49 protein-coding genes and 1 tRNA gene (2 of these 50 only partly in view) are annotated in these 57388 nt (G+C 65.3%); 26 read left to right on the forward strand and 24 right to left on the reverse strand.

Annotated elements, in window-relative coordinates:
* The 10 genes in view from AC1DOP_RS16765 to AC1DOP_RS16810 are tightly spaced (at most 36 nt apart) and all read right to left on the reverse strand, a layout consistent with a single transcriptional unit that may run on beyond the window.
* Window positions 1–56: the beginning of a TIGR04063 family PEP-CTERM/XrtA system glycosyltransferase gene (locus AC1DOP_RS16765; RefSeq protein WP_477252324.1), read on the reverse strand. 1156 nt of this gene lie to the left of the window's left edge; 56 of the gene's 1212 nt are visible here — the first part of the coding sequence; its start codon is at window positions 54–56; its stop codon lies off the left edge, out of view.
* 23 nt (window positions 57–79) lie between these two features.
* The gene (locus tag AC1DOP_RS16770) at window positions 80–1972 is read right to left on the reverse strand and encodes an XrtA/PEP-CTERM system amidotransferase (RefSeq protein ID WP_477252326.1); all 1893 of its coding nucleotides are present in this window, start codon (window positions 1970–1972) and stop codon (window positions 80–82) included.
* Window positions 1960–3120 carry a TIGR03088 family PEP-CTERM/XrtA system glycosyltransferase gene (locus AC1DOP_RS16775; RefSeq protein ID WP_477252328.1) on the reverse strand — a complete coding sequence of 387 codons (1161 nt, stop codon included), beginning with the start codon at window positions 3118–3120 and terminating at the stop codon, window positions 1960–1962. The genes AC1DOP_RS16770 and AC1DOP_RS16775 overlap by 13 nt, the downstream gene beginning before the upstream one ends.
* Before the next feature lie 22 nt (window positions 3121–3142).
* Complete coding sequence (gene xrtA / locus AC1DOP_RS16780; protein ID WP_477252330.1) at window positions 3143–4723, reverse strand: exosortase A; 1581 nt, start codon at window positions 4721–4723, stop codon at window positions 3143–3145.
* Entirely contained in the window at window positions 4714–5916 is a 1203-nt protein-coding gene (locus AC1DOP_RS16785) for a TIGR03087 family PEP-CTERM/XrtA system glycosyltransferase (RefSeq protein WP_442122923.1), read from the reverse strand. The genes xrtA and AC1DOP_RS16785 overlap by 10 nt, the downstream gene beginning before the upstream one ends.
* A gap of 10 nt (window positions 5917–5926) precedes the next feature.
* Window positions 5927–6811, reverse strand: a complete 885-nt coding sequence (locus tag AC1DOP_RS16790) for an XrtA system polysaccharide deacetylase (RefSeq protein WP_442122924.1) — start codon at window positions 6809–6811, stop codon at window positions 5927–5929.
* On the reverse strand, window positions 6808–7866 hold the full coding sequence (locus AC1DOP_RS16795) for an XrtA/PEP-CTERM system-associated ATPase (protein WP_442122925.1): 1059 nt from the start codon (window positions 7864–7866) through the stop codon (window positions 6808–6810). Before AC1DOP_RS16795 ends, AC1DOP_RS16790 begins: the two co-directional genes overlap by 4 nt.
* 17 nt (window positions 7867–7883) lie before the next feature.
* Window positions 7884–9446 carry a TIGR03016 family PEP-CTERM system-associated outer membrane protein gene (locus AC1DOP_RS16800; protein WP_477252332.1) on the reverse strand — a complete coding sequence of 521 codons (1563 nt, stop codon included), beginning with the start codon at window positions 9444–9446 and terminating at the stop codon, window positions 7884–7886.
* Window positions 9427–10374, reverse strand: a complete 948-nt coding sequence (locus AC1DOP_RS16805; RefSeq protein WP_442122927.1) for an XrtA-associated tyrosine autokinase — start codon at window positions 10372–10374, stop codon at window positions 9427–9429. The genes AC1DOP_RS16800 and AC1DOP_RS16805 overlap by 20 nt, the downstream gene beginning before the upstream one ends.
* A 36-nt stretch (window positions 10375–10410) precedes the next feature.
* A complete protein-coding gene (locus AC1DOP_RS16810; protein ID WP_442122928.1) occupies window positions 10411–11955 on the reverse strand; it encodes an XrtA system polysaccharide chain length determinant in 1545 nt (514 codons plus the stop codon).
* Between the two features lie 303 nt (window positions 11956–12258).
* On the opposite strand from AC1DOP_RS16810, the gene AC1DOP_RS16815 reads away from it, so the two are divergent.
* The 10 genes from AC1DOP_RS16815 to AC1DOP_RS16860 all read left to right on the forward strand — a co-directional run bounded on the left by AC1DOP_RS16815 (window position 12259) and on the right by AC1DOP_RS16860 (window position 21221).
* Window positions 12259–13110 (forward strand): S1C family serine protease, encoded by an 852-nt coding sequence (locus AC1DOP_RS16815; RefSeq protein WP_477252335.1) that lies wholly within the window; start codon window positions 12259–12261, stop codon window positions 13108–13110.
* A 135-nt stretch (window positions 13111–13245) separates the two neighbouring features.
* Complete coding sequence (locus AC1DOP_RS16820; RefSeq protein WP_442122930.1) at window positions 13246–13845, forward strand: XrtA/PEP-CTERM system exopolysaccharide export protein; 600 nt, start codon at window positions 13246–13248, stop codon at window positions 13843–13845.
* 253 nt (window positions 13846–14098) lie between these two features.
* Window positions 14099–14644, forward strand: coding sequence for a hypothetical protein (locus AC1DOP_RS16825; protein ID WP_442122931.1), 546 nt, complete (start codon window positions 14099–14101; stop codon window positions 14642–14644).
* 16 nt (window positions 14645–14660) lie between these two features.
* Window positions 14661–14933: an HPr-rel-A system PqqD family peptide chaperone gene (locus AC1DOP_RS16830; protein WP_442122932.1), complete on the forward strand. Its 273-nt coding sequence runs from the start codon at window positions 14661–14663 to the stop codon at window positions 14931–14933.
* A complete protein-coding gene (locus AC1DOP_RS16835) occupies window positions 14927–15844 on the forward strand; it encodes an HprK-related kinase A (RefSeq protein ID WP_442122933.1) in 918 nt (305 codons plus the stop codon). Before AC1DOP_RS16830 ends, AC1DOP_RS16835 begins: the two co-directional genes overlap by 7 nt.
* Window positions 15841–16950 (forward strand): nucleotidyltransferase domain-containing protein, encoded by a 1110-nt coding sequence (locus tag AC1DOP_RS16840; RefSeq protein ID WP_477252338.1) that lies wholly within the window; start codon window positions 15841–15843, stop codon window positions 16948–16950. Before AC1DOP_RS16835 ends, AC1DOP_RS16840 begins: the two co-directional genes overlap by 4 nt.
* Before the next feature lie 73 nt (window positions 16951–17023).
* Window positions 17024–17755, forward strand: coding sequence for a GAF domain-containing protein (locus tag AC1DOP_RS16845; protein ID WP_442122935.1), 732 nt, complete (start codon window positions 17024–17026; stop codon window positions 17753–17755).
* Window positions 17756–17758: 3 nt separating this feature from the next.
* Complete coding sequence (locus AC1DOP_RS16850; RefSeq protein ID WP_477252340.1) at window positions 17759–19372, forward strand: FAD-binding oxidoreductase; 1614 nt, start codon at window positions 17759–17761, stop codon at window positions 19370–19372.
* Between the two features lie 211 nt (window positions 19373–19583).
* On the forward strand, window positions 19584–20450 hold the full coding sequence (locus AC1DOP_RS16855) for a PEP-CTERM sorting domain-containing protein (protein ID WP_442122937.1): 867 nt from the start codon (window positions 19584–19586) through the stop codon (window positions 20448–20450).
* Window positions 20451–20546: 96 nt separating this feature from the next.
* Window positions 20547–21221: a hypothetical protein gene (locus tag AC1DOP_RS16860; protein WP_477252342.1), complete on the forward strand. Its 675-nt coding sequence runs from the start codon at window positions 20547–20549 to the stop codon at window positions 21219–21221.
* Between the two features lie 18 nt (window positions 21222–21239).
* Here the strand turns inward: AC1DOP_RS16860 and AC1DOP_RS16865 are convergent, their stop codons facing one another.
* From AC1DOP_RS16865 to AC1DOP_RS16890, 6 genes are all read right to left on the reverse strand, one after another.
* The gene (locus tag AC1DOP_RS16865; RefSeq protein WP_442122939.1) at window positions 21240–22004 is read right to left on the reverse strand and encodes a GNAT family N-acetyltransferase; all 765 of its coding nucleotides are present in this window, start codon (window positions 22002–22004) and stop codon (window positions 21240–21242) included.
* A 169-nt stretch (window positions 22005–22173) separates the two neighbouring features.
* The gene (gene prsT / locus AC1DOP_RS16870; protein ID WP_477252345.1) at window positions 22174–24948 is read right to left on the reverse strand and encodes an XrtA/PEP-CTERM system TPR-repeat protein PrsT; all 2775 of its coding nucleotides are present in this window, start codon (window positions 24946–24948) and stop codon (window positions 22174–22176) included.
* Between the two features lie 146 nt (window positions 24949–25094).
* The gene (locus tag AC1DOP_RS16875; RefSeq protein ID WP_477252347.1) at window positions 25095–25403 is read right to left on the reverse strand and encodes a hypothetical protein; all 309 of its coding nucleotides are present in this window, start codon (window positions 25401–25403) and stop codon (window positions 25095–25097) included.
* A 99-nt stretch (window positions 25404–25502) separates the two neighbouring features.
* A complete protein-coding gene (gene icmF / locus AC1DOP_RS16880; RefSeq protein WP_477252349.1) occupies window positions 25503–28790 on the reverse strand; it encodes a fused isobutyryl-CoA mutase/GTPase IcmF in 3288 nt (1095 codons plus the stop codon).
* Between the two features lie 120 nt (window positions 28791–28910).
* Window positions 28911–32522 carry an indolepyruvate ferredoxin oxidoreductase family protein gene (locus AC1DOP_RS16885; protein WP_477252351.1) on the reverse strand — a complete coding sequence of 1204 codons (3612 nt, stop codon included), beginning with the start codon at window positions 32520–32522 and terminating at the stop codon, window positions 28911–28913.
* A 170-nt stretch (window positions 32523–32692) separates the two neighbouring features.
* Window positions 32693–33628, reverse strand: coding sequence for a LysR substrate-binding domain-containing protein (locus tag AC1DOP_RS16890; protein ID WP_442122944.1), 936 nt, complete (start codon window positions 33626–33628; stop codon window positions 32693–32695).
* Window positions 33629–33762: 134 nt separating this feature from the next.
* Between AC1DOP_RS16890 and AC1DOP_RS16895 the strand changes: the two genes are divergently transcribed.
* Entirely contained in the window at window positions 33763–34986 is a 1224-nt protein-coding gene (locus AC1DOP_RS16895) for an HD-GYP domain-containing protein (RefSeq protein ID WP_442122945.1), read from the forward strand.
* A 15-nt stretch (window positions 34987–35001) separates the two neighbouring features.
* Here the strand turns inward: AC1DOP_RS16895 and AC1DOP_RS16900 are convergent, their stop codons facing one another.
* Complete coding sequence (locus AC1DOP_RS16900) at window positions 35002–36033, reverse strand: GGDEF domain-containing protein (RefSeq protein ID WP_442122946.1); 1032 nt, start codon at window positions 36031–36033, stop codon at window positions 35002–35004.
* Window positions 36034–36437: 404 nt separating this feature from the next.
* Between AC1DOP_RS16900 and AC1DOP_RS16905 the strand changes: the two genes are divergently transcribed.
* From AC1DOP_RS16905 to AC1DOP_RS16960, 12 genes are all read left to right on the forward strand, one after another.
* Window positions 36438–36632 (forward strand): Flp family type IVb pilin, encoded by a 195-nt coding sequence (locus AC1DOP_RS16905; protein ID WP_442122947.1) that lies wholly within the window; start codon window positions 36438–36440, stop codon window positions 36630–36632.
* A 57-nt stretch (window positions 36633–36689) separates the two neighbouring features.
* Window positions 36690–37208: an A24 family peptidase gene (locus AC1DOP_RS16910; RefSeq protein ID WP_442122948.1), complete on the forward strand. Its 519-nt coding sequence runs from the start codon at window positions 36690–36692 to the stop codon at window positions 37206–37208.
* Window positions 37209–37310: 102 nt separating this feature from the next.
* Window positions 37311–38672, forward strand: a complete 1362-nt coding sequence (locus tag AC1DOP_RS16915) for a P-loop NTPase family protein (protein WP_442122949.1) — start codon at window positions 37311–37313, stop codon at window positions 38670–38672.
* Entirely contained in the window at window positions 38673–39521 is an 849-nt protein-coding gene (cpaB, locus tag AC1DOP_RS16920; protein WP_442122950.1) for a Flp pilus assembly protein CpaB, read from the forward strand.
* Window positions 39522–39541: 20 nt separating this feature from the next.
* On the forward strand, window positions 39542–41095 hold the full coding sequence (locus AC1DOP_RS16925; RefSeq protein ID WP_477252355.1) for a type II and III secretion system protein family protein: 1554 nt from the start codon (window positions 39542–39544) through the stop codon (window positions 41093–41095).
* 9 nt (window positions 41096–41104) lie between these two features.
* Window positions 41105–41392: a hypothetical protein gene (locus tag AC1DOP_RS16930; RefSeq protein ID WP_442122952.1), complete on the forward strand. Its 288-nt coding sequence runs from the start codon at window positions 41105–41107 to the stop codon at window positions 41390–41392.
* Between the two features lie 81 nt (window positions 41393–41473).
* The gene (locus AC1DOP_RS16935) at window positions 41474–42649 is read left to right on the forward strand and encodes a CpaE/TadZ family protein (RefSeq protein ID WP_442122953.1); all 1176 of its coding nucleotides are present in this window, start codon (window positions 41474–41476) and stop codon (window positions 42647–42649) included.
* Between the two features lie 19 nt (window positions 42650–42668).
* Window positions 42669–44012 (forward strand): TadA family conjugal transfer-associated ATPase, encoded by a 1344-nt coding sequence (locus AC1DOP_RS16940; protein WP_442122954.1) that lies wholly within the window; start codon window positions 42669–42671, stop codon window positions 44010–44012.
* An 18-nt stretch (window positions 44013–44030) separates the two neighbouring features.
* Entirely contained in the window at window positions 44031–45008 is a 978-nt protein-coding gene (locus tag AC1DOP_RS16945) for a type II secretion system F family protein (protein WP_442122955.1), read from the forward strand.
* A 10-nt stretch (window positions 45009–45018) separates the two neighbouring features.
* Window positions 45019–45954 carry a type II secretion system F family protein gene (locus AC1DOP_RS16950; RefSeq protein ID WP_477252359.1) on the forward strand — a complete coding sequence of 312 codons (936 nt, stop codon included), beginning with the start codon at window positions 45019–45021 and terminating at the stop codon, window positions 45952–45954.
* Window positions 45955–45972: 18 nt separating this feature from the next.
* Window positions 45973–47070 carry a LytR C-terminal domain-containing protein gene (locus tag AC1DOP_RS16955; RefSeq protein ID WP_477252361.1) on the forward strand — a complete coding sequence of 366 codons (1098 nt, stop codon included), beginning with the start codon at window positions 45973–45975 and terminating at the stop codon, window positions 47068–47070.
* A 91-nt stretch (window positions 47071–47161) separates the two neighbouring features.
* Complete coding sequence (locus AC1DOP_RS16960) at window positions 47162–47488, forward strand: BON domain-containing protein (RefSeq protein ID WP_442122958.1); 327 nt, start codon at window positions 47162–47164, stop codon at window positions 47486–47488.
* Window positions 47489–47508: 20 nt separating this feature from the next.
* Here the strand turns inward: AC1DOP_RS16960 and AC1DOP_RS16965 are convergent, their stop codons facing one another.
* Window positions 47509–48282, reverse strand: coding sequence for a GIN domain-containing protein (locus AC1DOP_RS16965; protein WP_442122959.1), 774 nt, complete (start codon window positions 48280–48282; stop codon window positions 47509–47511).
* Window positions 48283–48540: 258 nt separating this feature from the next.
* Between AC1DOP_RS16965 and AC1DOP_RS16970 the strand changes: the two genes are divergently transcribed.
* Window positions 48541–49776, forward strand: coding sequence for an RtcB family protein (locus tag AC1DOP_RS16970; RefSeq protein ID WP_477252363.1), 1236 nt, complete (start codon window positions 48541–48543; stop codon window positions 49774–49776).
* Between the two features lie 2 nt (window positions 49777–49778).
* Complete coding sequence (gene rtcA / locus AC1DOP_RS16975) at window positions 49779–50798, forward strand: RNA 3'-terminal phosphate cyclase (RefSeq protein WP_477252365.1); 1020 nt, start codon at window positions 49779–49781, stop codon at window positions 50796–50798.
* A gap of 7 nt (window positions 50799–50805) precedes the next feature.
* Here the strand turns inward: rtcA and hmpA are convergent, their stop codons facing one another.
* Window positions 50806–52020, reverse strand: coding sequence for an NO-inducible flavohemoprotein (gene hmpA / locus AC1DOP_RS16980; RefSeq protein WP_477252367.1), 1215 nt, complete (start codon window positions 52018–52020; stop codon window positions 50806–50808).
* Window positions 52021–52113: 93 nt separating this feature from the next.
* On the opposite strand from hmpA, the gene AC1DOP_RS16985 reads away from it, so the two are divergent.
* The gene (locus AC1DOP_RS16985; protein WP_477252369.1) at window positions 52114–53940 is read left to right on the forward strand and encodes a tetratricopeptide repeat protein; all 1827 of its coding nucleotides are present in this window, start codon (window positions 52114–52116) and stop codon (window positions 53938–53940) included.
* Window positions 53941–53993: 53 nt separating this feature from the next.
* On the opposite strand, the gene AC1DOP_RS16990 is transcribed toward AC1DOP_RS16985, so the two are convergent.
* The 5 genes from AC1DOP_RS16990 to AC1DOP_RS17010 form a co-directional block, all read right to left on the reverse strand.
* Window positions 53994–54069, reverse strand: a tRNA-Thr gene (locus tag AC1DOP_RS16990).
* A 21-nt stretch (window positions 54070–54090) separates the two neighbouring features.
* Window positions 54091–54591, reverse strand: a complete 501-nt coding sequence (locus AC1DOP_RS16995) for a ClpXP protease specificity-enhancing factor (RefSeq protein ID WP_442122964.1) — start codon at window positions 54589–54591, stop codon at window positions 54091–54093.
* Between the two features lie 124 nt (window positions 54592–54715).
* Window positions 54716–55327, reverse strand: a complete 612-nt coding sequence (locus AC1DOP_RS17000; protein ID WP_052234221.1) for a glutathione S-transferase N-terminal domain-containing protein — start codon at window positions 55325–55327, stop codon at window positions 54716–54718.
* Between the two features lie 90 nt (window positions 55328–55417).
* Window positions 55418–56179, reverse strand: a complete 762-nt coding sequence (locus AC1DOP_RS17005) for a cytochrome c1 (protein WP_442122965.1) — start codon at window positions 56177–56179, stop codon at window positions 55418–55420.
* Between the two features lie 21 nt (window positions 56180–56200).
* Window positions 56201–57388, reverse strand: partial view of a cytochrome b gene (locus AC1DOP_RS17010; RefSeq protein WP_442122966.1) — the 3' portion only. 222 nt of this gene lie beyond the right edge of the window; the window shows 1188 of its 1410 coding nt (coding positions 223–1410); the start codon falls outside the window, past its right edge — the gene reads right to left on this strand; the stop codon is at window positions 56201–56203.

The following is a 57388-nucleotide window of genomic DNA, read 5'->3' on the forward strand; positions in this document are numbered from 1 at the left end:
AAGGTATAACCGCTGTGCAGCGGGATCGAGTGATCGAGGACGTGCAGGACTCGCATGGGCTTTTCTTTGAACTTTGAGGTTATGCTTGGTTCTTGCGCAGGAAGGCTTCGAACATCAGCACCTGCCACAGCGCGGTGCTGTGGTCCTTCAGGCGCGCCAGGTGTTCGTCGACCATCCGCTTCAGGTATTGCTCGTTGAAGATGCCGGTATCGCGCAGCAGGGGGCTGAGCACCGCCTTCTTCATGCTGTCGGCCAGCGGCCCGCGCAGCCAGGCCGCGAGCGGGATCGAGAAGCCCATCTTCTTGCGGTACAGGACGTCGTTGCCGAGGTAGGGCTCGAGCGCCTTCTTGAAGATGTGCTTGCCTTCGCCGTTGCGCAGCTTGGTGCTCGACGGCAGGCCCGACACCCATTCGACGAACTGGTGGTCCAGCAGCGGCACCCGCACTTCCAACGCGTGCGCCATGCTGGCGCGATCAACCTTGGTGAGGATGTCGCCCGGCAGGTAGGTCTTCATGTCGATGTACTGGATCAGCGACAGCGGATCGTCGGTCGGCGCATCCTTCGTGTAGTTGCGCATCACCTCGACCGCGCTGTAGCCCTGCAGGCTGCTCTTGAAGCGCTCCGAGAACAGCTGGCCGCGCACGCGGTCGTTCAGCATCGACACGCCGTGGAAGTAACCTTCGGTCAGGTCGCGCGCCAGCGCTTCGAAGGTGGTCTTGGCGCGGAACACGCGCGGCGCCCAGTCGGCCTTCGGATAGGCGGCGCCGAGGAATCCGAACACCGGCTTGCGCAGCGCCAGCGGCAGCATCGAACGCACCCGGTTCTCGTTGTGGGCCATGCGGTGGCGGCGGTAGCCGGCGAAGTTCTCGTCGCCGCCGTCACCGGACAGGGCCACCGTCACGCGCTTGCGGGCCAGTTCGCAGACACGGTAGGTCGGGATCGCCGAGCTGTCGGCATAGGGTTCGTCGTACAGGTGGGCCAGGGTGTCGACCAGGCCGTAGTCGTCCTTGCTGACGGTCTCGCACTGGTGGTTGGTCTGGTAGCGCTCCGCCACTTCGCGCGCGTAGTTCGATTCGTCGAAGGCCGGGTCGTCGAAGGCGATCGAGCAGGAATTCACCGGCTCCTTCGAGAGGCCGGCCATCATCGCCACGATGGCGCTGGAATCGACGCCGCCGGACAGGAAGGCGCCCAGCGGCACGTCGGCTTCGAGGTGGCTCTCGACCGCTTCGCGCAGGCGGTAGATCAGTTCGCCCTCCATGTCGCGCTCGGTCATGCGGTCGTGCGGCGTGAACGGCACGTCCCAGTATTTCTTCTGCTCGATGCGGCTGTCGCCCACTTTCAGGGTGATCGTATGGCCCGGCAGCAGCTTGTGCGCATGCCTGAAGATGGTGCGCGGTTCCGGTACGTAGCCGTAGGCGAAATACTCCTCGACCGCATGCGGATCGATCTCGCGCGGCAGGCCCGGCACCGACAGGATGGACTTCAGCTCGGAGCCGAACAGGAACATCCCGTCCGGCAGCACGGCGTAGTGCAGCGGCTTGATGCCGATGCGGTCGCGCGCGGCGAACAGGGTCTGCCGGGTGCGGTCCCAGATCACGAAGGCGAACATGCCGCGCAGGTGGCGCACGCAGTCCTCGCCCCATTGCTCCCAGGCGTGGACGATGGTTTCGCTGTCGGACGGCGTGCGGAATTCGTGGCCGAGTTCCTGCAGCTCGGCGCGCAGCTTGCGGAAGTTATAGATTTCGCCGTTGAACACCAGCGCCACCGTACGGTCTTCGTTGAACAGCGGCTGCAGCCCGTTTTCGGGCGCGATGATCGACAGGCGCCGGTGGCCGAAGCCGAGGCCCGGCTCGAGGTGCAGGTCGCCTTCGGTCGGACCACGGTGGAACTGGGTGTCGTTCATCCGTCCGAGTACGCCGCGGTCGATGGGACGTCCGCCGCGCATGTCAAAAATGCCTACTATTCCGCACATGGTGTGATTGCTTCTTGAAGTGGGGTTTTAATCTTGCGCAGGCCGTCGTACAGGTCCATGTAATGGGCCAGCATGGCGGCGACGCTGTATTGTTGTTCGATGCGCGCGCGTCCGGCCGCTCCGTGCCGGCGGGTGAGTTCCTCGTCGAGCACATAGGCGGCCAGGGCGTCGGCCAGGCGCTGCGGATCGCCGGGCGGCACCAAGGCGCCGGTGGCGCCGTCGAGCACCAGGTCGGGAATGCCGCCGACCGCGGTCGAGACCACCGGCAGCCCGCTCGCCATCGCTTCCAGCATCGTCACCGGGGTGCCCTCGGCGATCGAGGACAGGGCGAACAGCGAGAAGCTGCGCATCGGCGGCGCGACGTCGCTGCGCGGGCCAGCCAGCCAGGCGCAGTCCTGCAGGCCGGCATCAATGATCTTCTGTTCGAGCTGCGCGCGCAAAGGGCCGTCGCCGACCAGCACCAGGCGCAGGCGCGGGCGCTGTTCCGGCAGCATCGCACGCAGGCGGGCGAAGGCTTCGATCAGGGTGGCCTGGTCCTTCACGTCCTGCAGGCGGCCGACGGTGCCGATCACGAACATGCCGGGCGCGCTCCACGGTTCATCAAAGCTGCCGGGGCGGAAGCGTTCGGTGTCGACGCCGTTGTCGATCAGCTCGATCTTCGCCTGCGGAATGCCGACCACGCCGCGCAGCCAGCGCTCGAGGTCGCGCGAGACCGGCACGTAGCGGTCGATGACGGGCACCAGCAGGCGGCGCAGCAGCTTGTGCTTGCGGTTCACGCCGTGCGGGTCGCTGGCGTCGCGTCCGTGCTCGGCGTGTACGCGCACAGGCACCCCGGCCAGCAGGGCGGTGGCGTGGTATTCGATGGTGCCCAGGTTATAGGTGTGCAGCACGTCGGGACGCATGGCGCGCAGCACCTTGAACAGGCGCTTGTGCGTGCCCAGTTCGAGGCCGGGCGGCTTGTGCAGCGCCACCAGTTCCACGCCCGGGCGCGTGATGCGCTGGGCGAACTCGGTGTAATCGGTCAGGCAGATCACCGCATGCCGGTACTTATGGGCCGGCATGCGGTTGATGGCGTCGACCAGCAGGGTTTCCAGGCCGCCGATGTCGAGCCGGTAGATCAGGTGGGCCACCAGCGGCGCTTGCTTCATGTCGCTCATTGCGTGGCAAGCCTCAATGCGTGGCGGCGGCGTGGGCCAGCGCCGCGTCGACCGCCTTCAGGTTGTCGGCGACGAAGGCGCGCAGGGCGGCCCGCGCCGCTTCCGGATGCTCGTCGAAGGGCACCGACAGCATCAGCGCCGCGCCGTCGTCGCCGCGCAGCATCGCCTTCGATCCCGCCTGGTACAGCTTGCCGATCGCATTGCTGGTCGTGTCGTGGCCGCCGATGCGCATCCAGCTCCACACCAGCAGGCCCTTGCCGCCGTCGCGCAGCACGGTCTCGCGCACGGTCAGCGGACGGCCGCCGGCGGTTTCGACCCGCTTCGCGCTCTCGGTCTCGTGCCAGGTGTCCTTGTAGCCGGCCAGGCGGTTCAGGGAGCTGATCAGGGATTTGCTGCGGTCCTGGTTGCGGTAGTACAGCAGGTTCAGCGCCACCGGCACGCTGTCGCGGCGGTAGCTGCGCACGAAGTCGACGTCGGGCGCCATGTAGTCCGGCTTCCAGTCGGCGAAGGGCGCGGCCTGCGGCCAGCCGACGGCCACCTCGCCCAGGGAAACCGGGGCCGGGTTGTGGTTGGCCTGCTCGCCGTAGAGGGCCAGCGCCGGCCACAGCGCGCACACGGCCAGCACGCCGGCGGCCAGCGCCGGGACGCCCTTGCCGACGCGTTCGCGCAGCGACGGTGCCGCCGCCGTGGTGCCGGAGGCCGCTGCCGCCGTTGCCGCCGCCGGCTCGGTGGTGTCTTCGCGCCAGTAGCTGCCGATCCAGAACATGATGAACATGACCAGGCCGAAGAACAGCCAGCCGTAGATCAGGTGGTCGACGCCGGTGGCCAGCGCCATGCCGGACAGGTGGCCGATCATCACGATCATGTAGGCGCGCAGGCCGTTGGCGAGGATCGGCACCACGACCGACAGGCCGATGAACAGCGCGCGCCGCATGGTCGAGCGGTAGGTGAGGTAGGCGTACAGGCAGCCCAGGGTGATCGAGGAGATCAGGTAGCGCACGCCGCTGCAGGCCTCGACCACCGACCAGTTCCCGGTCGGCAGCTCGAAGCGGGTGCCGCTGCGCAGGACCGGGATGCCGGTGGCCTGCACCGCCGCCACCGTGAAGTCGGCGGTGAACTGGATCAGCGGGCCGACGAAGGCTTCGCCAAACGGCACCGCGAACAGCAGGAACAGCAGCGGGAAGGTCAGCGAGCCGGCCAGGCGCGGTCCCAGCAGGGCCAGCGCGATCGCCGGGAACATGGCGACGAAGGTGTATTGCGACACTACCTGGACCTCGCCCAGCTGGGCCGCCAGCCAGCCGGCGCCGAGCAGCGCGACCAGCGCCAGGCCCGGGGCCCAGGGCTGTACCGGATAGAGGCTGAAATTCTCGCGCCGGCGCCAGATGAGCCACAGGCTGATCGGCAGGATCACGTAGCCGTGGGCGAAGGTCTCGGAGCTGTTCCACAGGCCGACGATCGAGCGCACGGTGCCGAAATAGAGGGCGAACGGGGCCAGCAGGGCCAGCACGATCATGGCCGCGCGGGCGCGCGACATGGACGGGTGCGGAGCGGCGATGGTAGCGCCCAGCACTTCGGGTGGGGGTTTCAGGAACATTCGAGGCTCTCTCCGATGCATGCCAGGTTGCTCGACCAGCTGTAGCGGCGCTGGACCTTGTCGCGGGCGGCGCGGCCGATCGCGTCGATGGCGCCGTCCTGTCCTTCGAGCAGGGCGGCGCAGGCGTCGGCGAAGGCGGTAGGTTCGTCGGCCAGCACCAGTTCGCTGCCGGGGACGGCGTCGATGCCTTCCAGCGCCTGCGGCGATACCACCACCGGGGTTGCCATCGCCATCGCTTCCAGTACCTTGTTCTGGACCCCGCGCGCAATCCGCAGCGGCGCCACCGCGGCGGCGGCGTGGGCGATGTAGGGGCGCACGTCGGGGACGGTGCCGGTCACCACCACGCCCGGCTGCTGGGCCAGGGCCTGCACCGCCGGCGCCGGACGCGAGCCGACGATGTAGAAGCGGGCGTCAGGGAAGCGCCGGTGCACCGTGGGGAAGACTTCGGCGGCGAACCACTTCACCGCGTCGATGTTCGGCCAGTAATCCATGGCGCCGGTGAAGACCAGGGCGCGCTCGCCGGCCGCGAACGGATTCTCATACGGCCGCTCGGGCGAAAAATACTCGGTGTCGACGCCGTTGCTGAAGTGGCCGATCTTCGGGCCGCTTTCCGGCGCCAGGCTGCGGAACAGCTCGGCCTCGGGGGCCGACACGAACAGCGAGGCGTCGTAGTCGCGCGCCACCTGGCGCTCGTAGCGCAGCAGCTGCTTCGCCTCGTAGCGGTAGACCAGGTTCATCGGGAAGGATTTCTGCTCGGCGTACTGGCGCCATTTTTCGGAGTCGATGTCGCAGAAGTCGATCACGCGGCGCGCGCTGCGGTGGTTCTCGGCGTACTGCGCCATCGGCGAGCAGAACACCAGCACGCGGTCGATCCTGTGCGCGGCCAGGGTGTCGTCGACCCAGCGCGCCATGCCGGCATCGCGGTAGTATTCCTGCGACAGCGAGCGGTTCTTCAGCAGCGCGCCCAGGCTGCGCACGCGCGACAGCAGCGGGTTCATGCGCGCGAAATGGCTGCTCGCGCACAGTGCCTCCACGTGCGGCACGTACTGCCAGTCGTCGGGATCGTCGACGAAGGTTGCCAGGTGAACCCGGTAGTGGCGGGACAGGTGCTTGAGCAGGTGGTAGGAGCGGATCTTGTCGCCCTTGTTGGGCGGGTAGGGGATCCGGTGGATCAGCAGCAGCAGGTCTTCCATGATGCTCGCCTCATTCCTGGTTCAGGAAGATGCGGTCCATGCGGTCCCAGGCGAAATCGCGCGCCAGGGCCTCGATGCGGGCTTCCATCCGGTCGATGTTGACGTAGTGGCGGAAGCGCGACTTGGCGTCCAGGCCCGCGGGGCGCGGCTGCTGCGTGTCGATCTCCCACGGGTGGAAGTAGAACAGCGAGGGCTGGCGGTCGGCGCGGTTGACCTTGGCCATCATCCAGCGCGACAGCGCATAGGGCAGCAGGCGGAAGTAGCCGCCGCCGCCGGCCGGCAGGTTCCGGCCCAGCATCTGCACGGTGGTGATCGGCACTTCCAGCAGGCCGTCCGGACCGTTCGGGTAGAAGGCGAAACGCGGCGCTTCCGGCATGCCGTAGTGGTCGTGGGCGATCGGGTAGATGCTGGAGCTGTAGCGGTAGCCGGCGTCGAGCAGCTCGTCCAGCGCCCACAGGTTGGCGCGGCCGATCGAGAAGCTGGGCGCGCGGTAGCCCAGAACGGCCTGGCCGCCGATGTCTTCTAGCAGCGCCTTGGCGGAGCGGATGTCGTTGGCGAATTCGGCGCGGGTCTGGTCGGAGGCGCGCAGGTGGCCGTAGCCGTGGCTGGCCAGCTCGTGGCCGCCGGCGACGATGCGGCGCACCACCTGCGGATAGCGCTCGGCGATCCAGCCCAGGGTGAAGAAGGTGGCGCGCACGCCATGGCGTTCGAACAGGGCCAGGATGCGGTCCATGTTCGCCTCGACCCGGCATTCGCGTTCCGGCCAGCTGGCGCGGTCGATGTAGGGAGCGAAGGCCGACACCTGGAAGTAGTCCTCGACATCGCAGGTCATGGCGTTGCGGATGCGTTCCCCCGGCGCCGGCAGGCGGCGCGGGGCGAGTTCGACCATGTTCATTCTTGGTTGTCCATTGGCTGGGTTACCGCCCCCTGGGGCGTGGCGACGATCTTCTTCAGGATCGACAGCACGGAAACGATCGACTTTTCGAGGCGCATCATGCGTTCGTCCAGCATCTCGACGCTGTTGCCGCGGCGCTCTTCGACGCGCATGTCGGCGGTGCGGATCTCGCCGACGTGCAGGTCCTGGGCGAGGACGGCCGGGCTGCCGGCCGCCAGCGAATCGCCGTTGGCGCCGGGCAGCTGGAATTCTTCGCTGATGTCGCTGATCACGGTGTTGATGTCTGCTTCCGTGAAGGCATGCATCTCTTCCAGGTAGCCCATCAGCAGCACGCGGTCCATCAGGGTGTTGACCTTGCGCGGAATGCCGCCGCTGTAGGCATAGATGGCGGCGTGGGCGCCGTCGTCGAAGGACGGGTCGCCGTTCCAGCCGACCGTCGCCATGCGGTGCTCGATGTAGGCGCGGGTCTCCTGCGCATCCATCGGGCCCAGGTGGTAGCTGGCGATCACGCGCTGGCGCAGCTGCTGCATGCCGGGGCTGTGCAGGGTGGCGCGGAATTCCGGCTGGCCGAGCAGGAAGGTCTGCAGCAGCGACTTGTCGTCGGTCTGGAAGTTCGACAGCATGCGCAGCTCTTCGACCGTGCGCGCCGACAGGTTCTGGGCCTCGTCGATGACGAGCAGGGCGCGCTTGCCCTGGTGGTCGACGTCGCACAGGAATTTTTCCAGGCGCGTCAGCAGGTCGGTCTTGCTCGCACCCTCGTACGGCAGGCCGAAGGCCGACACCACCATGCGCAGGGTGTCGTCCGGATCCAGGTGGGTGTTGACGATGTGGGCCGCCACGATCTGGTCCGAGGGCAGGCCGTTGAACAGGTTGCGTACCAGCGTGGTCTTGCCCGCGCCGACCTCGCCGGTGACGATGATGAAGCCTTCGCCCTGCGACAGGCCGTACTCGAGGTAGGCCATGGCGCGCTTGTGACCCTTGCTGCCGAAGAAGAAGTGCGGGTCGGGGCGCAGCTGGAAGGGTTTGGCGGAAAATCCGTAAAAGGTCTCGTACATGTGAATGCTCCGCTTGCTTAATACCGGACCGACAGCGTCGCCACGAGTGCGTTCTCGTGATATTTGTCGCTGGTAAACAGGCCGGCTCGTCCGGTGGAGTGGCGCACGTCGAGCGTGCCGATGGTCTTCGCGTCGAAGCGCCGGTTCAGGCCCAGGCTCATCTGCCTGAGGTTGTTGATCAAGCCGGTATCGATGGACTGGATGCGCGCCGCGTACAGGCTGGCCTGCGCCTGCGTGCTCGAGGACAGCTTGTAGCTGGCGTTGGCGCTGGCGCCGCGCTGGCGCGTGTTGTCGTTCAGGGTGCTCAACTGGCTGGGCAGCAGCGTGCTGTCGGACTGCTGCAGCGATACCGCGTTGCGCTGGTCCGCGAACACGCTGATCGCCAGGTCGGTCCGCGCGCCGCGGAACAGGGCGCCGGCCTGCAGGTGCTTGTTGCGGGCGTAGCGGTTGCTCAGGTAATTGATGGTGTTGGGCAGCGACGGCGGCAGGCCGCTGGCCGCCATATAGGTCGCCACCATCTGCGCGCGCTCGGCCGGATCCGGATACGCGGTCCTCAGCATGCTGTCGATCAGGCTGGCGGTGTCCACCGTGGCCGGCAGCAGGAATTGCGCGCGGGTGGTCGTGATCGCGTCGCTGTAGCTCAGGCTCCAGCTGCTGTGGCGGGTGCGGTGGCTGGCCAGCAGCGAACCGGTCTTGCCGAAGTAACGGTGGCCGAAGGTGGCATTGACGCTGGTGCGCGCCGACGGCGCCCACATGAAGCCGAGCGACCAGTTCGGCCCCTTGGTGCGCTGGTTGAATGCCGGATATTCGAATTTGTCGTAGCCGGCATTGGCCGTCAGGTTCAGGTGCGGATCTAGCCGCCACTGCAGGCCAGCGTTGCCGGTCTGCGATCTGGAATCGCCGCTGATGGTGGAGCCCAGCTCCTGGCGGTTGTACGCCAGGTTCCAGCCGAGTTCCCGGAACGACGGGCCGCTCATCGCATTGATGGCGGTGCTGCTGCCGGTGGTGTTGCCGAAGGCCTCGCCGCGGTCGCTGCGCACCGAGTCGCGCGTGAACTGCGCCGCCACCACGGCGGTCGAGCCGAAGCGGTGGCGCAGGCTGGGGCTGACGCTCCAGGTGCGGACGTCGATGTTGTTGAGCGACGAATAGCTGTTGGCGGCCACCGGGCCGAAGGCCGAGGCGGCCTGGCGCGAACGGCTCGCGCCGCCGTCCAGGAACAGGAAATCGTCGATCAGCTCGGACTTCATCGCCGCCTGGTAGCGGGTCTCGCTGTCGTGGACGTTCGGGATGTCGTCGTGCTGGTAGACGAAGCGGCGGTACTCGGCATTCGCGCTGAGCTTCAGGCGGCGGCCGTCTTTCCTGACGCTGATGGCGGGACCGGCGTCGGTCACGAAGCCGCTCCTGGCCAGGGTGTCGTTCTGGTTGTTCAGATTGTCGGAGTAAGTCTCGCGCAGGGTGACGGTCGGTGCGATGCGCCAGTCGTCCGCGCGGCATTCGTTCGACAGCAGCATGGCCGCCAGCGCCAGCGGCGTGAGCCGAAGCGCCGCGATCGCCGGCCGCTTAGCCGTAGTGATAGTCATACGTCTCTTCGATGCCTGGGATGTCCCTGGTCTTGTTGTAGATGAGATTGACGTTGTCGATGCCTTCGAGCTGGCTCAGGGCTTCCTTGACCGCGTGCTGGGTCGTGGTCTGGGCCTCGACCACCAGCACGATCTGGCCCATGTGCGAGGCCAGCACCCGCGATTCGCTGGTCAGCAGCAGCGGCGGCGAGTCGAAGATCACGATCCGGTCCGGATAGCGGTTGGCGATTTCCTCGACCAGGTTGCTCATGGTCGAGCTGGCCAGCAGCTCGGTCGCGCGCGGCGTGCTGGTGCCGGCCGGCAGGATCGACAGGGTATCGACGTTGGTGCGCAGCATGACATCGCCCATGTCGAGCTTGTCGTCGACCAGGATGTCCATCAGGCCGCGCTGGGGCGGCAGGCCGAGGGTGCGCAGGATGGACGGACGGGCGACGTCGGCGTCGACCAGCAGCACGGTGTGGTCGAGCTCCATCGCGATGCTCATCGCCAGGTTGATCGCGGTATAGGTCTTGCCTTCGCCCGGCAGCGAGCTGGTGATCATGATCAGGTTGCCCGGGTTGCCGCCCGGCGCGCGGGCGGCAAAGGCGCGCTGCAGCAGCGGACGCTTGATGATGCGGAAGTCTTCCAGCAGTGGCGTACGGCCGCTGGCCGCGGTGACCATGCCCGTCTCGCGCATGCGCGCCAGGTCCAGTTCTACTTTGCGGGTGGTGAACTTCGGCGCGGCCGTCTGCTCGTTCACGGGGACCGGCGCGACCGGCACCGCGTGCACGGTTTCGTGGATGACGGTGTCGGCCACGGTCACGGACGGGCTGTCCGCGACCGGATGCAGCGCAGCGCTGTCGTTGAGGCCGCCAGCGGCGACGGGACTGGCGGGAGCGGCGCTACGCTGCCGGTCGATGCGGCTGGCTGCTTTTTCGATAATGCTCACGTGGAACTCCTTGCAAACTTTGCGGGGGCGCCGCGATTAAAACGAGGGATGGGACAGGATCGCTGCCATCCCGGCGCCGTAGATCCCGAACAGCACCAGTACCGATACCCCGAGGGCGGCCAGGCGGCGCTTGCGGCGGACCGTCTGTTCCGCCGTCCAGTTCATGCCGATCGAGCCCAGCACCGGCACGCCGGTGACGTCGCGCAGGGTGGCCTGGCTCAGGAAGGTCGGGCGCAGCTGGCTCATCAGGAAGGCGACGGCGATGCCGGCCGCCAGGGCGCCGGCGAACACCAGTGAGAACAGGCGCAGGCGGTTCGGACCGGCCGGCTGGGTCGGCACGGTCGGCGGATCGATCACGCGGAAGGTCAGCATGTCGGTGGCGGACGACAGGTCGCCCGACAGGCGCGCCGATTCGCGGCGTTCGAGCAGCTTCTGGTAGTTCTCCTTGTTGACCTGGTAGTCGCGGTTCAGCTGGGCCAGCTGGGCCTCGACTTCCGGCACCGACGAGCTCTGGGCGCGCAGGCGGGCGACGCGGGCCGCATATTCGTCGGCACGGATGCGCATCGATGCCACGTGGGCCTCGGCCGCCGACAGCGAGACGTTCAGCTGCTGCAGCATCGGGCTGTAGCCGGCGCCCGGATCGTTGCTGCGCTTCTTCTGCTTGGCCAGGTCGGCCTTCTGCGCCAGCAGCTGGTCCAGCAGGCGCTTGTTGGCGACGATGTCCGGGTGCTGCTCGGTGTACTGCAGGCGCAGGGTGTCCAGGTTCTTCTGGGCGGTGGCGATGCGGTTTTCCAGTTCCGGATCGGTGACGGGGATTTCCACGGCCTCGCCCGCCTTGCCGGGCTTGGCCGGCTCGCCCGTGATCTGGCGGCGGATCGCGTTGCGGGCCTGCTCGGCCTCGGCCAGCTCCAGGCGGGCCTGGCTGAGCTGGTCGGTGGCCTGGATCAGCTGGCCGCTGAAGTCGCCGCCGCCTTCGCGCGGCAGCAGGCCCATGTTCTTGATCTTGAACTCTTTCAGCGAGTTCTCGGCGGCGCTCAGCTTCTCTTCATAGGATTTGATCTGGTCGTCGATGAACTGCACGGCCTTTTCCGAGTCCTGCTTCTTGCCGCTGAAGCTGCCCTCGACGAAGATGGTCAGCAGGGACTGCACGATGTCCTTGCCCAGTTTCGGGTTGTCCGAGACGTAGGTGATCGTATAGATGTCGTCGCGCTCGGTGCCGCCGATCTTGATCTTGGCGATCAGGTCGTCGACGATTTTCTCGTGCTCCTTGGCATCCTTGGCCTTGACGTCGAGGTCGACCATGCGCATCAGCTTTTCGACGTTCGGACGGCTGAGCAGGGTGCGGCGCATGAACACCACCTGCTGGTCCAGGTTGGGCAGGGTGGTCATTCCTGACATTAAGGGCTTGAGGATGCTCTGGGTGTCGACGTAGACACGGGCCGAGGCCTCGTACTGGTTGGGCAGACGCAGCACCACGGCCCAGCCGATGACGGCGACGGTCCAGGCGATGGCGACGGCATACCAGCGGTATTTGCCGATTGCTTTAAGGAAGTTCAGGAGGGTGGCTGTGATCTCTGCCATCGTTCAATCTCACCATGAAAGATTTGGACTCATTTACTGATCCAAATCAGAGGAAAATGGAATACTCACGCATCATCGCTTGTACTCTCTGCAATTGCAATTAAGCACACGAAAAATGTGAAGAGCTCAACAAGCCGTACCTCGGCTACAACACAAATTCCTTTAAGAAACACGGAGATAGGGTCAGGTTTGCATTAATTTAGTGAAATTATTGCTGGGAAGTACATCGGACTTTCATATGCGGAGCATTCATGCAGTAGACTTGCGAAATCGCAACTTTCTAAAAGATACTGCTTTATTGTAATGTCTAAATTGCAAAAAGGGGTGCACGGTTGGTGCACCAACGAAACATGCTTCGGCAGCCCTTCCGCCACCCTTCGCACGGCCCCGCGCCGGCGGTCCTGGCGGGCGCTGCTGGCCGGTTTCGCGGCCGCCTGCATGATCGTGCCGGCGGTGGGCGCCGAGCTGACGGCGGTGGTGCCGACGGTCAAGCGCTCCGTGGTCGGGGTCGGCACCTTCGAGCGCACGCGCAGTCCCTCGACCGTGTTCGTCGGTACCGGTTTCGTGGTGGGAGACGGCCTCAGCGTGATCACGAATGCGCACGTGGTGCCCGAAAAGCTGGACGAGACGCGCATGGAGCAGTTGGGCATCGTGACCAGCGACGGCGACACCGTGCGTTTCCGCCCGGCCCAGCTGGTGGCGCGCGACAACGAACACGACCTGGCCCACCTGCGCCTGAGCGGTCCGCCGCTGCCGGCGCTGAAGCTGGGAGATTCCGACAGCGTCGCCGAAGGGCAGTCTCTGGCCTTTACCGGTTATCCGCTGGGCATGGTGCTGGGCCTGCATGCGGCCACCCACCGCGCCACCCTCGCCGCGATCACGCCGGTGGTCATGCCTTCGCTGAGTTCGCGCAAGCTCGACGTGCGCCAGCTGGTCCAGCTGCAGCGCACCTCCTACGACATCTTCCAGCTCGACGGCACGGCCTATCCCGGCAACAGCGGGAGTCCGGTCTACGATCCGGCCAGCGGGGAAGTGTGGGGGGTGATCAACGCCGTGTTCGTGAAGGGTTTGAAGGAAACCGCGATCAGCGCGCCGAGCGGCATCACGTATGCGATTCCGGTGAAGTACGTGAAGAATCTAATGCAACAGAAATAGAGTATTCGGGAAAGATTTCAAGCGTGCGCGGTCTTTTCCTCAAGCACTATGATATACAATACATCGCTGTTAGCGACTTATTAACATATGTGTTCGACGAAAGGGAATGACGTGGGCAAGTACAAGGCGAACCTGATGAAACACACGACAGTGGCGGCAGCCGCCGCGCTCGCATTGCTCCTGACCGGCTGTGCCACCAGGACGCCGCCGCCGCAAACCCAGGTCACCAACCCCGACTACCTGATCGGACCGGGCGACAGCGTGAGCATCATGGTGTGGCGCAACCCCGAGGTGTCGATGTCGGTGCCGGTTCGTCCGGACGGCAAGATCACCACCCCGCTGGTCGAAGACCTGCCGGCCGCCGGCAAGACCTCGACCGAACTGGCGCGCGACATCGAAAAAGCGCTCGCCAAGTTCATCCAGCAGCCGGTGGTGACGGTGATCGTCACCAACTTCGTCGGCAATTTCAGCGAACAGATCCGTGTGATCGGCCAGGCCGCCAAGCCCCAGGCCCTGGCGTACCGCCGCGACATGAGCCTGATGGACGTGCTGATCGCGGTCGGCGGCGTCACCGAGTTCGCCGCCGGCAACCGTGCCAGCGTGATCCGCACGGTCGACGGCAAGCAGCAGAAATTCAACGTCCGCCTGGACGACCTGATCAAGGAAGGCGATATCTCGGCGAACATGCCGATGCGCCCCGGCGACGTGCTGATCATCCCCGAAAGTTTCTTCTGATTGTGTCTGCCGGGAGGCGTCGATAATTTTTACACTTGTCGGCGTTCCGGCATACAATAGAAATTTCCGGGTAGTACAGTCGGCATTAAGCGCCTGATTTACAATATTTTTTTCGGAACAGTCTGTTCATGGCCCGGAACTTGCTTTTTATGGGAAGTGGAAAAACGCTTCGCATGATCGCAACACATCTTTGGGGATAACGCACGTGGCTACCGAAAATCAAGAAAACAATGGAAACGCAGCGCCGTTGTCCTTGAGCGAACGCGGTGCCGCCCGGCGCCGGCTGGCCAAGGCCGGTGTCGGTGCCGTCGGCGTCCTGTCGACGCTGGAAAGCCACGCGACCTTGAAGCTCATGACCTGCAAGTCGCCGTCGGGCTCCATGTCCGGCGGCATGAGCAGCCATTACGGCGGCGTCAAGCCGGCATGCGAGGGCTTGTCGCCGGGCTTCTGGAAGAACCACACCGGCTCCTGGCCATGCTCGATCGACACCTGGTTTGCCGACGTGTTCTACGTGGCGGGCAACCGCGGGTCCTGCACCGTCAAGACCAAGAACACGAGCTACCTGTGCTCGACGATGCTGAACCTGCTGAGTCCGCAGAAATTCGACAAGTACAATCTGGCGATGCATGCGATCGCGACCTACCTGAACATCAAATCCGGCAGGATCGGTTTCCTGTCGACCGACACGCTGCTGGCGATGTGGGCCGACGTCCAGACCAAGGGTTACTACAGCCCGGCCGCCGGCGTCAGGTGGAGTGCCGAACAGGTCAAGAATTATCTCGAATCCACCCACGATTGACGAGGCGACAGCGAGCATGTGGCGTGTGGTGCCGGGGCAGTCGCTTGCTTTCCGGGAGTGGGACGAAGAAGCGGTGCTGTACAACGACCTGTCGGGCGGCACGCACCTGCTGGACGGTGCCGCCGTCGATGTCTTGCTGGCGCTGCGCATCGGTCCCGCCGATGCCGCCACGCTGGCGGACCGCCTGGCCGCGCGTTTCGAGGCCGATACCGACGAACTGCGCGCGATGATCGAGCACATGCTGGCCGGCCTTGCCCGCCTCGACCTCGTCGAGCCTTTTCCATGCTGAGCGTCGGCGACTTGCCGCAGGGCGAGCTGGCGGCCCGCCTCACAGGGCCGGGACTGGTCCTGCGCACCGGACCGTTCGCCAACCGTATCCGCAGCGACGTGCCGCAGCTGGCCACCGGTATTGCGCTGCTGTATGCGGATTATCCGGTCGACGAACCTGGCGGCTTTGCCGACTTCCATCTGTCCTTGCACCGCGCCGGCAGGCTGCGGCGTTTCTTCCGCCCACAAGTCCATTTCGCCTACGAGGGCGTGGCGCCGTTCCAGCCCTTGCCGCTGGCGCATGCCTACCCGATGTTCGAATGGGTGATGAACTGGTGCGTGTCGCACCGTGCCCATTCCTACCTGATCATCCATGCCGCCGTGCTGGAGCGGCACGGCCGCGCAGTGGTCCTGCCGGCGCCTCCCGGATCCGGCAAGAGCACCCTGTGCGCGGCCCTGGTGATGCGCGGCTGGCGCCTGCTGTCCGACGAGATGACCCTGGTCAGCCTGGACAACGGTACGGTGCTGCCGCTGCCGCGTCCGGTCAGCCTGAAGAACCAGTCGATCGGCGTGATCCGCGCGTTCGCCCCCGATGCCGTGCTCAGTACGCCCGTGGAAAAGACCGCCAAGGGCACTATCGCCCACCTGAAGGCGCCTGCGGAGAGCATTGCGCGCGCGGCGGAACCGGCCCGGCCGGCCTTCATCGTGTTTCCGCGATATGAGGCGCAGGCGCCGATCAGCCTGCGGCCTTTGCCGAAGGCGCGCGCCTTCATGGGCGTAGCCGAGAACGCTTTCAATTACCAGGTGCTGGGCGCACGCGGTTTCGGCGCGCTCGGGGCCTTGATCGACGCGACCACGGCCTTCGAGTTTCGGTACAGTAAACTGGACGAGGCTGTCCAGTTATTCGAACGACTGGCGAAGGACGGCGCATGACGGCATCGCCACCGCTGTTCCCGGTACTGCTGCGCGTACTGCGCGATCCCGCCGCGGCAGCCGGGCTCGACCTGGCCGGCTGGGACCTGCTGCTGCGCCAGGCGGAGAACGCCGACATGAGCGTCATCCTGCTGATGCTGCTCGACGATGCCGGACTGCTCGACCAGGCGCCGGCGCCGGCGCGCATGCACCTGGAGTGGGCGCGCGTGGCCGGCGAGCGCCATGCCCGGGCGGTGCGCAACGAGGTGAGGCAGATCGGCCGCGCCCTGTCCGGTCTCGGCCTGCCGCTGATCCTGCTGAAGGGCGCGGCCTACGCGATGGCCGGCCTGGCGGCGGGGCGCGGCCGGATATTTTCCGACATCGACATCCTGGTGCCGAAGGCGCAGCTGGGCGAGGTCGAAGGGGCCCTGATGATGAGCGGCTGGGCCAGCCTTCACCAGGATGCCTACGACCAGCGCTACTACCGCGAATGGATGCACGAACTGCCGCCGATGGAGCACGTGCGCCGCGGCAACGTCATCGACGTCCACCATGCCATCCTGCCCGAGACCGCCGACCGCCGTCCCGATCCCGCCAGGCTGCGCGCGGCCGCGGTGCCGCTTGCCGATACCGAGCCCGGCATGCTGCCGCTGTACGTGCTGGCGCCGCGCGACATGGTGCTGCACAGCGCCGTGCACCTGTTCTACGAGGGCGAGTTCGAGCATGGCTTGCGCAACCTGTTCGACATCCACCGCCTGCTGCTGCAGTTCGGCGCCCGGGACGGCTTCTGGAACGGCCTGCCGGCGCGTGCCCGCGAGCTGGAACTGGGGCGGCCGCTATTCTACGCCTTGCGTTATTGCCGGCGCCTGCTGGGTACGCCGGTGCCGGACGCCGTGCTGCGCGCCATGGAAAGCGAGGCGCCCGGCCGTCCGCTGCTGGCGCTGATGGACCGCCTGTTCCTGCGCGCCCTGGTCCCCTTCCACCCGAGCTGCGCGGATGCCTTCACGCCGCTCGCCCACGGCATGCTGTATATCCGCGGCAATTGGCTGCGCATGCCTTTCTTCCTGCTGCTGCGCCATCTTTTTCACAAGGCCTTCCTTTCTCCTGACGCGACGCCGGCGCACTGATATTATTAAAAGATTACCGATATGTAATCACTCCTATTGCGAGGAAGACATGGGCAGCGCGGAAAACAGGTGGGTGAGACTCCAGGACCTGCAGAATTTCCTGGCCGAAGGCAGTCTGGACGAAAGCCTGCAGAACCAGGCCGCACTGACGGCGGAGCTGCTCGGTGCCGGCAGCTGTTCCATCATGCTGCTCAACAGCGGCGCCCCGGGCCAGCTGCGCATGACGGTCCACGCCCGCTTCGGCAAGCTGCCGGACGCCGCTCTGACGGCCTCGGTGGGGCAGGGCGAAGGGATCTGCGGCCGGGTACTGGCCAGCGGCGAGGCGCTGCTGATCGAAGACATCGCGCAATCCGAGGTGGCGGCGCTGGCCCAGGGCCGCGACGGCATCGGCGGCAGCCTGATGTCCGCCCCGCTGAGGGTCGACGGCAAGATCGTCGGCGTGATCAATGTCGCGGGCGCCAGGGAGGGCCAGGCATTCACCCAGGGCGATCTACAATTGCTGAATATAATCGCACTATTCATCGGCAAATCGATTCAGGTGCAGCAGCTGCAACGTTTGCTCGACTCGCGTTTTTCCCAACTGGCATTGCTGCAGGAAGCGCGCGACCAGGTCCAGGACAAGGTGCGCCTGGCCTACCGCAATCCCGAAGACGCCGCCAAGATTCTCGCGCGCTCCTTTTTTAAGGAAATGACCAAGGCCGGCTTCGAATCCGGCCAGATCGTCAGCGCGGCAACCGAACTGATCGAGCAGTTGAATTTGAAGCTCAAGCACTCACCTCCGTCCTCTCCACCGACTTCCAACTGATTCATGCAAGACACCACGACCCAACTGGCGCCGGCCCTGGACGCCTGGCAGGCACTGCTCGGCCCGGAAAACGTGTTGCACGGCGAAGCCGCCCTGCAGGCCTGGGGCGCCGATACCACGGGCGCGACGCGCCGCCTGCCGGCCGCGCTGCGCATTCTCGACAGCAAGCACTTGCCGGAGGTAATGCGCATCGCCCAGCGCTACCGGATTCCCGTGCATCCGATCAGTACCGGCCACAACTGGGGCTACGGCAGCGCGCTCGCGGCGCGCGACGGCTGCGTGATCATCGACCTGTCCCGGCTGCGCGCGATCCTGCATTTCGACGAGGACATGGGCGTGGTCACGCTCGAGCCCGGCGTCACGCAAGGCATGCTGGCCGAGTTCCTGGAAAAGCAGGACTACCCCTTCATGGTGCCGACCACCGGCGCCGGTCCCCACTGCAGCCTGCTCGGCAATGCGCTGGAGCGCGGCTACGGCGTCACGCCGATCACCGATCATTTCGCGGCGGTGACGGACCTCGAGGCGGTGCTGGCGGACGGCAGCCTGTACCGCTCGGCGATGCGCGAAGCCGGCGGCGACGACATCGCGCGCCTGTTCAAGTGGGGCATCGGCCCCTATGCCAGCGGCCTGTTCACCCAGAGCGGCCTGGGCATCGTCACGCGGATGAGCATCATGCTGGCGCGCCGTCCGGAAAAAGTGAAAGTGTGCCTGTTCAGCCTGAAGGATGACAGCCTGCTCGAGCCGGCCGTCGAACGGATCCGCGCCATCCTCGGCCGCCTGCCCGGCACGGTCGGCGGACTGAATCTGATGAACCGGCACCGCGTGCTGGCGATGTCGGCGCCGTATCCGGCCGACCGCGTCGGTCCCGACGGCCTGATCCCGCAGGAGGTGATCGAGGCGCTCGGCAGCCAGTACCAGATCCTGCCCTGGACCGGCTTCGGCACCCTGTACGGCACCGCGCGCATGGTGAAGGCGGCGCAGAAGGAGATCCGCGCCGCCCTCAAGGGCGTGGCCAGCCGCCTGCTGTTCCTGAGCCAGGACAATGCGAACACGCTGCTGGCGCTGTCGCGCTGGATTCCCGGGCCGGCCGGGCGGCGCCTGTCGAGCACCGCCTCGACCCTGGCCAGTTCGATGGAACTGGTGCTGGGGCGTCCGAATGAGACGGCCCTGCCGCTGGCCTACTGGCGCAATCCACGTCCGCACGGGGAGGGGCCGCGCGATCCGGCGCGCGACGGTTGCGGCCTGATCTGGTACGCGCCGCTGGTGCCGATGCGCGGCGCCGGCGCACGCGCCTATGTCCAGATGGTGAGGGAGATCACCCGGCGCCACGGCATCGAGCCGCTGCTGACGTTTACTTCGCTCAGCGACAAACTGTTCGACAGTACCGTGCCGCTCCTGTTCGACCGCAATTCGCCGGCGGCGGTGGCGGCGGCCCAGGCCTGCTACCGGGAGCTGATCGCCGCCGGCCGCGAGCGCGGCTGGTTCCCGTATCGCCTTGCGGTCGATGCCATGCCGGATCTGCAGCACCTGCTGGACGACTCGGCGCGCCTGCATGCGCGCCTGCGCCGCGAACTCGATCCGCATGACCTGCTGGCGCCCGGACGCTATCACAATTGATAGTAGGCGTAGTTGTGTTAAGCAGTTAACTGTCGACTTCTTTTACAAGTTTTGTCAACTTTCCTTTAAGAATCTGTTGAAATGTTAATTTCCTAATAATAATTCTCTTCAAGATCAGTTAGTTATAAGGCATTTATTCAAGCTGGCACGCAGGTTGCTTATATACCTTTGCTGTCGTTAATGATTAATTGATTCCATTATTGGAGAGAACATGAAGAAGTTACTCGCTTTCGCTGTCGGCGCCGCTGTGAGCATCGGTGCGTATGCTGCACCGGCTCCCACCAATCTGCCGGCAGGCCCGATCTACCTGAAGTTCTCGGGTCAAGAACAGATCGCCATCAACGGCGCACACACCTTCGGTAACAACGAAATCAACTGGGGCGTTATCCTGGTGTCGACGGCCGAAAAAGGCGACGTCAACACGCCGCACGATGCGATCGATCCGAACGGTGAAATCTTCTTCGTCAATGGCCAGCAAGGCCAGATCACCGGTATGTTCTACGGCGTCCAGCAAGGTTCGCCGTCGGCAACCAACCCGTTCCCGGCTACCGGCGGCTATCTCGACCTGTACTGGCGCAATACCGACACGATGAGCAAATCGTCGGTGTCGAACACGTCCATCAGCCCGAGCATCCGCTGCGGTGAAAGCTGCGCTACCGGCTTTACCGAAGGCACCTTCCTGGCCCGTATCATGTTCGATACCGGCATGGATACCGGCAACCCGACCAATACCATCGTCGGCGACCAGGTGCCAAGCAGCAATGGCTTCACCGGCAATGCCGATTCCTACGGTTCGGTCGTGACCGATGCCATGATCGACGGCAAAACCGGCCTGTGGGCCAACCAGCTGAACTCGAACTGGTTCTCCAGCTACCTGGGCCTGCGCGACCTGCGCTTCAAGAACAGCTACAACTACAACCCGCTGTGGAATGGCGGCGAGAACATCCTGGGTGCCCGTATCGACGATCCGGGCCAGGCATTCGCCCTGCCGGAGCCGGGTGCCCTGTCGCTGATGGGCCTGGCCATGGTCGGCATGGGCGCCGCCCTGCGCCGCCGCGAGAAGAAATCCGCCAAGTAATTCCTGGCGCGCCACTTGAAAAGGCCTCTTCGGAGGCCTTTTTTCTTGTGCTGATTGACAACATCAGCGCCTTTCATGTCTACTTGCCAAATGTATATGCGAACCCGCCTTCTCCTGCAGGTCCCGGCAGTCATGCTGATCCTGGCGTTCGTGCCGACCAATCCCGGCAAGCTGGCCGCATTGCTGCTCCTCTGGATCCTGAGCTTCGGCCGGCTCGGCAAGGTCGAGGCGATCTTCTACGTCTGCGTCTGCGCCTTCTTCACGGCGATGAATGCCGCTTCCCTGAAGCAGGGCATCTTCATGTTCGCCCACCCGGACATCCTGCTGCAGCCGGTCTGGGAACTGTTCATGTGGGGCTTCTATCTATTGCACACGCGGCGCCTGCTGAACGGCCCGGCGCCGGCCGGCAGGCGGGCGACCGTATGGGCGCTCGCGCTGGCCTATTCGGCCGCCTTCGCCACCATCCACGACAGCAATACGCTGCTGCTGGTGACGGGCGTCCTGCTGCTGGTGGGGCTGGCGCTGTTCCACGAGCCGCTGGACCTGGCCTATACCGGCTATATGGTGCTGCTGGGGGCGCTGATCGAATACACGGGCGTGCACAGCGGCCAGTGGGGCTATCCGGGCAATCCGCCGGGCGGCGTGCCGCTGTGGTTCATCACGATGTGGGGCGGCATCGGCCTGTTCATGCGGCGCCTGATCAACCCGATCCTGGCGCGCCACGAAGCGGCCGCGCGGACGGCGGCCGAAGCGCCGGGCGGCGCTGCCTGAATGCCGGGGTAGGCGCGTTCAGCCGAGGTTGGTCAGGCGGCGCGCGATGCCTTCTTCTTCCTTCTGGGAGAAGAAGTAGGGGAACAGCGAGCGTTCGTTTTCCGCCGAATCGCTGGTGCCGCCGTAGCGCTCGATCTGGTCCTGGACGTAGTCGAGGCTGTTCCACAGCAGCCAGCCGGGGGCATCGACACGGGGATTGATGCGCAGCTCGCCGACGCGCTTGAAACCCAGCATGGTTTCATAGAAGCGGCGGTGGCGCGGATTGACTTCGATAAAGACGTCGGTGCATTTGTGCAGCCGGCGGCCATAGATGAACATCACGTGGAACAGTGAAGCCAGGGCGGCCTTCGAACGCACCTTCGGGTCGAAGGCGAGCTTGGTGATTTCGCAGACCTTCGCACCGCGCTCGCGGAAACGGTCGATCTCGTCCTTGAAGACTTCGTCGGCCAGCAGGCCGACCGGGGAATCGATGCCAAGCGTGACCGTTCCGACCACTTCGCCGTGATCGGAAGCCGAAAGAGTAATCCGGTTCGGGTCGTCGTCCAGACGATGCGTGCCCGAGTAACCGCGCCACGCATACATCTTGTTGATGAGAAGGTTCGCAGAACTGCGCCTCCCATCCGTGTCCGCCGTACGGATACCAAATGTTTTTTCGTTAATGGTCACGTCTGTGATCGTATCACAGCCGAGCTCAGCACCCCCCTTAGGAGCGGAATCGTAACGTGCGTCCTGAGGTTCAGAGGACGCCTTCACCACTTCCTCGCCAGTTGCTAAACTGTTCATTCTTTTCTCTCCGCAGGACGTCGCTATTTATCTCGCGCAAACGCGCGCCTATAGTACCAATCGTAACACCGGGCCAGTAAAGATTCTATAAAGAAATGAATAGTTGATAACGAACAAGATAAAAAGAACACTATTTGTCAAGCCGGCGGCTTGCGCCGCCGGCTGGATGTCACATTTGTTGTAACAACTCCTTCGCCTTGGCCGAACTCTCGCCCTTGTTGGCCGCCGACACCTTCTCCAGGGTCTTGCGGGCACCGGCCTTGTCGCCGTTCTTGGCCTGGGCCTCGCCCAGGTGCAATTGCATGTCGAGGTTGTTCGGGAAGGCCGTCACTGCCTTCTGCAGCAGGTCGACCGCGCGCTTGGTGTCGCCCTTGTCGGTCAGGATGCTGCCCAGGGTGTCGAGCACGGCCGGGTTGTTGCCTGCGATGCTGTAGGCCTTCTCGGCGGTTTCCAGCGCCTTCGGATTGTTCAGCTGCTGGTAGGTCCAGGCCAGGTTGTTGAGCGCCAGCGCATTGTTGGGCGCTAGTTTCAGCGCGCTCTCCAGCTGGGTGGCGGCCGCCTGGTACTGCTTGGCGTACAGGCTTTGCTCGGCCGAATAGATGATCGCCTGGACGTCGTCCGGATGGTCCTTCAGCCACTGCGTCAGAACCTGGTTGGCTTTCTGCTCCTTGCCGTTCATTTTCTGCAGGCGGTGCAGGGTGAGGGCCACCTGGGTGGTCGGATGGCTGGCCTGGGCTTTCTCGTACAGCGGCAGGGCCTGGTCGATCTTCTTCTGCGTCATCAGGATGTCGGCTTCGAGCATCAGGCCGGCGTTCGCGGTACGCGGCTGTTTCTGCATGCCGCGGGCGATGGCCAGGGCTTCTTCCGGACGGTTCTTGCGCATCGACAGCTCGGCCAGCGCGAGCTGGGCCGGCAGGAAGTCCGGCTGCAGCGAGGTCGCCTTCTTCAGCTCGGAGGCGGCATCGTCGTCACGCTTCGCCACCGCATAGGCCGAGGCCAGGCGGTACCTGGCCTGGGGCGACTTCGGCTGCACGTTGACCAGCTTGCTGTAGGTTTCGATCGCCGCGGTAGCATCGTTGTTCGCCAGCTGGACCTGGCCCAGCAGGTCCAGCAGGTTCGGATCGGTCGGATTCTCGGTCTGCAGCTTGCGCGCCACGGTCAGCGCCTTCGGCGCCTGCTTGATCTTCAGGTAATGGTTGGCGAGGCGCATGCCGGGGCCGACGGCGGTCGGGTTCTCGCTGCTGGCCTTTTCGAACCAGGTCGTGGCCTTGTCGGGCTGGCCTTGCAGGTCGGCGAGTTCGGCCAGCGCCGTCATGGCGCCGATGTTTTTCGGATCCTTCTTGAGGATGGTGGTGAAGCGGGCTTCGGCATCGGCCGGCTTCTTGTCGTTCAGGTCCATCTGGGCCAGGTTGGCCGCGGCGGGGAAGAACACCGGGTCGATCGCCAGCGCCTTTTCCAGGCTGGCGCGGGCGTTGGCCTGGTCGTTCATGGACGCATACACCGTGCCCAGCAGGGCCTGCACCTGGGCATTGTCGGGTTGTTGCTTGACCAGTGCCTGGGCCGCGGCCAGGGCCTTGTCGTAGTGCTTCATCGACATCTCGGCCTGCACCAGGGCGATGCCGGCCTTCGGCGAGCTGTTGTCGAGCGAGGCGGCGAGTTCGAGCTCGGACAGGCCCTTGGCCTGGTCGCCCTGGCGCATCCGCGACAGGCCCAGCGAGGTGTGCAGGGCGGCGACCTTCGGCGCCAGCGCCGTCGCTTTCTCGAGGTAATTGGTGGCGTTGCCGTAGTCCTTGTTGCGCAGATAGGTCTCACCGGCCAGCGCCAGCAGCTGCGGGTCGTCGGACGAATTCTTCAGCGCCGGCGCCAGCGTCGCCAGGGCTTCGGACGGGGCGGTCTGCAGCTGGGCCTGGGCCAGCAGCTTGCGCGCATAGGTATTGTCCGGAATGGCTTTCACATACTTGCCCAGGTGTTGTTCCGCCTGCAGGTAGGAGCCCATCCTCAGCTCGATCGCACCGGCCAGCAGCATGCTCGGCAGATGGTCGGGCGCGCTCTTGAGCACTTTTTGTATCGATTCCAGGGCCGCCGCGTTCTGACCCTTGGTGAAGTCGAGCAGGGACTGGGTATACGCCAGCTGCAGGCTGCCCGGGGTAAGCTTGCGCGCGGCGTCCAGGTCGGCCTTGGCTTCGTCGAACTTGCGCAGGTTGATTTCGATCAGCGCCTTTTCGATGAATGCGGTGCGGTGATCCGGCTTGACCACGGAAGCCTTGGTGAAGGCGGCCAGCGCTTCCGGCATCTTGCCTTCGCCGCGTGCGAGTGCACCCTTGAACATCCAGGCGTCGGCGTTTTTCGGATCCTTGGCGACGGCCTGGTCGGCCAGGGTCTGGGCCGCGATCGCGTCTTTCTGGAGCAGCGCCAGGCGCGACATGCCGATCAGGACATCGCCGTTGTCCGGCTGCAGCTTGGCGGCCTCGGCAAAGGCATCCTTGGCCTTGTCCGCGTCGTTCAATCCGAGATAGGCGCTGCCGCGCAGGGCCAGCAGTTCGGCCGAGCCGGCAGCGGTATCGGCCGCGATGGTATCCAGCAGCTCCTTGAACTTGCCCTCCTGCTCGAGCGCACGGCCCAGGGGCGGCAGCACCCGCTTCTTGTCGATACCGAGCGACAGCGCCTTGCGCAGTTCCTTCTCGGCCGACACGTAGTCGCCGGCCTGGACGTGCAAGGAGCCCAGCGCCAGCCGCGCTTCGCCGTTCTCCGGGCTGTTGGCGACAGCATTTTTCAGCTCGATCATGGCCGCCTTGATCTCGCCTTTCTGCTGGTACTGCTTCGCCTCGGCCAGCAGCTGTTCCGTCGGCTTGGTGCGATTACAGCCGCCTAGCGCGGCGGAGACGATGATGGCTCCGGTGACCAGAGCGGTGCTGAGCGCCCTTTTGTTGACTTTACGCGGCATGGTTTCCTCAAGAAATCGAGTGGGTGCAAACAGGTCTGTCTGCATAGAAATTTGCGAAAGTCAATCATACCTGAAGATATCTTCCTGACATCAACACGATAGGGAATTGTGCTAAATCAGAGCGCTCTGTGGTCTTTGTGCGTCATTTACTTCTTGTTGTTACGCAGCCGGCTTAACAGTGCTTCAACATTGTCACTGGCAGGAATGCCATGGCGGCGCAGCAACTGCACATGCAGCACCAGGTTTTCGAGGACCAGCTTGGCCGACACGGCAAGCAGGGTCATCAGGCGGTCTTCGGAGCTGAAATTCTCCATCGAGGCCGCCATCTCGCACAGGTGGTTGGCGACCAGCTCGCGCAGATCGTCTTCGGGAAAGGGGAGGTCGGCGAAATCGATCGGATCTTCCTGCTCGACTTCGCGCATCAGGGACGCGAGTTGTTCCGGCTTGATCGGCATGCATGGCTCCATGACATTCGGGGTCAGAGCACATTTCGGCACACCGCCAAAAATGTGCTCTGACCCCGAATTCTAAAGCAGGAGCGGAGGCTTGCCGGCTTACATATTACGGCGATACTGGCCGCCGACCTCGAACAGCGCGGTCGTGATCTGGCCCAGCGAGCAGACGCGCACGGCGTCCATCAGGCGCGCGAACACGTTTTCGTTGTCGATCGCGGCCTGCTGCAGGGCAGCCAGGGCGGCCGGGGCTTCGCTTGCGTTGCGCTGGTGGAAGGCTTCCAGGCGCGTCAGCTGCGACTGCTTCTCGTCGTCGGTCGAACGGGCCAGCTCGATGGTGGCAGGGGCTTCCGCGCCCTTCGGGTTGCGGAAGGTGTTCACGCCGATGATGGGCAGGGTGCCGTCGTGCTTCTGGTGCTCGTACAGCATCGACTCTTCCTGGATCTTGCCGCGCTGGTAGCCGGTTTCCATCGCGCCCAGCACGCCGCCGCGTTCGGCGATGCGCTCGAATTCCTGCAGCACCGCTTCCTCGACCAGGTCGGTCAGCTCGTCGATGATATAGGCCCCCTGGTTCGGGTTCTCGTTCTTGGCGAGACCCCATTCGCGGTTGATGATCAGCTGGATCGCCAGGGCGCGGCGGACCGATTCGTCGGTCGGCGTGGTGATCGCTTCGTCGTAGGCGTTGGTGTGCAGCGAGTTGCAGTTGTCGTAGATCGCGATCAGCGCCTGCAGGGTGGTGCGGATGTCGTTGAAGTCGATTTCCTGCGCGTGCAGCGAGCGGCCCGAGGTCTGGATGTGGTACTTCAGCTTCTGGCTGCGGTCGTTGGCGCCGTATTTGTCGCGCATCGCCACCGCCCAGATGCGGCGCGCCACGCGGCCCAGCACCGTGTATTCCGGATCCATGCCGTTGGAGAAGAAGAAGGACAGGTTCGGCGCGAAATCGTCGATGTTCATGCCGCGCGCCAGATAGGCTTCCACAAACGTGAAACCGTTCGACAGCGTGAAGGCCAGTTGCGAGATCGGGTTCGCGCCGGCTTCGGCGATGTGGTAGCCCGAGATCGACACCGAGTAGAAGTTGCGCACCTGGTGCTGCACGAAGTATTCCTGGATGTCGCCCATCACCTTCAGCGAGAACTCGGTCGAGAAGATGCAGGTGTTCTGGCCCTGGTCTTCCTTCAGGATGTCGGCCTGGACCGTGCCGCGCACATTGGCCAGCACCCATGCCCTGATCTGCGCCGCTTCTTCCGCGGTCGGCTGGCGGCCTTTCTCCAGGGCGAACTTGTCCATCTGCTGGTCGATGGCGGTGTTCATGAACATCGCCAGGATGGTCGGGGCCGGACCATTGATGGTCATCGAGACCGAGGTCGAGGGGCTGCACAGGTCGAAGCCGTCGTACAGCACCTTCATGTCGTCCAGGGTCGCGATCGAGACGCCCGAGTTGCCGACTTTACCGTAGATGTCCGGACGCAGGGCCGGATCGGCGCCGTACAGGGTCACGGAGTCGAAGGCGGTCGACAGGCGTTTCGCGTCCATGCCAGTCGAAACCAGCTTGAACCGGCGGTTGGTGCGGAAGGCATCGCCTTCGCCGGCGAACATGCGGGTCGGGTCTTCGCCTTCGCGCTTGAAGGGGAACACGCCGGCCGTATAGGGGAAGGCGCCGGGGACGTTTTCCAGCATCAGGAAGCGCAGGATTTCGCCATGATCCTCGAAGCGGGGCAGGGCGACTTTGCGGACCTTGTTGCCGGACAGCGTAGTTTGCACCAATTTGGTGCGAATTTCCTTGTCGCGGATCTTGACCACGTGCTCGTCGCCGGCGTAGGTCGCCTGCAGCTGCGGCCAGGAAGCCAGCAGGTTCTTCGCTTCGCCATCCATGGCGTTCTCACGCTCGGTGATCAGGTCGTCCAGCACCACTTCGCGGTTCGCCGCAGCCAGCATGCGCCTGGTTTCGCTGAGCTGCTGGCGTTCGCGCGCCAGCTTCACCTGTTTACCCGTGTTGCGGTGGTAGCCGCGCACGGTGTCGGCGATCTCGGCCAGGTAGCGGGTGCGGCTCGGCGGCACGATGACGTTCTTGCCGCTCGAGTATTTCTGCGCCGGCTGGGCCAGCTTCGGGGTGTCCGTTTTGAGGCCGAGTTCGGCCAGCGCCGGCAGCAGGCCGAGGTAAAGCGCGGTGACGCCGTCGTCGTTGAAGCGCGACGCCTGGGTGCCGAACACCGGCATCTGGTCCGGCGACTTGCTCCACAGTTCGCGGTTGCGCTGGTACTGTTTCGCCACGTCGCGCAGCGCATCCTGGGCGCCCTTGCGGTCGAACTTGTTGATGGCGATGAAATCGGCGAAGTCCAGCATGTCGATCTTCTCGAGCTGGGAAGCGGCGCCGAATTCCGGGGTCATCACGTACATCGACAGGTCGACGTGCGGGACGATGGCGGCGTCGCCCTGGCCGATGCCCGAGGTCTCGACGATGACGAGGTCGAAGCCGGCCACCTTGCAGGCGGCGATCACGTCCGGAAGGGCCTGGGAGATCTCGGAACCGGCTTCGCGGGTCGCCAGCGAGCGCATGAAGACACGCGTCTGGCCATTCCAGGGATTGATCGCGTTCATGCGGATGCGGTCGCCCAGCAGGGCGCCGCCCGACTTGCGGCGCGACGGGTCGATCGAAATCACCGCGATGTTCAGGCGGTCGTTCTGGTCGAGGCGGATGCGGCGGATCAGTTCATCCGTCAGCGAGGACTTGCCGGCGCCGCCGGTACCGGTGATGCCGAGTACAGGTACCTTCAGGCCTTCGGCGCTGTCCATGATCTGCTTGCGCAGTTCGTTCGAGGCTTTGCCGTTTTCCAGCGCGGTGACCAGTTGGGCCAGCGGACGGTGGCGCTGTTCGATATTGCCTGCAGTCAGCGCGTCGAGCGAGGTCGGCGCATAGGCCGACAGATCGACGTCGCAGGCTTCCAGCATCGAGCGGATCATGCCGACCAGGCCCATGCGCTGGCCGTCTTCCGGGCTGAAGATGCGCGTCACGCCATAGGCATGCAGCTCTTCGATTTCAGAGGGGACGATCACGCCGCCGCCGCCGCCGAACACCTTGATGCGGGCGCCGCCGCGCTGGCGCAGCAGGTCGATCATGTACTTGAAGTATTCGACGTGGCCGCCCTGGTAGCTGGAGATGGCGATGCCTTGCACGTCTTCGGCCAGGGCCGCGGTGACGACTTCGTCGACCGAGCGGTTGTGGCCCAGGTGCACGACTTCGGCGCCGTTCGACTGCAGGATGCGGCGCATGATGTTGATCGAGGCGTCATGGCCGTCGAACAGCGAAGCCGCGGTCACGAAACGCACTTTATTGGCCAGTTTCGGCTGCTCCGGCAGTTCGAGCCTGGCGGCGGGGGTGATGTCGTTCATGGTGTTCCTTGAGATTGCGGAAGCGAACAGGAGTTCTTGGTACGGTATATGACGTTAACGTAAACGTCAAGAATGCAGAACGCCGTCGTCCCCGCGGAGGCGGGAACGACGGGTGATCGATCAGGCAGCGCGTTTCTTGGCGTTGCCGCTCAGCAGCTCCGTCACCCGCGCACGGTACTCGGCCACCGCCTTTTCCTTCACATGGCCGAAGCCGCGGATCTGCTCCGGCAGGGCCGCCAGCTCGACCGCGGTCGCGTGCGTCGACGCATCCAGCGAGCCCAGCACGCCTTCGATCATCCCACGATACTCGCTGATCAGCGCGCGCTCCATCTTGCGCTCGGCCGTGTAGCCGAAGATGTCGAAGGTGCCGCCGCGCAGGCCTTTCAGCTTGGCCAGCAGCCTGAAGGCGCTCCACATCCACGAGCCGAATTCGGCCTTCACCAGGTGGCCCTTGGCATCCTTCTTGGCGAACAGCGGCGGCGCCAGGTTGAACTTGACGCTGAACTCGCCCTCGAACTGGCTCTTCAGCTGCTCGACGAAACGGCCGTCGGTGTACAGGCGGGCAACTTCGTATTCGTCCTTGTAGGCCATCAGCTTGAACAGGGACTTGGCGACCGCCGTCGCCAGCTTGTTGCCCAGGCCCAGGGCCGCTTCGCGCTCGCGCACCTGCGACACCAGTTCGGCGTACTGCGCGGCATAGGCCGCATTCTGGTAACCGGTCAGGAATTCGACGCGCTTCTTGAGGATGCTGTCCAGGGTTTGCGGCATCTGCATGACGATGGCGCGGGCCGCGCTCGGCTGAACTGGCGTGGCGGTGTTCTCGACGCGCTTGAGGTCGACGGCGGCGCGGCGGCCCCACAGGAAGCTGCGCTTGTTGGAGCCGACGGCCACGCCGTTCAGTTCGATCGCGCGCAGCAGCGAGGCTTCCGACAGCGGGATCAGGCCCTTCTGCCAGGCGTAACCCATCATGAACAGGTTGGCGGCGATCGAGTCGCCCATCAGCGCGGTGGCCAGCCTGGTGGCGTCGATGAAGTCGACACCGGCTTCACCGCCCACGGCCTCAAGAATCAGCGAGCGCACCTGCTCGGTCGGGAATTCCCAGTCGCGCTGCTGGGCGAAGGTGCCGGTCGGCTGCTCGTGCAGGTTGACGACGACCGTGGTGCGGCCCGGGCGCATCTTCGAGATCGCGTCCGAGGCGCCGGCGGTCAGCATGTCGCAGCCCAGCACCAGGTCGGCTTCGCCGGTGGCGATGCGCTGGGCGCGCAGGCGTTCCGGCGTTTCCGCGATCTTCACGTGCGAGGTGACGGAGCCGTTCTTCTGGCTCATGCCGGTCATGTCCAGCACCGAGGCGCCTTTGCCTTCGAGGTGGGCGGCCATGCCCATCAGCGCGCCGACGGTGATCACGCCGGTGCCGCCGATGCCGTTGATCAGGATGTTGTACGGAGCGGCGATCGACGGCAGCATCGGCGCCGGCAGGGCGCCCCAGCCGTCGTCTTCGTCCTTCGACTTGGCGACGCCGGCCTTGTTTTTCTTGAGCGTGCCGCCTTCGACGGTGACGAAGCTCGGGCAGAAGCCCTTGGCGCACGAGTAATCCTTGTTGCAGGACGACTGGTCGATCGCGCGCTTGCGGCCGAATTCCGTTTCCTTCGGCAGGATAGCGACGCAGTTCGACTGCACGCCGCAGTCGCCGCAGCCTTCGCAGACGGCTTCGTTGATGACCATCCGCTTGTTCAGGTCCGGGAACTCACCTTTTTTCCGGCGGCGGCGCTTCTCGGCGGCGCAGGTCTGGTCGTAGATCAGGACCGTCACGCCCGGCAGTTCGCGCAGCTCGTGCTGGATGTCGTCCATGTGCTTGCGGTCGTGGATGGTGACCAGTTCCGGCAGGCTTGACCTGTCTTCGTAACGCGACAGGTCTTCGGTGACGAGGGCGATGCGTTTCACGCCTTCGGCCGCCATCTGCTGGGCGATCAGCGGCACCGAGGTGACGCCGTCGACCGGCTGGCCGCCGGTCATCGCGACCGCGTCGTTGTACAGGATCTTGTAGGTGATGTTGACCTTGGCCGCGATCGCCGCGCGGATGGCAAGGTAACCGGAGTGGAAGTAGGTGCCGTCGCCCAGGTTCTGGAACACGTGCGGCACTTTCGAGAACGCGGCCTGGCCGATCCAGGGCGTGCCTTCGCCGCCCATGTGGGTGGTCAGCTTGTTCATCTCCGGGTAGATCGAGGTCGCCATCACGTGGCAGCCGATGCCGGCCAGCGCGAAGGAGCCGTCCGGCACCTTGGTCGAGGTGTTGTGCGGACAGCCGGAACAGTAAAAAGCAGGGCGGAACGGCGTCGTGACCGCCTTCATCAGCACCGCGTCCTTCGCTTCCAGGAAGGCCAGGCGGGCCTTGATCAGGTCGCGGGTGCGGCCGTCCAGGTTCAGGCGGGCGATGCGGCCGGCGATCACGCGCGCGACCTGGGCGACCGAGAAGTCGGCCTTCGGCGGCAGCAGCCATTCGCCGCGCGGCGAGACCCATTCGCCCTTGTCGTCGAACTTGCCGACGATGTGGGGACGGACGTCGTCGCGCCAGTTGTACAGCTGTTCCTTGAGCTGGTATTCGACGACCTGGCGCTTTTCTTCGACCACCAGGATCTCTTCCAGGCCCTGGGCGAATTCGCGCACGCCTTCCGGCTCCAGCGGCCAGATCATCGCGACCTTGTACAGGCGCAGGCCGACCTGGGCCGCCATCGCTTCGTCGATGCCCAGTTCTTCCAGCGCTTCCAGCACGTCCACATAGGATTTGCCGGAGGCGATGATGCCCAGCCTGGCGTCCGGGCTGTCGATGGTGACGCGATTCAGCTTGTTCTCGCGCGCGTAAGCCAGGGCTGCGTAGATCTTGTAGTCCTGCATCAGCGCTTCCTGGGTGCGCGCCTGCTGGCCCAGCGGCACGGACGACAGGCGCGTATTCAGGCCGCCTTCCGGCATCGTAAAGTCCTGCGGCAGCTTGACCTCGACGCGGAACGGGTCGGCATCCACCGAGGCGCTCGATTCGACGGTATCGGCCAGCGCCTTGAACGCCACCGCCAGGCCGGAGAAGCGCGACATCGCCCAGCCGTGCACGCCCAGGTCCAGGTATTCCTGCACGTTCGACGGATACAGCACTGGGATCATGCAGGCGGCGAAGATGTGGTCCGACTGGTGCGGCAGGGTCGAGGAGTAGGCGCCGTGGTCGTCGCCGGCCACCAGCAGCACGCCGCCGTTCTTGCTCGTACCGGCGTGGTTCATGTGTTTAAAAACGTCGCCGCAGCGGTCGACACCCGGGCCCTTCGCATACCACATGGCGAATACGCCGTCGTGCTTGGCCGGGCCGATCAGGTCGACGGTCTGGGTGCCCCAGACGGCGGTCGCGGCCAGGTCCTCGTTCACGCCCGGCACGAACTGGATGCTCTTCGCTTCCAGGTGGCCCTTGGCCTTCCACAGGTTCTCGTCCAGGCCGCCCAGCGGCGAGCCGCGGTAGCCGGACACGAAACCGGCCGTGTTCAGGCCCGCCTGTTCGTCGCGGATCTTCTGGATCATCGGCAGGCGCACCAGCGCCTGGATCCCGGACAGGAAGATCTTGCCGGAGGTCGCGGTGTACTTGTCGTCGAGGCTGACGTCTTTCAAGCGGTCCGGCGATCCGGCGACGGGAGCGGCGGGCGTGGACGGGATGGCAGGCGCGGGCGCGCCCTGGCCGAGGATGGTGTCAGGCATGGTGTCTCCAAATGGTATTCAGGTGGGCTGGCTCGGAGCGTCGCGCCGGGTAGGCGGTGGCGGGAGCGGGCCGGGTGCCGGTTTTTTGGCTTTGCCCGAAGTGTAGAGACAACTTGACGTATACGGAAATACGGAATGGGGATGGGGCTATAAGAAAAAATGATGGGCCATCAGGCCGCGAGGGCCCGCGCGCCGATCCAGGCGCCGCTGGCGCACAGTTCCGTCGCAACCTGGGCCACCAGGCGGCTGACCGCGGCGGCGGCGTTCGTCAGCGGAATGTTCTTCGAGGTGCACAGCACCACCGTGCGCGAGATCGAGGGGCTGTGGATCGAGACCGCCCGCATGGCGCCGCGCTCGACTTCGGCCTGCACCGGCGCCACCGGCAGGATGGTGGCGCCCATGCCGGCCAGGATCGCCGACTTGAGGATCGCGATCGAGTTGATTTCGATGACGCCGCGCGTGTGCAGGCCGGCGGCGCGCGCCGTGCTCTCGATGCGCGGACGCACGCCATGCTGCAGGCCGGGCAGGATCAGGGTCGCGTCCAGCGCTTCGGCGAGCGCCAGGCTGTCGCGTCCGGCGGCCCAGGGCGCGTCGTCGCGGCAGATGAAGCGCAGCTCTTCCTCGACCAGCGGGGTGGTGGCGAAGCTGGACAACTGGCCGTCGTCGAGCAGCACGGCGAGGTTGACGCGGCCGGCGCGCAGCTGCTCGGCCAGGTTGCCGGTCAGCTCCTCGGTCAGCTGCAGGGTGATCTCGGGATAACGCTGGCGGATCGCTGTCAGCAGCGGCAGGGCCAGCGCGCCCGAGATACTGTGCGGCAGGCCGAGGGTGACGCTGCCGGAGGGCCGTTCGGCCGACTGGACCACGGCCGCCTGGGCGTCCGCCACCTGTTTCAGGATCGCCAGCGCGTGTTCGTAGAACACCTTGCCGGCGTCGGTGCTGACCACGCCCTGGGCCGAGCGGTGCAGCAGCTGCACACCGAGCTCATCCTCCAGCTGGCGCAGCTGCTGGGTCAGCGCCGGCTGTGCCACATGCAGCACCAGCGCCGCGCGCGAGAGCGAACCATGGTCGACGATGGCGACGAAGTAGCGGAGCTGGCGTAATTCCATAAATCAATATTTGTATCTTTAAGGACACATTCCGCTGAAAGTAGTTTACCTATGGCAAGTGGCAAGCTGAACAGTTGTTATACTGAAAGCGCCTCGAAACGCGGCGAGATTAACACACCCCTGTTCGTGTCCCCATGCTCAAGAAAATCGATTCCTCGCAACTTCGCGTAGGGATGGCCATCCACGATCTCGATTGCGGCTGGATGGAACATCCCTTCGTTCGTAACCGCTTCGTCATCAGCAGCGAGGACGAAATCCGCAAGATCGTCCAGGCCGGCATCCGCGGCGTGGTCATCGACTGCGCCAAGGGGCTGGACCTGAGCGATGCGCCGACCGTCGATGAGGCGGCGGCGAAGGTCGAAGAGGAAGTGGCGGCGATCGCGGCCAGGCCGGTGGCGCCGCTGCGCAGCACACTGGCCGAGGAGTTCGACCGCGCCGTCGCGATCCGCCGCCAGGCCGCCAGCCTGGTGAAAACCGTGATGCAGGACGCGCGCCTGGGCAAGGCGGTCGAGATGGACAAGGTGTCGCCGGTGGTCGAGAGCATCACGGCCTCGATCCTGCGCAATGCCAGCGCCCTGCTGGGCCTTTCTTACATCAAGAACAAGGACGACTACACTTTCCTGCACTCGGTCAGCGTGTGCACCCTGCTGGTCGCCTTCTGCCGCTCGCGCAAGATGGACGACGAGACCATCTACCAGGCCGGCATCGGCGGCCTTCTGCACGACACCGGCAAGGCCCTGGTCCCGGACCATATCCTGAACAAGCCGGGCCGCCTGACCGACGAGGAATTCGAGGTGGTGCGCCGCCACCCGCGCGACGGTGTCGAGATCCTGCGCCGCTCGCCGGAGATCGGCGCGATCCCGCTCGACATCACCCTGCATCACCACGAACGCCGCGACGGCACCGGCTATCCGGACCGCCAGGGCGCCGAGCAGATCAGCGAGCTGGCGCAGATGGCCGCGATCGTCGACGTCTACGACGCGATCACGGCCGACCGCTGCTATCACAAGGGCATGCCGGCGGCCGAAGCGCTGCGCAAGATGTACGAGTGGAGCAAGTTCCACTTCAATCCTGCGCTGACCCAGGAGTTCATGCGCTGCGTCGGCATCTATCCGGTCGGCACCCTGGTGCTGCTGGAATCGGGACGCCTCGGGGTGGTGGTCGAACCGCATGAAACCAGCCTGCTCACGCCGAAGGTCAACGTCTTCTTCAGCACAAAGAGCCAGACCTACATCAAGCCGGAAACCGTGGACCTGGCGCGCGGCCTGGGCTTCGGCGGCGGCGACAAGATCGTGCGCCACGAATCGGCCGAGAAGTGGAAGGTCGATCCGCTGCGCTTCATGGCGCTCGCGGCCTGAGCGTGTAACCCGATATCAGAAGAATTCGGCGGTATCGTTCGAGGCCACCGCCTGCAGCACGCCGTGCGAGACCAGGTCGTCGTAGTGGCAGGCCTGGTTGCGGCCATTGCTCTTGGCGTAGTACAGGGCCTGGTCGGCATGGCCCAGGGTCACCACCGGCGATTCGAAGGCGCTGATGCTCACGAAGCCCACGCTGACCGTGACCCGGCCCACCTGCGGGAAGTCGTGGTTCTCGACGTTGGTGCGGAAGCGCTCGATGATCTTCCAGGCGTTTTCCAGTGTGGTGGAACGCAGCAGCACGACGAATTCCTCGCCGCCGAAGCGGAAGACCCGGTCCTGGACCCGAAACGATGACTGCAGCAGGTTGGCGATCAGGATCAGCACCTCGTCGCCGTACAGGTGGCCGAACTTGTCGTTGACGGCCTTGAAGTGGTCGACGTCGACCACCGCCAGCCACTGTTTTTCCGGTCCGTGCGGCTGGCGCCTTTCCGCCAGGCCGGGCAGGCGCGGGTCGTGCTCGTGGGCGCCGTGCAGCATGCGGGCCAGCTGGTCGTCGAAGGTCTTGCGGTTGAGCAGACCGGTCAGCGAATCGCGTTCGCTGTAGTCGAGCAGGTTCTGGAAATTACGGTAGACGCCGACGATGCCGCCGACGGTGTGGATGGTGTCGCTGCAGAAGGGCCGGTCATTGCGCAGCTCCAGGCAGGTGCAGGCCTTGTCGCCGAACCAGATCGGCAGCCACAGGGTGCGGCTGCCGTCGGCGCCGCAGGCTTCGGCGCTGCTGCGGTGTTCGGCGAGGCAGCGCGCCAGTTCCAGGCTGATGGGTTCGCCGAGTGCGCCTTCGGGCGTATCTTCCAGGCGGGCTTCGCCGCCGGCACGGATCGATGCGCGCGAACGCAGGTACTGTTGTCCGGCCACGGTGGCGATGCTCAGGATGCGCGTCTGCGCAGCGCGGGCCAGTTCCTGCACTGCCGAGATCACGGAAATGTCGAGCATCGCGTGATCGCGGTGGCCGGTCATGTCCACCATGTGTTTCAGAAGCGAGTCCATGTCGTTCTCAGCAATGTAATCCACCGACCTGCGGACCAACAGCCGCCGTCGCGTTCGCAGGTATCTGGTATGTCACAAAGAGCAAGCGAAACAGCATATAGCTTTTTTGCAATATAAGCAATTATGCAAAAAAAATTTTTTTGTCTTCAAGGGATTTTCTCAAGGATGTCGCCGATTCGCGTCCCCCAAGCGTGGGGGAATGATTCCCATCGACAAAAAATAGTTCCCTCTGGAAAGCTTGTGTGCAGTCAACTTGCCGTGCGGCATCACCTTTTATAGTGAACTCACTGGCACGGAACTCGGCGCAGTCAGCCGAAAAGCGCAGCAGTCGACGTGGTTTTGAAGTTGCAGTCAGCGCTTCCGGCCAGGGTTGTCTTCATTAACCTACCATATGGGAGTTTCACATGAGCACTTTCGCCTCTGCAGTCAAAACCTTCATGGCTGACGAGAACGGTGTGACCGCCATCGAGTACGGCCTGATCGCTGCACTGATCGGTGTCGTGGTTGCCGGTGGTGCTGCAGTCCTGGGCAACGGTATCAAGCAGCTGTTCACCGACATCAACGGCAAGCTGGGCGCTTCGGCACCGTCGGGATCGTAATGCGATAGAGCCCTCCGGACACGTCGTCCGGAGGGTTTTTTTCTTCTGGAGGAGGCTATGCCGATCGAACAGTACCTCGACGTGGTCCTGCTTCTGCTGGTGAGCATTGCCGCCGTCAACGACTTGGCCACGCGCCGGATCCCGAACCGTCTGCTGCTGGCCGGGCTGGCCGGCGCGTTCTGCCTGCATCTGCTGTCGTCCGATCCCTTGTCCTCGCTGCTGGCGGCGCTCGCTGGGATGGGTGTCGGCCTGGCGGTGTTCCTGCCGTTTTACATGGCGCGCGGGATGGCTGCCGGCGACGTCAAGATGATGGCGGTGGTCGGCACTTTCGTCGGGCCGGGCGATGCTTTCGAAGTTGCCGTGCTGAGCTGGTGCGTCGGCGGCGTGATGGCCTTGCTGCTGGTGCTGGTCAAAGGCCGCCTGCGCCAGGTCCTGGTCAATATCAAAGGCATTCTGTGCACGGTCTGGATGCCGGGCGCGCGCCTGGCGATGCCGGCGGCGCAGCCGAGTATCGGCGCGATGCCATATGGGCTGGCGATCGCGCTCGGAACGATTGCGGTCCTGGTCCGTCATTAAGGCCGAGTCCGCTTTTGGCCGAACGCAAGAGCGGCCCCGGGAGCGCTCGCTAGAATCAATCCGACCTGTTTCGGAAAACATGAAGGCTTCTAGGGGATTCCGATGCTTGAAACGCTATCGACTGGCAGTATCGCGACGGTGCCGCGCGCCGCGCACATGGCGGCGCCGGACCTTCCGGAGATCGCGCCCATCCTGCCGCGCCAGCCCAAGACGGTGCGCGACACCGGCCTGGAGCCGCGCTTCGTCACCGATCTGGTGCTGAAGGCGATCCAGGCCAGCGGCAAGGCGCCGCTGGCGGTCCTGGCCGGCAAGCTGCGCCTGTCCATCAACGTGCTGCGCGAAGTACTCAATCCCCTGATCGCCGAGCAGCAGGTGGAGGTGGCCTGGTGCGGCGAATCGGATATCGACATGCAGTACCAGCTGACCGCGATCGGCCAGCGTGGGGCGGCCGATGCGCTGGCGCGCTGCCGCTATGTCGGACCGGCCCCGGTGACGCTCGCTTCCTATCGCGTCGTGGTCGAGCGCCAGGCGCTGCGCCATGCCCAGGCCGAGCGGGTGACGCCAGCCCAGCTGGCGGCGGCGCTGGGCGAGGATGGACTGGCCACGGTCACGCGCGAGGTGCTGGGCGCTGCCCTGTACGCGCGCCGCTCGCTGCTGTTGTACGGTCCGTCCGGCAGCGGCAAAAGCCATCTGGCCGGCAAGCTCGGACGGCTGCTGCCGGGCCCGATCGCGGTGCCGTACGCGCTGACCGTCGGCCGCCAGGTGATCCGCCTGTACGATCCGGCGCTGCACGTGGCGCAGCCGCCGGCCGCGCGCCAGCAGGAAGAACGGCGCAGCTGCGACGCCCGCTGGACCGTCTGCCAGCGTCCGCTGGTACACGTCGGCGCCGAACTCGGACGCGAGATGCTCGACCTGCGCTACGACGCCGAGGAAGGCCTGTACCACGCGCCGCCGCACCTGCAGGCGAACAACGGCATGCTGGTGATCGACGACGTCGGCCGCCAGCGTATCCAGGCCGCCGAGCTCCTGAACCGCTTCATCGGCCCGCTCGATGCCGGCATCGACCAGCTCTCGCTGCAGGGCGGCCAGGCCGAGGCGGTACCCTTCGATGCGGCCGTGGTGTTCGCCACCAACCTGGCGCCGGGCACCATCCTCGATGACGCGGCCCTGCGCCGGATCGGCTACAAGGGCGCGATCGGTGCCTGGCCGGCAGGGGCCTATCGCGCCCTGCTGCGCCGCCAGTGCCGGCTGCGCCGCATCGAGTTCGACGACGCCGCCGCCGATCACCTGATCGAGCGCCTGCACGCGCAGTCTGGGCGGGCGCTGCTGGCCTGCTATCCGGGCGAGCTGCTCGACCGGATCGCCGATTTCGCCGGCTTTGCCGGGCACGATGCGCGCCTGACCGTGGCGACGGTCGAGCAGGCCTGGCGCAGCATGTTCATTGCTTGCGAACCGGAGGCGTAAATGAAGAACAAGCGTGCCCTCGCGATGATGGCAGTCGCGATCCTGTTCGGCCTGGCGGCCGTGGTGTTTGCATCGCGCTGGCTCCTGAGCCAGCCGGGCTCCGCTGCAGGACGGATCGCCGTGGCCGCGGTCGACATCAGTCTCGGCCAGCGCCTGACGCCGGAGATGTTCAAGCTGGCCGACTGGCCGTCCCACAGTGTGCCGAGGGGCGCCTTCACCGATCCGCAGAAGCTGGGCGGCCGCGTCCTCAAGAGCAACCTGGTGATGGGCGAGCCGGTCAGCGAAGCCAAGCTGGCCCCGGCCGGCACCCTGGGCGGGCTGTCGGCACTGATTACCGAGGGCAAGCGCGCCATCACCGTGCGCGTCAACGACGTGATCGGCGTGGCCGGCTTCGCCTTGCCGGGCAATTATGTGGACATCATCGTCAGCATGCAGAAGGACGTGCCGTCCGGTTCCGGCGCGCGTGAGCAGAACATCTCGAAGATCGTGCTGGAGCGCATCCTGGTGCTGGCTGTGGCCCAGGAGGTCAACCGTGACGAGACCAGGCCGAAGGTGGTCAACGCGGTCACGCTCGAGGTCACGCCGGAGCAGGCCGAAAAGCTCGACCTGGCGCGCAGCGTGGGCACGCTGTCGCTGGCCCTGCGCAACCAGGTCGATCCGGAATCGGCTTCCACCCTGGGCGCAACCAAGCTGACGCTGCTGCCGGAAGCGTCGCCGCCGCCCAAGCCCGCGCCCAAGCCGGTCGTGGTGGTGCGCCAGGTGCCGGTGGTGGTCAAGACCGCGGCCAAGGTGGAGCGTGATTGCGTCACCGTGCTCAACGGCCTGCGCACGGCGCAGGAATGCTTCTGAACCTATCCCGGGGTGATGCCATGAACGGAAGTCTGATGCATACGCCGATCGTCCGTGTTCTCTTCGCCGGCCTGGCCATGGCTGCGGCCGGGCCCGCGCTCGCCGCCGCCAAGACCGCCGCGCAGGCGAACGACAATCCGCCCGCGGTGCGCTCCGAGGCCGGCCCGCGCTGCCAGGGCGAAGCCGCGCGGCCCGCCCAGCTGGCCCTGCAGGTCGGGAAGTCCCAGCTAATGCACCTGCCGGAGGCGGTCCAGCACCGCAGCGTCGGCAACCCCGGGGTCGTGCAGGCCATCCTGGTGGCGCCGGACACGCTGTATATCGCCGGCGTCGACGTCGGCACCACCAACATGATCGTGCAGGGCAAGAGCGGCGTCTGCAGCATGCTCGACATCACGGTGGCGATGGATCCGTCCGCCGTACAGGCCACGCTGGCCGCCGCCCTGCCGGAGGAGCGCGACATCAAGGTGCTGGCTGCCGGCGACACCCTGGTGCTGAGCGGTACCGTCAGCGACGCCGATGCCGTCGAGCGTGCGGTCGCCCTGGCGACTGCCTATGTGCGCCGGCCCTTGCGGCCGCTGGCCATGCCGGACAAGGACGAAGCCGCGCCCGGCACCGTGGGCGGCGCCAACGGCAGCAATGCGGGCGGCACGTCGAATGCGAACCAGGCGGGCGCACGGGTAATCAACCTGCTGTCGGTCCGCGCGCCGCAACAGGTGCAGCTCGAAGTGAAGGTCGCCGAGGTATCGAAATCCCTGCTCGAACGGCTGGAAGCCGGCGCCGCCTGGCGTTTCGGGGGCGGTAGCTGGGGTGCGGCCCTGCTGTCGAATTTCATTACCGGGAATGCCCACGGTTCGCTGCAGGCCGCCAAGACCAAAGGCGGGGTCAACGTGAATGCGGAAAACCAGGACAGCCTGGTGCGCATCCTGGCCGAACCGAACGTGATGGCGATCAGCGGCCAGGAAGGCACCTTCCTCGCCGGCGGCAAATTCTACGTGCCGGTGGCCCAGGATAACAACCGCGTCACGCTGGAAGAAAAGGAGTTCGGCGTCGGCCTGCGCTTCACCCCCACTGTGCTGGGAGGAGGGCGCATCAACCTGCGCGTCGCGCCCGAAGTCTCGGAACTGTCGCGCGAAGGCGTGGGCATCTCGACCGGCGGTTTAAGCGGCGCCGCGATCCTGCCGGTCGTGACCACGCGTCGCGCCAGCACCACCGTACAGCTGTACGACGGCCAGAGCTTCGTGATCGGCGGCCTGGTCAAGAACAACCTGGTCACCAACCTGAAGGGACTGCCGGTGCTGGGTGAGGTTCCGGTGCTGGGAGCGCTGTTCCGCAGCACCGATTACCAGCTCGACCGTACCGAACTGGTATTCGTCATCACGGCCCACCTGGTCAAGCCGCTGCAGGGCCCGGGTTATGTGCTGCCGACCGACAAGGTGGGCGTGCCGTCGCGCGCCGCCGTCCTGCTCGGCGGCCGCCTGGACGGCCCGGCGCCGGAGGTCAGCACGGCCGCCGCCTCGACCCCGGTGCCGGCCGCGAATCCCTCGCAGAGCGCCGGCGGCTTCGAACTGAAATAGGAGGAAGCGATGGTCATCACACGCAATCGTCTCGCGGCCACGGCCGCGGCACTGGCGGTCTTGCTGCTGCAAGGCTGCAGCGCGACTCCGCATTTCGAAGACAACTTCGGCGCCTCGGTGCGCGCCAACCTGGCGGCCCAGGTAATCGACCCGGCGGCAGCGGCGAATGCCAACCCCACCTCCGGCGTGGACGGCACAGCCGCCCTCGCGGCCCGCGAGCGTTATCAGCGTTCGTTCAAGGAAGCCGATCGGCAGCAGCCGGTGCAGCTGCTGATTGGCGGGAGCGGCGCCAAATGATGCAGCGCTTGCCGGACTGGCTTCAGCGCGCACCACCCCAACCCGATATGGACCCGACCGATTGCTGTTCCGAGGAATCCGATGAAAGCCCTGCTGATCAGCCGCGATACCCAGCTTTACGCGGAGATCGCCTCCCAAGGAGCTGCGCGCCTGCCGCCGTTGAATGTCGCGGCCAGCCGCGTCAGCCTGCGCGACGCGCTCGACCGCCCGCTCGTTGAGGCGCCCAGCCTCGTCATCGTCGATACCAGCGAAGCCGAGGTCGCCGACGGCGACCTGCTCGAGCGCCTGACCCGCCATTACTCGGCAGCGCATTTCATGCTGCTGACCGACAATCACCACCCCGAGCTCTTGATCCGCGCCATGCGTGCGGGCGTGCGCGAAGTGCTGCAACTGCCGTTGGTGCACCGCGCGCTGCACGAAGCGATCGACCGCATTGCCGCCAGCGCCGGCGTCGCCTCTAGCCGCGACGGCAAGATCCTCGCCTTCATCGCCTGCAAGGGCGGCAGCGGCGCGACCTTCATCTCGACCAATTTCGGCTACGCGCTCGCCACGCTGGCCGACAGGAAGGTGCTGCTGATCGACCTGCACCGCCAGTTCGGCGACGCCACGCTGTACGTGTCCGACCAGAAGCCGGCGATGACGCTGTCGGACGTGTGCCAGCAGATCGCACGCATCGACGGCCCCTTTCTCGAATCCTGCCTGGTGCACGTGGCGCCCGGCTTCGGCGTGCTGGCCGCGGCCGACGATCCCGGCCAGACGACCGAAGCCAAGCCCGAACACATCGACACCATCCTGCGCGTGGCACGCCAGCACTACGACTACATCCTGCTCGACGTCGGCCGCCAGATCGATGCCGTCTCGCTGCGCGCTCTCGACAGCACCGATGCGATCTACCCGGTGCTGCAGCTGGCCTTGCCCGACATCCGCGATGCGCGGCGCCTGCTGGATATCTTCCGCTCGCTCGGTTATGTGACCGATCACATCCGCCTGATCGTCAACCGCTACGAGAAGGGCGGACGCCTGCGGCTTCAGGACCTGCACGCGGCGCTCGGCGCCGAGGTGCTGCATACCGTTCCCAACGATTACGTCGCCGTCACCGACTCGGTCAACCAGGGCATCCCCGTCCTGCAGCTCTCGCGCGGCAGCGCCGCGGCGCGCAGCCTGGCCGACCTGGTCGAAGTGGTGACCGCGCGCCGCGTAACCGAAACCAAGGGCCTGCTCGACCGCCTGTTCGGGCGTGGCGAAGGCGATGACTGAACTTTGAAGGAGACGATCCATGTCCCTGCGCGAGCGTTTGTCCGGAACCGACGAGGACCGCCAGCACCACTCCCTGCCGGAAGTGGCGCAACAGGCCTACCAGGAACTGAAGAAGACCATGCATCAGATGATCCTCGACCGGATCGATCTGGAGCGCCTGAAGCGCCTGACCAGCGAGCAGTTCAAGCACGAGCTGGCGCTGCTGGTCCAGCGCATCATCGAGGAAGAGCGCATCGTGCTGAACCAGCAGGAACGGCACCACCTGGTGCTCGACATCCAGCACGAAATGCTCGGCTTCGGACCGCTGGAGCCGCTGCTGAACGACCCGACCGTTTCCGACATCCTGGTCAACACCTGCAGCAAGGTGTACGTCGAGCGGCGCGGCCGGCTGGAGCTGACCGACATCAGTTTTCACGACAATGCCCACCTCATGAAGATCATCGAGAAGATCGTCTCGCGCGTGGGGCGCCGCGTCGATGAATCGAGCCCGATGGTCGACGCCCGCCTGCCGGACGGCTCGCGCGTCAACGCGATCATCCCGCCGCTGGCGGTGGATGGGCCGCTGGTATCGATCCGGCGCTTCGGCGCAACCCCGCTCACGGTGCAGAACCTGCTCGAGCTGAAGAGCGTCACGCCGCCGATGATCAAGGTGCTCGAAAGCCTCGGCCTGGCCAAGGTCAACATCCTGATCTCGGGCGGTACCGGCAGTGGCAAGACCACGCTGCTGAACCTGATCTCCGGCTTCATCCCCGGCAACGAGCGCATCGTCACGATCGAAGACGCCGCCGAGCTGCAGCTGCGCCAGCCGCACGTGGTGCGCCTCGAAACACGGCCTCCCAACATCGAAGGCAAGGGCGAGGTGACGCAGCGCGCCCTGGTCCGCAACTCGCTGCGCATGCGGCCCGATCGCATCATCCTGGGCGAGGTGCGCGGCGCCGAGGCGCTCGACATGCTGCAGGCCATGAACACCGGTCACGAGGGCTCGCTGGCGACGATCCACGCGAACACGCCGCGCGACGCCCTGGCGCGTCTCGAGAACATGGTCAGCATGGCAGGCGTGAACCTGACGCCGCGCGCGATCCGCCAGCAGATCTGCTCGGCCATCACCGTGATCCTGCAGGCGTCGCGCCTGACCGACGGTACCCGCAAGGTGGTGAGCATGCAGGAAATCACGGGCATGGAAGGCGACATCATCTCGATGCAGGAAATCTTCCGCTTCGAGCAGACCGGGGTCGACGCCGACGGCAAGGTGATGGGCCATTTCTGCGCCACCGGGGTGCGTCCGCGTTTCGCCGAGCGCCTCAGGATGTTCGGCGCGCCGGTGCCCGAAGACACGTTCGACCCGGACCGAATCTTCACCTAGGCGCTCACGGAGCCTCGCATGGACATCCTCTTTTATGCTTTCGTGGTGTTCCTGTTCGCTGCCATCATTCTCGGCATCGAAGGCGTGTACCTGTGGTGGGTCGGCGCCCACGGCGCAGCGGCGCAGCGGGTGGCGCGCCGCCTTCAGCTGATGTCCGGCGGCGCCGGCCGTACCGGCGAACGCATATCGATCCTGAAGCAACGCCGCTTCAGCCGCCATGACCTCGCCGACCGCCTGCTGCACCGTGCCGCGCTCGCCCACCGGATCGACCAGTTGCTGCTGCAATCCGGGAAGAAGTGGTCGGTCGAGTCTTTCCTGCTGTGCTCCGGCGCCGCGCTGCTGGCGGGCGTCTTCCTGGTCGCGCAATGGCCCATGCCGCTGCCGCTGCAGGTCGGCGTGGCGCTGCTGTTCGCGCTGGTGCCGCTGACGCTGGTGCGGCGCGCCCGCGTACGGCGCCTGGCCCGCATCGAGGAACAGCTGCCGGAAGCGGCCGACTTCATCGCCCGCGCGCTGCGTGCCGGCCATTCGTTCACCAACGTGCTGCAAATCGTCGGCAACGAGCTGTCGGAGCCGCTCAGCGGCGAGTTCCGCATCGCGCGTGAAGAGATCAACTACGGCGTGCCGATGAGCGAAGCGCTGCACAACATGGCGGCGCGTATCCCGCTGACCGACCTGCGCTACCTGATCATCGCGGTGCTGATCCAGCGCGAGACCGGCGGCAACCTGGCTGAAATCCTCGGCAACATCAGCCAGATCATCCGCGGCCGCCTGAAGCTGGCGGCCCAGGTGCGGGTGCTGTCGGCCGAAGGCAGGATGTCGGCCTGGATCCTGGGACTGCTGCCGTTCGGCGTGGCCGCCGTGCTGCTCCTGATCAATCCGGATTACATCAAGCCGCTGTGGACCGACCCGGCCGGCATCCGGCTGCTCTGGTATGCGCTGGTGATGATCACTTTCGGCGTGATATGGCTGCGCAAGGTAATCCGTATCCGCATCTGAGGAGGCATCGATGACGAGTGCACAGTTGATGTTTCTGCTGATCGTGTTCGCGATCGCCTGCGGCCTGGTATGGCTGGGCATGATGCTGTTCGCGCCGCAGGCCTTGCGTGCCCGCCTGGCGGAATCGACGGGCCGTCCGGACGACGGCGCCGACCGCCGCAGCGGCTGGATGGAGCGGGTGGTGCGCGCCGTGCGCCCGCTGACCAAGCTGTCGATCCCGGACGAGGGCTGGGAAAAGTCGGCCCTGCGCGCCCGCTTCATGAATGCCGGCTGGCGCAACCCGGCGGCGCCGACGCTGTACTTCGCCTCGAAGACCGTGCTGGCCCTGACCCTGCCCGCGCTGGCCGGCATCGCGATCGCGATCATGCCGGCTAGCCCGAGCGGCACCCGGATCATGTTCCTGCTGCTGCTGGCGGCATCCTGCGGATACTACCTGCCGAACGCGGTCCTGGCGCGCGTGGTCCAGCGCCGCAAGCGCGAGATCTTCGAGACGATTCCGGATGCGCTGGACCTGCTCACCGTCTGCGTGGAAGCGGGCCTGAGCCTGGAGCGGGCGCTGGTGAAGGTCGCCGCCGAAATCCACATCAAGAGCGTGACGCTGGCGCAGGAGCTGCAACTGGTGCTGATGGAGATGCGCGCCGGCTTCAGCAAGGAAAAAAGCCTGCGCAACTTCGCCTTGCGGGTCGGCCTGGACGACGTCGATTCGCTGGTTGCCATGCTGATCCAGTCGGAGCGTTTTGGTACCAGCATCGGCGACGCCTTGCGCGTGTATTCGGAGAATCTGCGCAACAAGCGCCGCGTGATCGCCGAGGAAGCGGCCGCCAAGATCGGCTTGAAGCTGCTGTTCCCCCTCATCTTCTGCATTTTCCCGACCTTGCTGATGGTCCTGCTCGGCCCCGCCGTGATCCAGCTCACGCGCACATTCAGCACCGTCCTCAGTCACTGATTTTTCGCGGAGATCGTCATGCGTACCCGAATCCTGACCCATACCTTGCCCTTGCTGTGCTGCGGCGCGATGCTGCTGGCCTGCAGCAGTCCCTACATGCGGCAGGAGACGGCGTCAGCGGCGGTTGCCGCCGCCGACGAGCAGTACGTGCGCGGGCGCAACCTGCATCTTGCGCGCCGCTACGACGAAGCCATCGCGGCCTACCAGGCGGCGCTGAAGTCCGATGCGAGCCATGTGAACGCGCGAAACGGCCTGGCGATCGCCTACGCCGAACAGCGCGATTTCGCGAAGGCGATCCCGATCTGGCGCGACCTGACGCGCGGCGCCACCATGGCCTCGGGCACCGCCACCGCCTTCCTGTTCGGGAACCTGGGCCATGCCTATTTCCTCAACGGCCAGTACGACGAAGCCCTGGCCGCGCTGGAAAAGGCCTGCCTGCTCGACCCGCTGAACCACCGCACTTGGCAGCGCCTCGGCGAGACCCTGCAGCAGCTCGGCCAGGACGAGCGCGCAAAGCAGATGCTGCGCCAGGCCGGCGCCCTGCGCGAGCACGATTTCCGCGCCGATTACGCCGCTGCCGATGGCGGCGCCAGGCTGCCGGCGATCGAACAGGCGGTCAAGACGACCCATCGCCCCGACCAGGACTGGGCCTTCGTCGAAGTCGCCACCAAACCGAACGGCATGCTCGAGCTGCGCCGCGTGGTCCCGTCCCGCGGCGCGGTGCCGGCCGCACCGGCGCTGCCGGCTACGCCGCTGGCGCCGAAGACGGACCGGAACCTGCCCGTGGTCGCGGCGCTCGAGATCTGCAACGGCAACGGGCGCCAGGGTCTTGCAAAGCTGATGTCGCGCCAGCTGCGCGATCCGGACCTGAAAGTGGTGCGGCTGACCAATGAGAAGGGCTTCGCGGTGCGCCAGACCCGTATCGAATACCAGCCGGCCTTCCGCGGCGTGGCCGAGCGGCTGGCCGGGCGCTTCGGCGCCAGGCCGGTGGAGGTTGGCATGGGCGGCCGCGCCAACCTGCGGCTGGTGATCGGCCGCGACCTGTCGGCCGGCTTGATTGCCAGCCGTTCGAACGCCGTGCCGGCAGGGCAGGGAAGCGGCGCCGGCGCCCCTTGAGGCATATGGTGCCGTTTTCACAACAGTATCGGGCGACAGGCTAAACCGAAATTGGGAATAATAAAAATCTCAATCATTCGGGAGAATTGCCATGGCTTTTACTCGTCGCTTCCAGTCCGCTATCGCCCAATCCGTCATCGCCGGCACCCTGCTGGTATCGGTCGTCGCCTGCGCCCCGACCCCCACCCGTGAAGGCACTGGCGAATACATCGACGACTCCGTCATTACCGGCAAGGTGAAGGCTGCGTTTGCCGCCGATCCGACCGTCAAGGCGACCCAGGTTCAGGTGGAAACCTTCAAGGGTACGGTCCAGCTGAGCGGCTTCGTCGACTCGCGCGAAAGCGCCCAGCGCGCCGTCGAACTGGCGCGCGGCGTGAAGGGCGTGAAATCCGTGAAGAACGATACGGTGATCCGCTAAGCCCACCGGCAAGCCGGCGCTTACTGCCAGCTCACCTTCCCGAAGCCATTCGTGGTGGCGTTGCGCGTCGCCGGCTTGCCGTAGACGGTGGCCGAACCCATGCCGTTCAGGTTGACGTTGGCGGCGGTCCTGGCGAACACGCTGGCGCCGCCCAGGCCGGACATGTCCAGGTCGACCGAATCGGCGCGCAGCTGCTGGGCGTCGAGGCTGCCGACGCCGCCCAGGTGGGCGCGGAGCACCTTGGTCTGGCCGCTCACGCTGATCTGGCCGGCGCCGCCGAGCTTGACCTCGATGCGGTCGGCCTGGCCCGTGGTGTTGAGTGTCAGGCCGCCGACGCCGCCCAGGCGGGCATCGATGTCGCGGTACTGGCCGCTGACCTTGACCGCGCCCGCGCCGTCCAGCGACACCACCAGCCTGTCGCCGCTGAAGCCCGAGACCTCGCTCTGGCCCACGCCCTCCGAGACGAATTCCTGCAGGTTCGGCACCGTCAGGTCGGCGCGCAGCTCGCCCGAATTGCGCCCGAAGTTCACGTGATTGCCGCTTTCGGTATCGATCGACAGGGTATCGCCGCGCTGGGTGGTCGTGATCTTCGAGACGTAACGGCGGTCGCCCGACACCACCAGCGACGCCGTCGGCCCCTGGCGCACGTTCAGGCGGACGATGCCGCCCAGGTGGATCTTCGAGACCCTGGCGTCGACCGGACGGTTTTCGCGCACGATGTCGTCCGCCCAGGCGGCATGCGTCCCCATCGAGAAAGCGGTGGCCAGGAATGCGGTGCCGAGCAGTTTGTTCATGACGTATTCTCCAGTTGGTTTGCCGATGAATCCACTATAGGCTCGGGAAACCGGGAGAAACCGCGGATTGCGACAGACTGCAGCATCGGCGGTATGAAGCGCAGGATTCTTGGCCCTGCAGTTCTCTCCATTGTCCAAATCGAGGGATAGGCCTTCGCATACCCGGACAACACCCCATATACCTGTTTGAAGCCCTGGAGATCCCGATCCCGACATCGGGATCAGCGGGGCGAGCGACGATGAACAGGAAGAAATGAGATGAAAACCGAACACTACGATGTCCTGAACGTGGAAGGGGGCCGTCCGGTCAAGATGTGGACCCGCGGCGTGCTGGTCGAGGAGGAAGCCAAGCGCCAGCTGGCGAACACGGCGCGCATGCCCTTCATCTACAAGCACATGGCGGCGATGCCCGACGTCCACCTGGGCAAGGGATCGACCATCGGCAGCGTGATCCCGACACTGGGCGCGATCATCCCGGCCGCGGTCGGGGTCGACATCGGCTGCGGCATGATGGCCGCCAAAACCACGCTCAGCGCCAACGACCTGCCGGACAAGCTCGGGCCGCTGCGCAGCGCGATCGAGCGCTCGGTGCCGCACGGGATGTCGCCCAAGACGCGCGGTTTCAAGGGGCGCGACAAGGGCTCGTGGGATTCGCCGCCGCAAGCCGTCGACACGGCCTGGATGGCGCTGAAGGACGAATTCGACGTCATCTGCCAGAAGACGCCGCGGCTGCGCAACACGAACAACTACAAGCACCTGGGAACGCTCGGAACCGGTAACCACTTCATCGAGATCTGCCTCGACGAGCAAGGCTTCGTCTGGTTCATGCTGCACTCGGGCTCGCGCGGCGTCGGCAATGCGATCGGCACCCACTTCATCGAGCAGGCCAAGCAGGACATGCGGACCCACTTCATCAACCTGCCGGACCAGGACCTGGCCTATCTGCCGGAGGGGACGCGGCACTACGACGACTACATCGAAGCGGTCGGCTGGGCCCAGAAGTTCGCCCGCATGAACCGTGAAGTGATGATGCGGAACCTGATCGCGGCGGTACGCACGGTGATCACGAAACCCTTCGAGACCCACGTGGAAGCGGTGAACTGCCACCACAACTACGTGCAGAAGGAGCACCACTTCGGCAAGGATGTGCTGGTGACCCGCAAGGGCGCCGTATCGGCGCGCGAAGGGGAGCTCGGCATCATTCCGGGCTCGATGGGGGCGAAGAGCTATATCGTGCGCGGCAAGGGCAATCCGGAGAGTTTCAACAGCTGCAGCCACGGCGCAGGCCGCACCATGAGCCGCACCGAAGCCAAGCGCCGCTATTCGGTGAACGACCAGGTCAAGGCGACCGAGGGCGTCGAGTGCCGCAAGGACGAAGGCGTGATCGACGAGATCCCGATGGCCTACAAGGACATCGACGCCGTGATGCAGGCGCAGAGCGACCTGGTCGAAGTGGTGCACACGCTGAAGCAGGTCGTGTGCGTGAAAGGATGAACATGATCGAACTGGATGGATCGACGGGCGAAGGCGGCGGCCAGATCCTGCGCAGCGCGCTGACCTTGGCGATGATCACCGGCCGGCCCTTCCGCATCCGGAACATCCGTGCGCGGCGCGCCAAGCCCGGCCTGATGCGCCAGCACCTGGTGGCGGTGCAGGCCGCCAGCCGGATCTGCGGCGCCGAGGTCAAGGGCGCGGCGGTCGGCAGCCAGGAGCTGGAGTTCGTCCCCGATAAAGTCCAGGGCGGCGACTACCGCTTCGCGATCGGCACCGCCGGCAGCTGCACCCTGGTGCTGCAGACCGTGCTGCCGGCGCTGCTCACGGCCGAGCGGCCCTCGACCCTGAGGCTGTCGGGCGGTACCCACAATCCGATGGCGCCGCCGGTCCAGTTCCTGCAGCGCGCCTATTGCCGCGCCATGGCCGAGATGGGCGCGCGGATCGACGTGCGGCTGGAGCGCTTCGGCTTCTATCCGGCCGGCGGCGGCGAGGTGGTCGCCAGCGTCAGCCCCTGCGCGCAACTGCGTCCGCACGAATGGATGGAGCGTGGCGAGCGCCGGGCCGCGTATGCCGAATGCTTCATCGCCGGCATCCCGGGGCGGGTCGCGCAGCGCGAGCTGGAGTGCGTCGGCAAGGCCATGAACTGGGGCGAGGACCAGCTCCTGAACCGCAGTCTGCCGGCGGAGCAGGGACCGGGCAACGCCCTGATGCTGACCTTCGACTACGCGCACACAACCGAGGTATTCACGGCCTTCGGCGAAAAATCCGTCTCGGCCGAGAACGTCGCCCGCCAGGTGGTGCAGCGCGCGCGCCAGTATCTGTCCTCGAACGCCGCGGTCGCGGAATACCTGGGCGACCAGCTGATGCTGCCGCTGGCGCTGGCGGGCGGCGGCGGCTTCACGGTGGACGAGGTGTCCATGCATGCGCGCACCAATGCCGGGGTGATCGAGCTGTTCCTGCCGGTGCGCTTCGGTTTCGGCAGGCGCGACGGGGTCGACTGCTGCACGGTCGCGCCGCGCTGAGACGCTCTTATTCCGCGAACAGGTCGGGGCCGAAGACTTCGTAGTGCACGCGGGTCTCCCTGATCCCGCGCGCGATCAGCGCATCGTGCTGCAGGCGCATGAAAGGGATCGGGCCGCAGATGTAATAGTCGGCATCCGGCAGCAGGATGGCGCCGGCGATCCTGTCGATATCGACCAGTCCCGGAAAATCGAAGTCCCGGCCGGCCTGATCCTGCGGCAGCGGCTCGTTATAGAAGGTGAAGGTCCTGAAGTTCGGATGCCGCAGGGCCGTCGCGCGCAGATGGTCCTTCATCGCATGCACCGCGCTGTTGCGGGCGCCGTGCACGAACACGATCTCGCGGCCCGGCGACTGCAGCACGCGGTTCAGCATGCTGATCATCGGCGTCAGCCCGACCCCGCCGCTGATCAGGACCACCGGCGTGGTCGCGTTCACGTCGACGAAAAAATTCCCGTAGGGCGGCGCCAGCAGTACGCTGTCGCCCACCTGCACATGGTCGTGCAGCAGGGTCGACACATAGCCTTCCGAGGCCGGATCCGGCCCGCCTTCGCGCTTGACCGAGATGCGGTAGCTGCGCCCGTTCGGCGCGTCGGACAGGCTGTACTGGCGGATCTGCTGCAAGCCCAGGCGCGGCACCTGCACCGCCACGCTGATGTATTGTCCCGGCTCGAAATTCACGACCGGCTGGCCGTCGGCCGGCTCCAGCACGAAGGAGGTGATGACATCGCTCTCCGGCTGTTTGGCCCTGACGACGAATTCCCGCCATCCCGTCCAGCCGCCCGGCGTATCTGCCCGCTGCTCGCGCAATTCGGCCTCGCGTCCCATCAGGATGTCGGCCAGGTTGCTGTAGGCCTGGGCCCAGGCCGAGATGATGTCCTCGGTCGCGGCGTCGCCCAGCACGGCCTTGATCGACCCCAGCAGATGCTCGCCGACGACCGGATACTGCTCCGGCTTCACGCCCAGGCTGGCGTGCTTGTTGGCGATGCCTTCCAGCACCGCCGCCAGGCAGCTCGGATCCTCGATGTTGGCCGCATACGCATACACCGCCCGCGCCAGCGCCTCCTGCTGCTGTCCACGCTCCTGGTGGCGCATGTTGAAGACGTTCTTCAGTTCCGGATGGGTGCCGAGCAGGCTGCGGTAGAAATGCTTGATGATGTCGTAGCCGTGGGCCGCAAGGACAGGGGCGGTGGCTTTGACGGTGTCCTTGGTTTTCTGCGTCAGCATTGCTATTCTCCTTATGTTGGCCGATTGCGGGGACAGTACTCCAAGTCCGTCCTTCGGGCCGCGCGCAAGGTTTTTCTCTGACGGGAGTGGATCATGCGAAAGCACCAGTTTGCCGCCATGCTCGCCGGCGTCGGCGTCGGCGTCGGCGCCACCTTGCTGCCTGTCCTGGCGCCAACATCCGCCGAACGTCCGGACTTTGATCCCCTGTTCGCCGGCGTTGCGAACTGCACACAAGCCCCACCCGGGCGTCCCGTGCTGCTGGTCAGCCTGCTGCAGGCCCAGCAGCCGCCTCAGCAACCCTACCCGACCGAGACCCGTCCTTTCCAGCCGGGCCAGCAATTGCCGGCCGTGCGCGACAGCTCGATGCCGCCGCTGTACGGGAATCTCGGCAAGCTGCACGTGCCGGTCAGCGCCGCCAGCCCGCGGGCCCAAGCCTATTTTGACCAGGGCATGCGCCTGATGTTCGCCTTCAACCATGCCGAGGCCGTGCGCGCCTTCCGCGCCGCCTCGCACATCGATCCGGGCTGCGCGATGTGCTACTGGGGCGAAGCGCTGGCGCTCGGTCCGAACATCAATGCGCCGATGTTTCCGGAGGCGGTCGCGCCGGCCCATGCCGCGGCCTCGCGCGCCCTGCAGCTGGCAGGCCATGCCAGGCCGCATGAGCAGGCGCTGATCCGCGCCATCGCCCAGCGCTATGCCGATGCGCCGGTCGACGACCGCGCTCATCTCGACAAGGCTTATGCGGACGCCATGCGAGAGGCGGCACGCGCCTGGCCGGCCGACGACACCATCCAGGTCCTGTACGCGGAATCGCTGATGGACCTGTCGCCCTGGGATTATTGGCAGGCCGGCGGTACCCGGCCCAAGGGCAGGACCGCCGAGATGATCGCGGCCCTCGAGACGGTCCTGGCGCGCAATTCCAGTCACCCTGGCGCCGCCCACTACTACATCCACGCGGTCGAAGCATCGTCGAGCCCGGAGCGCGCCTTGCCCTATGCGCGCCTGCTGGCGAAGCAGATTCCCGGCGCCGGCCACATCGTGCACATGCCCTCGCACATCTACTATCGGCTCGGCATGTACAAGGAATCGCTGGCAGCCAATATCGACGCCGTCGCCACCGACGAACGCTACTTTGGCCGCTCCGCCAGCGACCCGGTCTACAAGGGCGCCTACTATCCGCACAACATCCACTTCGTGATGGTATCGGCGCTGATGGGCGGCGATGGCAAGACCGCCATCGCGGCGGCGGACAAGCTGGACAAGTCGCTGCCGCACGAACTGGTCGCGCAGTTCCCCCCGATCCAGCCGGTGAAGGCCGCACCGTATTTCTCTTACGTGCAGTTCAGCGATCCGGACACGCTCATCGCCTTGCCGGATCCTGGGCCAGACCTGGTACTGGTGAAGGCGATGTGGCACTACGCGCGCGCCGTCGGCTACGCGCGCAAAGGCATGGCCGTCGATGCCCGGCGCGAAATCGACGCGTTGACGGCGATCGAGCGCACGACCGACTTCAAGCCTTTCACGGACTGGAACGTGCCGGCCAAGGATATCGTCAGGACCGCCCGTTACGTCGCCACCGGCCGCCTGGCCGACGCGACGCGTGATGTTCCGCTGGCATTGGCCTCCTATCGCGAAGCCGTAGCGGCGCAGGACAGCCTGCCTTATATGGAGCCGCCGTACTGGTACTACCCGACGCGGCAATCGCTGGGCGTGGCGCTGCTGCGTTCCGGTTGGGTCGATGAGGCCGAGACGGTGTTCCGGTCGGCACTGGCGCGTACGCCGAGCAATGGCTGGGCGCTGCGGGGGCTGATGGAGGTGTATCGGCAGCGCGGGGATGAGGTGTCGCTGCGGCTGGTGCGGCAGCGTTTCGAGACGACCTGGTTGGGCAAGGAGGGGATGCCCGCGTTGGCGCTGCTGTAAAAGAAAATGCCTTACGTGATCGACACGTAAGGCATTCTTTTATTGCTGTGTTCTGGTGCCGGCTGCAGGACTCGAACCCGCCACCTGATGATTACAAATCAACTGCTCTACCTGATGAGCTAAGCCGGCAATGTGGCCAGGATTATACCCTTATTTGATCCTGGTCAACGTCGGACGGCCACCTTTTTTGGGAGGCTCATTGTCGCCGTCGGGAAGATGCGACACCTCGGCGCTCGGCGCGCTGGACGTCTTGCCCGGCACGGCGGACAGCCCCGGTCCCGGTGCGGCGGCTGCTTCGGAAGAAGGGGCAGATGCCGGCGGCGCCATGTCGGCCGCGGTGGTGCTGACATCGAAGGCCATGCCTTGGCCGTTTTCGTTGGCGTAGATCGCCAGTACGTTTTGCACCGGAATATAGAGTTCGCGCGAGACGCCGTTGAAGCGTGCCCGGAAGGTGATTGCGTCGTTGTCCATCTTCAGCCCGGAGGTTGCGCCGTAGCTGATATTGAGGATGATCTCGCCTTTCTTCACGTATTCCATCGGAACCGTGGTGGCGGCATCGACCTTGACCGCCAGGTAAGGCGTGTAGCCGCTGTCCGTGCACCATTCGTAGATGGCGCGCAGCAGATATGGCTTGGTGGAGATGTCTGGCATGTTCAGGATCTATTTGCTTACAAGTTGTTACACGCCAGTGTAATCCGATTCGCCACAAGGCGTCGAAAACTGGCGTGCAACGGTGTCCGGTGTGCCGGACGAAGCTCGAAAGCGCCGTAGGCGCTTAGCGGCGCATGACCTTTTCGGACGGCGTCAGCGCTTCGATGTAGGCCGGACGCGAGAAGATACGCTCGGCGTACTTCATCAGCGGGGCGGCGGTCTTCGACAGCTCGATGCCGTAGTGATCCAGGCGCCACAGCAGCGGGGCGATGGCGACGTCCAGCATCGAGAACTCGTCGCCCAGCATGTACTTGTTCTTCAGGAACAGCGGAGCCAGGGTGGTCAGGCGATCGCGGATTTCGGCGCGTGCCTTGTCGTGGCTCTTGTCGCCGACCTTGCTGCGCTCGTTCTCGAGCGTGTTCACGTGCACGAACAGCTCTTTTTCGAAGTTGAACAGCATCAGGCGGGCGCGGGCGCGCATCAGCGGGTCGGCCGGCATCAGCTGCGGATGCGGGAAGCGCTCGTCGATGTACTCGTTGATGATGTTCGATTCGTACAGGATCAGCTCGCGTTCGACCAGGATCGGTACCTGGCCGTACGGGTTCATCGTCGAGATGTCCTCGGGCTTGTTGAACAGGTCCACGTCGCGCACTTCGAAGTCCATGCCCTTTTCGAACAGGACCAGGCGGCAGCGCTGGGAGAACGGGCACGTGGTGCCGGAGTAGAGAACCATCATGGTTTATAGTTCCTTCAAGAAACAAAGGGGTGAAGCGCCGAGCGGCTCACCCCAGATAATAATTGCCCGCATTATAACCGGGCAATCACATCACTTTACGTCTTTCCAATAAGAAGCGTTCAATCTCCAGGCAAGGAAAGCGAAAACAGCAAGGAACAGCAACACGATTGCGCCCAGCCGCTTGCGCAGGTCCTGCGACGGCTCGGCCATCCAGTTCATGTAGGCGACCAGGTCGGCCACCTGGGTATCGAACTCCTGCGGCGTGAGCTCGCCCTTGCTGACCTGTTCGAAACCGGCGAACTTGTGCACCGTCTTGCCGTGCTCGTGAGGATCGGCTTCCTCGACCATTTTGGCGGTGCGCACGCCCTGCAGCTGCCACAGCACGTGCGGCATGGCGACGTTCGGCACCACCATATTGTTCCAGCCGGTGGGGCGGGTGTCGTCCTTGTAGAAAGTGCGCAGGTAGGTGTACAGGTAGTCCGCACCCGAACCGGCGCCGGAAGCGCGGGCACGCGTGATCACCGACAGGTCCGGCGGCACCGCGCCGAACCAGGCTTTCGCGTCCGCAGGGCGCATCGCGATCGTCATCATGTCGCCTACCTTCTCGCCGGAGAACAGCAGGTTGTTCTTGATCTGGTCTTCAGACAAGCCCAGGTCCCGCAGGCGATTGTAGCGCATTGCCGACGCCGAATGGCAGTTCAGACAGTAGTTGACGAACAGCTTGGCGCCATTCTGCAGTGACGCAACATCAGTGCGTTCCGGTGCGCGGTCCAGCGGGAAGGTCCCTTCGTTCGCAAAGACGAATCCCGGCAGCAGGGCAAGGACCGCGAGCAGCTTCTTCGAAAAATTCATGGTTGTCCTTTTCCGTGGCGGTCAATGAGGAGTGAAGGTCACGCGGCTCGGTACCGGCTTGAACCGGCCAGAGGCGCTCCACCACGGCATCAGGAGGAAGAAGCTGAAGTAGATCAGGGTGCAGGCCTGGGCGATCAAAGTGTAGGCCGGGGTCGGCAGCTGGGTGCCGAGGTAGCCCAGCGCGACGAAGGCGATGGCGAACACCAGGTACACGTACTTGTGCCAGCTGGGGCGGTAGCGGATCGACTTCACCGGCGAGTGGTCCAGCCACGGCAGCAGGGCCAGGATCACGACGGAGGAGCCGAACAGCACCACGCCCCACACTTTCGCATCCAGGAACAGCATGCCGATTTCCAGTACCACGGCGATCGCGGTGATGGCCATCTTGGTCTTGTACGACAGGCGCGAACGCAGCCAGATGAACACGACATAGGCGGCCACGCCGGCCATCACGACCCACATGAAGTCGGAGGTGGTGGCGCGCAGCACCGAGTAGAAGGGCGTGAAGTACCAGGTCGGCGCGATGTGCGGCGGGGTCTTCATCGAGTCTGCCGGCAGGAAGTTGTTGTACTCCAGGAAGTAGCCGCCCATTTCAGGCGCGAAGAAGATCACCGCGCTGTAGATGAACAGGAATACCGAGACGCCGAACAGGTCCTTGGTGGTGTAGTAGGGGTGCGACGGGATCATGTCGACGCCATGGCCGTCCGGGCCGAGGTTTTCCTTGACCTCGATGCCGTCCGGGTTGTTCGAGCCGACTTCGTGCAGTGCGATCAGGTGGGCGGCCACCAGGCCCAGCAGGACCAGCGGGATCGCGATCACGTGGAAGGCGAAGAAGCGGTTCAGGGTCGCGTCCGACACCACGTAGTCGCCGCGGATCCACAGCGACAGGTCCGGGCCGATCAGCGGGATGGCGCTGAACAGGTTGACGATCACCTGGGCGCCCCAGTACGACATCTGGCCCCAGGGCAGCAGGTAGCCGAAGAAGGCCTCGGCCATCAGGCACAGGAAGGTGGCGAAACCGAACAGCCAGATCAGCTCGCGCGGCTTGCGGTAGGAACCGTACAGCAGCGCGCGGGTCATGTGCAGGTAGACCACGATGAAGAACATCGAGGCGCCGGTCGAGTGCATGTAGCGCACCAGCCAGCCCCACGGGACTTCACGCATGATGTATTCGACCGAACCGAAGGCCAGGGCGGCGTCCGGCTTGTA

The sequence above is a fragment of the Massilia sp. 01N410 genome (genome assembly GCF_056399665.1).

Bases quoted from the DNA above. Each gene is read 5' to 3' on its own strand.
- AC1DOP_RS16770 (WP_477252326.1), bottom strand. From the start codon at position 1,972: ATGTGCGGAATAGTAGGCATTTTTGACATGCGCGGCGGACGTCCCATC.
- AC1DOP_RS16775 (WP_477252328.1), bottom strand. From the start codon at position 3,120: ATGAAGCAAGCGCCGCTGGTGGCCCACCTGATCTACCGGCTCGACATC.
- xrtA (WP_477252330.1), bottom strand. From the start codon at position 4,723: ATGTTCCTGAAACCCCCACCCGAAGTGCTGGGCGCTACCATCGCCGCT.
- AC1DOP_RS16785 (WP_442122923.1), bottom strand. From the start codon at position 5,916: ATGGAAGACCTGCTGCTGCTGATCCACCGGATCCCCTACCCGCCCAAC.
- AC1DOP_RS16790 (WP_442122924.1), bottom strand. From the start codon at position 6,811: ATGAACATGGTCGAACTCGCCCCGCGCCGCCTGCCGGCGCCGGGGGAA.
- AC1DOP_RS16795 (WP_442122925.1), bottom strand. From the start codon at position 7,866: ATGTACGAGACCTTTTACGGATTTTCCGCCAAACCCTTCCAGCTGCGC.
- AC1DOP_RS16800 (WP_477252332.1), bottom strand. From the start codon at position 9,446: ATGACTATCACTACGGCTAAGCGGCCGGCGATCGCGGCGCTTCGGCTC.
- AC1DOP_RS16810 (WP_442122928.1), bottom strand. From the start codon at position 11,955: ATGGCAGAGATCACAGCCACCCTCCTGAACTTCCTTAAAGCAATCGGC.
- AC1DOP_RS16815 (WP_477252335.1), top strand. From the start codon at position 12,259: ATGTCTAAATTGCAAAAAGGGGTGCACGGTTGGTGCACCAACGAAACA.
- AC1DOP_RS16820 (WP_442122930.1), top strand. From the start codon at position 13,246: ATGAAACACACGACAGTGGCGGCAGCCGCCGCGCTCGCATTGCTCCTG.
- AC1DOP_RS16830 (WP_442122932.1), top strand. From the start codon at position 14,661: ATGTGGCGTGTGGTGCCGGGGCAGTCGCTTGCTTTCCGGGAGTGGGAC.
- AC1DOP_RS16835 (WP_442122933.1), top strand. From the start codon at position 14,927: ATGCTGAGCGTCGGCGACTTGCCGCAGGGCGAGCTGGCGGCCCGCCTC.
- AC1DOP_RS16840 (WP_477252338.1), top strand. From the start codon at position 15,841: ATGACGGCATCGCCACCGCTGTTCCCGGTACTGCTGCGCGTACTGCGC.
- AC1DOP_RS16850 (WP_477252340.1), top strand. From the start codon at position 17,759: ATGCAAGACACCACGACCCAACTGGCGCCGGCCCTGGACGCCTGGCAG.
- AC1DOP_RS16855 (WP_442122937.1), top strand. From the start codon at position 19,584: ATGAAGAAGTTACTCGCTTTCGCTGTCGGCGCCGCTGTGAGCATCGGT.
- AC1DOP_RS16860 (WP_477252342.1), top strand. From the start codon at position 20,547: ATGCGAACCCGCCTTCTCCTGCAGGTCCCGGCAGTCATGCTGATCCTG.
- AC1DOP_RS16865 (WP_442122939.1), bottom strand. From the start codon at position 22,004: ATGAACAGTTTAGCAACTGGCGAGGAAGTGGTGAAGGCGTCCTCTGAA.
- prsT (WP_477252345.1), bottom strand. From the start codon at position 24,948: ATGCCGCGTAAAGTCAACAAAAGGGCGCTCAGCACCGCTCTGGTCACC.
- AC1DOP_RS16875 (WP_477252347.1), bottom strand. From the start codon at position 25,403: ATGCCGATCAAGCCGGAACAACTCGCGTCCCTGATGCGCGAAGTCGAG.
- icmF (WP_477252349.1), bottom strand. From the start codon at position 28,790: ATGAACGACATCACCCCCGCCGCCAGGCTCGAACTGCCGGAGCAGCCG.
- AC1DOP_RS16885 (WP_477252351.1), bottom strand. From the start codon at position 32,522: ATGCCTGACACCATCCTCGGCCAGGGCGCGCCCGCGCCTGCCATCCCG.
- AC1DOP_RS16890 (WP_442122944.1), bottom strand. From the start codon at position 33,628: ATGGAATTACGCCAGCTCCGCTACTTCGTCGCCATCGTCGACCATGGT.
- AC1DOP_RS16895 (WP_442122945.1), top strand. From the start codon at position 33,763: ATGCTCAAGAAAATCGATTCCTCGCAACTTCGCGTAGGGATGGCCATC.
- AC1DOP_RS16900 (WP_442122946.1), bottom strand. From the start codon at position 36,033: ATGGACTCGCTTCTGAAACACATGGTGGACATGACCGGCCACCGCGAT.
- AC1DOP_RS16905 (WP_442122947.1), top strand. From the start codon at position 36,438: ATGAGCACTTTCGCCTCTGCAGTCAAAACCTTCATGGCTGACGAGAAC.
- AC1DOP_RS16910 (WP_442122948.1), top strand. From the start codon at position 36,690: ATGCCGATCGAACAGTACCTCGACGTGGTCCTGCTTCTGCTGGTGAGC.
- AC1DOP_RS16915 (WP_442122949.1), top strand. From the start codon at position 37,311: ATGCTTGAAACGCTATCGACTGGCAGTATCGCGACGGTGCCGCGCGCC.
- cpaB (WP_442122950.1), top strand. From the start codon at position 38,673: ATGAAGAACAAGCGTGCCCTCGCGATGATGGCAGTCGCGATCCTGTTC.
- AC1DOP_RS16925 (WP_477252355.1), top strand. From the start codon at position 39,542: ATGAACGGAAGTCTGATGCATACGCCGATCGTCCGTGTTCTCTTCGCC.
- AC1DOP_RS16930 (WP_442122952.1), top strand. From the start codon at position 41,105: ATGGTCATCACACGCAATCGTCTCGCGGCCACGGCCGCGGCACTGGCG.
- AC1DOP_RS16935 (WP_442122953.1), top strand. From the start codon at position 41,474: ATGAAAGCCCTGCTGATCAGCCGCGATACCCAGCTTTACGCGGAGATC.
- AC1DOP_RS16940 (WP_442122954.1), top strand. From the start codon at position 42,669: ATGTCCCTGCGCGAGCGTTTGTCCGGAACCGACGAGGACCGCCAGCAC.
- AC1DOP_RS16945 (WP_442122955.1), top strand. From the start codon at position 44,031: ATGGACATCCTCTTTTATGCTTTCGTGGTGTTCCTGTTCGCTGCCATC.
- AC1DOP_RS16950 (WP_477252359.1), top strand. From the start codon at position 45,019: ATGACGAGTGCACAGTTGATGTTTCTGCTGATCGTGTTCGCGATCGCC.
- AC1DOP_RS16955 (WP_477252361.1), top strand. From the start codon at position 45,973: ATGCGTACCCGAATCCTGACCCATACCTTGCCCTTGCTGTGCTGCGGC.
- AC1DOP_RS16960 (WP_442122958.1), top strand. From the start codon at position 47,162: ATGGCTTTTACTCGTCGCTTCCAGTCCGCTATCGCCCAATCCGTCATC.
- AC1DOP_RS16965 (WP_442122959.1), bottom strand. From the start codon at position 48,282: ATGAACAAACTGCTCGGCACCGCATTCCTGGCCACCGCTTTCTCGATG.
- AC1DOP_RS16970 (WP_477252363.1), top strand. From the start codon at position 48,541: ATGAAAACCGAACACTACGATGTCCTGAACGTGGAAGGGGGCCGTCCG.
- rtcA (WP_477252365.1), top strand. From the start codon at position 49,779: ATGATCGAACTGGATGGATCGACGGGCGAAGGCGGCGGCCAGATCCTG.
- hmpA (WP_477252367.1), bottom strand. From the start codon at position 52,020: ATGCTGACGCAGAAAACCAAGGACACCGTCAAAGCCACCGCCCCTGTC.
- AC1DOP_RS16985 (WP_477252369.1), top strand. From the start codon at position 52,114: ATGCGAAAGCACCAGTTTGCCGCCATGCTCGCCGGCGTCGGCGTCGGC.
- AC1DOP_RS16995 (WP_442122964.1), bottom strand. From the start codon at position 54,591: ATGCCAGACATCTCCACCAAGCCATATCTGCTGCGCGCCATCTACGAA.
- AC1DOP_RS17000 (WP_052234221.1), bottom strand. From the start codon at position 55,327: ATGATGGTTCTCTACTCCGGCACCACGTGCCCGTTCTCCCAGCGCTGC.
- AC1DOP_RS17005 (WP_442122965.1), bottom strand. From the start codon at position 56,179: ATGAATTTTTCGAAGAAGCTGCTCGCGGTCCTTGCCCTGCTGCCGGGA.